Genomic DNA, 57671 nt, shown 5'->3' with positions numbered 1-57671 from the left:
CGACTCTGACAAATGGACTACTATAACTACGGTTATAATTGATTGTTTTTCCAACATAGCGATCGCGAATATCTTGAGGTGCTTTTCGACCTATAAATTCCCAACGTTCACTAGGTAGCTTTATTGTACGAGTAAAGTATTCTTGTGTTCCAGCTTTTACCCATCCGTGAATTTCGTATACTTCCTTAACAATATTATTATATGTAGCATAAGCATACTTTACAGATTCATCATTTCTTGGTGGATTATGCCACACACCTCTGGTTGCCTCGAATAATTGAAGATCAGTCATACCAAATTTATAAAGTTTATTTAAAATAAAAACTAAACCACTGTGTTCAGGTGAAACATCAACATCTTCACGTGAATAAATGGATTGTATTTCTTCTATTGTTAACCTACCTTGTCTTTTGTAGGTTTCATTATTGCTACTGCTTTTTCCATTAATTTTATTAGTCAAAAGGTCAATACCAATTAAATCTAAGCAAGTTCGTTCGACCATATATGCACTATCTGAGTTACTAATCCCATGACATAAGATATCGATACCAAGCATATTGTTTTTTTGTAATTCAATGATTTTTTGTGTTTTTTCATCTAATTCATCGCCATTTTCCTTCATTTTTTCGGCTTCAGCAATGTGGGTAAGACAGCGAGAATTTTTCCCTTTCCCTATGTAAAATGGTATACGGCGAGTTCCATTTACCTCACAAAGAGCATACACATAGTAGTCAATTTCATTCAATGTTTTTTTATACTTATTAAATTCTTTCATTTTTATTTCCAGCGCTATAAAAATATAATTTATATAATATATTTCTATTTTTAATGGATGGATTATGTAGTAAAAATAACTGCTATTACTTTAATTATTTAATTTAATAAATATGAGGTAATAATAATTATATTTTTGGAATAATTGCTCATTTTCTCGCGTAAGAAGTAATTAATCATTAAAATTTATTAAATTAACTTAATGACTTAGCTTAATAAACGTTTTATTGGTAAACAATTTCAAGATCTAACGTGGCATTTGCTGTTCCAGGGAAAATGTCCTTCTCCATTTGCTTGTAATAACCTCTAAAATTCAAAGTGACTTCACCCTCATTTTTTGTCGCACTAACCACCGTATTACGTTTATTTAATTCTAATGTCGTCCAATTACTGCCATTAACGCTGTACTGTGTTTCAACTCCGACACCTTTGGCGGTATCAGATGAGGTATTTAATGCAAGTACGGTGCTATTTCCTGAAAATGCAGTGCCTTTAGGCGTTAAAATAACGGGCAAACCTTCAGGACAATCTAAGGTTATATTCCAATCTATTTTTTCGCTCGTTGAATGAATTTGTCCACCAAAGCCATTTTCACTAAGAGATATATGCCCAAGGTTAATGTCTTTAATTTTAGATGACTCTAATATGCAGGTACTTGCTTGTATTTTCCCTTTAATATCAAATAAAGTGTCATAGCTTATGGCTTGTGACGAAAATAATAAAAAGAAAGAAATGGTTGTTAATTGCGCTAATTTCATTGTCATCCCTTAATTACTTTGTACAACAAAGGTAATAGAAGCATTGGCTTTACCGGGTGTCGCTCTATTTTCTAGTTGTTTATAGCGAGCCCTTAATTTCAATTTATTAATGCCATTGGCAACTTCTTTTGAACTTAATAACACACTTATTTCATTGGCATTTTTTGCTTCCCAACGATTACGCTCTGGTGAATAAGATTCAATTTGGATTGCCATACCCGATGCTTGATTGGCAATATCATCAAGCTTAAATAAATTCTTATCAGATGCGGGTATGCCCTGTAATGAACCGACAACTTGACTACTTTGCATTTTACAATTAAAGGTTAATTCAAATTCAACCCAATCAGTTGTGCTGCCAGCAGGAAAATTATTGCCGTTGCCACTTAATAACCAAGTTCCTAATTCAATATTTAAGTCACTGGTTTGAATACTACAGGCTGCTGCTTTAATTGAGCCTGTATAATTAATTCTAACGCTATCATTAGCAAAAACAGAATAAGATAAAAATGGTAGTACGCATAAAATAGAGCGAGCAATAAACTTCTTTACGAACGTATATTTCATAATAATTCCCTCTAGATTAACGGTAAACCAATGTGACAGTGACCTTGGCATTGCCATCTGAGGCTTTTACATTGTCAGATAATTTCACGTATTTAAAATCAAAATCTTTATTTATCACTTCTTTCTTATTGGTTGTTTTCGCAAAAGAATATTGATAATTACCCGGTGTTTTTCTATCGCCACCTAACTTTAATGCTTCAGAACTTCCTGATTCAAACATCTGCACACCAAAACCGGGATTGTCGCTTTGATTTTCTAAATAGATAATATCTGAGCCAATATTATTCGGATTGTTATTATCAGCAATGGTGTAATCAACAATCATGTTTTCAGGGCATTCAACAGTCATAGATTGTTGCGCATAGCCAAAGTTATCGCCAATACCTAATTTACGTACCGCAACCAATTCATGAGTACCTAAATCTACCGTTTCACGCTTTGTTTTCACTTCACAACTGGTTGCTTTCCAAGTAACTAATACGGAACTTCTCATAATAAGACCAAAGCCTGAAGTTAATGACGTATTTACTCGATTACATCGTAGTGATAGCGACCCAAAATTAATTCTATTCGAACTCGTTTTCTTTATTTCACCTGAGACAGTTTTCACAAAAGCTATTTTTGCATCAAGAAAGAGTTTATTAGTATTGTCATGTGTATTACGTAACTCTTCTGTAGAGGTAATGGGATACCACTGTGATGTGCCATTCTGTCGATAACCCATGATATAACCAATACCATCAATACTTGTTTTAAAAACGGGATAGGACTGTGAATCTGCACGTATAGATGAAATACCTGCAGAGCTATCTGTGATACTCGTTGTGTAATTAAATTTACCTGGCATATAGGCTTCACATAAATCCTCATCAGATTTAGCGCTAAATGATTGCCATCCCCCTCCTAATAACGATCCAGAAGGCAATTTCTGTGCTGCATCGTCAATAATAAAATTATTAATTGTAAGGAAAAAACTACCAGAACTTAATGCTTGAGATGAAAACAGCGTTAAACTTGTGGCTAAAATAAATTGTTTAATATTCATGGCAAAGTCCTAATTAATTAACGACAATCAACCGTTAAGGTTGGCAAATGCTGTTTTAATTGCTCTGCCGTTAAATGATAATTTGCAGTGCATTGGTCTTGTGTATTTTTACCCCATAACACAGTTACTCGCCCTTTTTCAGGCATTCCGCTAAGATAAACATCGCCATTTTCATCTGCAATTCCTGTGCTCATCTCAAGTTCATTTGTTTGAGCTAATTGCGCTAATGCACCAAATGGGACTGGTTTACTGTTGTGAATGACGGTAAATAACACGCGATAGCCAACATGTGTTTTATAATCGGCTAACATTGCAGCGCCTTTTGTCGGGATCAGCGTGACAGTGTTATTTTTCAATTCAACATTATCTGGCAATGTGCTGATATCTAACGAAATTTCATTTTTAGAATAGGCGTTTAAATAAGGCACTATGGCATAGCCTCGCCAATCAGTGGATACCCCTGTTCGATTTTGGATATTCACATTTTTTGCATCAGGCGCTCTAACAATAGCGAATGAGTCATAAATAGGTTGTGACAGCGTCACACCGTAAGGGTGAGCAACGACCGCACCGGTTAGGCCATAATTGGTGCGTTGTGAGTGTTTGTCATAACCATACCCAACATTAGCCACACCATAGCTACCACGATAAGAGCCTGAAGCATTACCGCTGGCATTGTTTTCTTTATTGCCATAAGACTGCTGAACAGAATAATTTAAATTATTGTTCTCAAGTAAGCTGCCGCTAATCCCTGCCATCATATCGGTATTCCCGTTATTATCTGTTGTTACACTGCTGTTTAATGACGTGTAACTCCCTGTTACGTTATCCAGTGGAATAGAAACAGAGAAGGCAAAATGGTTATCTGATTTACGCTGATTAGGTGTACTTGAATAGCTATAATTTAAATTATAAGAAACTCCGCCCATATTATTGCTATAACCAGAGCTTATTGAGCGCTCTTTACCTGAGCGATTCCAATAATCTTGCTGATAGGTTGAAAAATAAACACTGCCATAGTCGTTTAAAGATTGGCTCAAGGTTATCTGAATGCGATTCTTTTTATTATCGTGATACATTTCATCACCATAACGATTATTGGCTTCTGTAAAGCTGTAATACCCTTCTGTAGAATAACGATAATTGGCTAAGGTAACAGACGTCCCTGTTGCCATCATATTTTTAGAATATTGAAAACGGTAAGATTGCCCACTGTTTGAAGCCTCTTTGCCGGCTAATTTCTGGGTGTTAGCATGTGTTATATCAGTTGAAAAAGCGCCTAAATTCCCTAAATTAACACCAACCCCTGCAACATAAGATTGGTAATCTTTTGAAAGCAATGCACCTGTGTAGCCGGTAACACCTTTAGGTAAGCCATAAATAGCAGTACCTTGTGCAAATTCAGGCTCATTCGCCTCATTTGCGTTAGATTTAAATTTACCTCCCGTTAAAGAGTATTTGAATTGGCCTTCACGCTGCATAATGGCAATAGAGGAAAATGGCACAATAAAAGAGCGTTCAGTACCATCAGCTTCTTTAATGATGACCGTTAAATCACCGCTAGTCCCAGTTGAGTAGAGATCATCAATCTCAAAAGCACCGGGTGCTACATAAGCTTGATAAATCACATAATTATTCTGTTTTACAGTGATTTCGGCATTACTTTGAGCAATACCACGGATAACAGGAGCAAACCCACGCATTGAGCTTGGCAACATGGCTTCATCACTTTGTAATTGCACACCACGAAACTGGAAGCTATCAAATACATCACTTGGTGTAGAGGTATCACCAATAATTAACTGTGATTTTAAGCTATTAATTCCTCGCTCTAAGCTGGTTTCAATGCTTTTCCACTCTCTACCTGTCGAATTTTCACTAAAGGTTGAGTAATTTTTTAAACGCCAAGGGCCTAAATTAGCACTACTGCGAAAGTTAACATAATGAGTATTGGTATCCTGACCACCCGTACGACTCCAATTATTTGAGCCGCTATAATAGTAATTTAATACTAATGCGGGTAATCCATTCTCCCATTTACTGCTTGGAATTGTGCCCGGTGCTATCTTTTCCATCGCAATTTGTGGGATAGAAATATTTAATTTTTGTTGGTTGAGCTCTAATACTGTCTTTGCATCATTAATATAATGGCTAATATCAGTAATTTCTTGTGTTGGCGCTAATGAAGTCAGTGTTGGTATAGCGTCTACTTTCACCCCCCAATCACTTAAATCTTCTTTTGTTAACACAGGAATTAATTGTCCCGTTGTTTCATCAGTAATAAAGGTAATATCTTGTGAATCAACAATATTATTATTAATGAAAATATCAACACGATATTTTCCTGCTAATTGTCCACCGGGTTTAGAAAACTGCTCAAGGCTTTCTATATCTGCAATATTTTGGCCATCAATAACACTTAATGAATTAGGGCTAAAATAATCTGTCGCGATAGCATAATTCGCTGTTGCTCCAACCACAATAACTGTCGCAATTGCTTGAGATATTTTTTTTAATCGAAATGTAAATAATCCATTATGCAAAGAAATAATGTATTTATTACAATTGTTTTGTGATTTCTTGTGATTTGTAATAAGGCGCATAATGAACAATTTTCCAATGATTATTTTAGTGTCTGTGTTTTCTTATCTGTGATTGAACCGTGATCGTTAACTGCACTCCAAGTCACTTGATTAGCTTGAATACCCGAGATATTCCAAGAAGCCTCACCCATTGGCGGTACCATTCCTGGGTTATCTAATTCTTTATTACCCACAGTTAATTGACCGAAAGAAACATAATAAGGTGTAGAGTTTTTGGCTTTTAAATTATTACCTTGTTTTTCAAATGTTAATGTTTCATAGGCAATAGCCGCATCTGATTTAGATAAATTTGCTGGTCTGTAAATAAGCTTAATTTTATTATTAATAGAAATCGTTAGGTTATTAACCGCGTTAGGATCTGTTGGTGGAATAGATTTCACATTTAACCAATAAACAGATTCTTTATTTGTCGGTAATCTTGGGTCGGTTAATACAATACGTATTGCATTTGCTGATTCAGCTTCTATTCTAAAAAGTGGTGGTGTAACTGAAAATGGTGGTTTAGCTGAATCATTGTTATCAAAATTCTCAATCCATGATTGAACTAAGTAAGGTGTTTTTTCATTATTTCTAACGGAAATTGTAGCCTCTTTTTTTTCACCTTCATAAATAACACGTGTGCCTCCTAATACAACGCTCGCATTTGCATTAATAGAAACCACACTTAAAAGTGATAAGGCAATAATAGATTTTTTCATTAATATAATTCCTTTGAGAAAAAAGAGGGAACCTACGTTCCCCTTTGACGTAAATATGGGGTAATTCATTACTGATTATATTGAATTGTCACAGTAACATCGGCATTTGCATTTCCTGGTGATACTTCTTCCGCAGTTGTTACATAACGCGCGTAATATGTTTTTTCACCTTGATTGCCTTTTAATGTAATACCTTCAGCTTCTGTATTTGGTGTGAAATACGTTTCACTGTTAGGGTCACCTAAAAGACCGATACCTACACCTTTAGCATCGCTCACTTTATATAAGCTTGGGTTATCACCGTTTTCACTACCTTCAAACGTCACTCGTGCTTTACCAAGGGTTGCTGGGCAACCGCTTAAGCCAATAGTGAATGGTGTTGCTTCTGTTTTTTCACCGACGGATGTAAAGGTATTGGTTAACCAAGTGCCTAGCTGAACAGTGCCTTCATTTTGATTTTGGTTATTAGTTTCAACGGTACAAGTTGAATCAATAAATTGACCTTTAAAATGAATAATACCTGTTGTATTACCATCGGTAGGTGCGGCATTTGCAATACCAGAGAATGAAACTGCAATAATAGATGTGATTAAAAGTGTTTTAGAAAATTTCATAATATTCCTCATTAAATTAAATAATACTTATTTATTTGGTCAGCAATATTTTTAAGGATTAGATATTAAATATTTGCCGGTTTGTTTAACTTGGAAAAATTATATTTACTTTTTCTTATGGGATCTACATTGCAATACCCTTTCTGAAATTTGATTTAATTCGGAATATTAAATTTTAATTAATCGTTTGTGTATTTGGTTTTGCAGTTATTTATCTTTATTTGTCTACTTTATCAGAGTTAAATTCTGAAAAACGGTAGTTTTAAAGTGGTGAGTATAATGTTCGAAATTGTAACGTAAAATTTCACACGACATAAAATATTACGTTTTCTTAGGAATTATCTCTATTTTATATAAATAATATAAATGTTTGATCGTGGATAGGATTAAATTCATTTATTACGTATAAATCATTATTTTGTATGAAAAATCAATTAATAACCTGCATTACAGATTAGTTTATTTAAATAAAGTGATAGTAAATAGAATGTATGTTATTCATTATGACTAAAGGCTTAAAGGGATTGATAGAGATACAAACACAAACATTAGACAGCATGGCCATAATGGAATGATAAAAATTAAAAATGAGGAAAAATATCATGAAAAAACAATATAAAAAGATGGTCACTTATTTTTCGTTTTTATTGGTTGTTTTAGTATTGGGTACATATTATTGGCTTAAACTCCCTTATTCTTTTTCTTATCAACGTCAACTAGCTACTGATTTTATTAATAATATCAATAATGAAGAGTATGAGCAGGCATTTAGTCTGACACAACGAAACATGTATACAGGGAGAACGTTAGAAGAGTTTAAAGTTAAAACGATGAGAGAAATACCCGCTTCGGGGTATCAATTTGCTTATAGTTTTCCAAAACAAACAAATGGGAACCGCCTACGCCGCTGGTTTAATGGCACAGATGTGGAAATGCAGGATGTGAACATTGAATTTAAAGGCCCTACTGATCTTCGGATCACGCTAAGGCATACTGACGATGACAAATGGAAAATCTTTTATATTACAAGCCATGCGGGATAACAACGCATCATCTTTATTTTATTCAGCCCATTTTATTGCCACTCTCACTACTTTCTTGTACTCTGCACCGCTTCTTACCTTTGAAATTAATAAAACGTATTTGAGAAAATCATGACAGGACATATTTCTAAAGATCCGCTACATGGCGTCACTCTTGAAATGCAGGTAAATGCGTTGGTAGCCAAATATGGTTGGACTAAATTAAGTCAGCTTATAAAAATCAACTGCTTTAAAAGTGACCCTAGCGTAAAATCAAGTTTGAAATTTTTGCGCAGAACCCCTTGGGCACGCGCTGAAGTGGAAGCGCTCTACCTTGATTCTCTTGAAGCTGATATTGATGATGTGATTGAAGTTATCGACCACCCAGATTGTGATCCTTGGGCGAATAGCCGTAAAAAATAATTATCTAATTGATAATTAAAGATCCATTTTTAAAATATAGCACCGCATTTTTGGCACCATCTATAATGCTCTCTAAAATTCTATTGATTTATACTTATTCTTATTTTTAGTAAGTCACTCTAAATAGGTAAATAGGAGAGCATCAATATGGCTATCGATTTTCATGATGAAAAAAATAAAAACACTTATGCCACTCGTGATGTTGCTGATGAATGGAAAGATAATATTTCCGATTTTGTGAATGTACAAAATAAAGCCGTTGCAGATATCGGTTGTGGTGGAGGAATTTATAGTCGAGCTTGGGCTTCATTAGGTGCTGAAAAAGTTATAGGTATTGATTTTTCAGAGCATATGGTGAAAACTGCTATCGATAAATCAGCTGATTACCCGCAATTATTTTTTCATCAAGGAAGCGCTGAAAAGACAGGCCTCCTTTCCTCAAGTATTGATCTTGTTTTTGAACGTGCGCTTATTCACCATTTTAAAAATTACGATCAGAATTTTGCAGAAGTTTATCGTGTATTAAAGAAAGACGGTTTATTTTTTATTCAAGATAGAACAATAGAAGATGTTTTTTTGCCTAGTAGCCAACATCATTTACGAGGTTTTTTCTTTGAATGTTTTCCTAAACTAATTGATATTGAAGCCAAACGACGCCCTACTCAACAACAAGTTGAAGAGGCATTGCAACGAAATGGATTTACATTAATTTCTTCACAGCTATTTTGTGAAACAAGGCAAGTTTATCAAAGTGTCGATTCACTAACACAAGAGATCATAGCAAGAACGGGACGTTCAATTTTGCATGAATTAACTGACGACGAAATAACCATTTTAGTGAATACAATACACACTCATTTATCTGATTTACCTCAAATTGTTGAACAAGATTATTGGCATATCTGGATAGCAAAAAAAAGTTAAACTTCGCTATTTATTTCGTTATCTATTAAGATTACATAATAACAAATATTCAATTAATCAATAGAGTAATGTTGAGAATTTAAATATGTCTATTAAATCGTATCTTGACGAGCAACAACTTATTGAATGTGCCGAGCTTGGACGTGCATTAAGTAGTCCTCATCGGATTAATATGATCCAATATCTTTCACAACAAGAATTCTCTGTTGAAAATTTAGCTCAACTCATTGAATTAAGTGTTGCGAATACCTCTCAGCATTTACAGCAATTAAAGCGAGCGGGCTTAGTTGAAAGCCGTCGAGAGGGAAAAATGATCTTTTATCGTCTTACCTCTGGGCCTGTGTTAAATATTTTGTCGGCATTAAAACTACAAGCGGATTATGCAAGACGAGAATTCAGCCAGTTAATTAATCAGCAAACTGTTTCTGACGATAAATTAGCGCCTATTGAATACGATGAACTCATTGATGGAATGAAAAATAAACGCATTACGCTTATCGATGTTCGTCCGCATGAAGAATATAAAAAAGACCACCTTCCTGGTGCAATGAATATCCCTATTGAAGAGTTAGAGTATCATTTGGCACAATTCCCCAAAGATAGAGAAATTGTTGCTTATTGCCGTGGCGCCTACTGCTTCTTATCTAAGAATGCAGTGATAACCCTTAATTTAAAGGGCTTTCAAGCTCGTTATTTTAAAGAAGGTATTACCAGTAAATTAAGTAAAGATTAAAATACATACCAAATAAAGTGACTGACTATCAATATGTTAGCCACTTTAACCTCATTCTTATCTTAAATTTTTCTTTTAAATAACAGTTTTTCTATTTAATTCAATTGATTAGCTTTTATTCTTATTAATTCATTAGTTACATATATCAAAACAAACATTCAATTGTTTTATTGAATGTTTGAGCGATAAGGTTTAGGATCCTGTTTATCCAAAAATGATCACGTAAACCATGAGGCTTTTATGAGTACAGTCATTGCGTTAAATGCTAAGAATTTTGATACAGCAATTAATCAAAAAGATCTTTGTGTCGTAAGGTTTTGGGCTCCTTGGTGTGCCCCTTGTCGTATGGTTGCCCCTATATTTAACCAACTTTCTATTGATATGAAAGATAACGCGACTTTTGCAGAAGTAAATATTGATGATAGCCAATCCATTGCCGGAAAATATGCTATCCGTAGTATTCCTACGACAGTCATTTATAAAGAAGGTCTTCCAATAGACACTCTTGTTGGTGCAACATCGTTATCTTATTTTAAAGAGTTTGTGCTTAAGCACTTAGAAGACTAAATTATTAATTCAATAATAGAAGGAAGCACATTATGTCTATGATAATACTCGCTGTTATTTTAGGAATTGGTGCAACTATTATTATGGATTTATGGGCTGTGCTTTTAACACGATTTAAAATACAAACCTTAAATTTATCAATGATAGGTCGTTGGGTTGGTCATCTTTTTAAAGGCCAATATTTTCACCACCCTATTACAAAAAGCGCACCGATAAAGAATGAAACTGCGTTAGGTTGGTTATCTCATTACGGGATTGGTATCGGTTTTGCACTTATTTTCTTAGGCTATATGGGAGAAAGTTGGTTAACTACTCCTACTTTTTGGCCAGCTTATTTCTGGGGTGTGATAACCACTATAGCGCCTTATTTTATTATGCAGCCCGGGTTAGGTGCTGGCGTAATGGCAAGCAAAACCCCTTTTCCTAATAAAGCACGATTACTGAGTTTGTTATCGCATAGCGCCTATGGTGTTGGGATTTATATTACAGGGCTAGTAGTCAGTTATTTTATGTGATTGTAAAAATAGCGCTTCTTATCTGAGTAAGAAGCGTTTTTATTTCGTTATTATTTTTTACTTAATCACTCATCCCTAAACTCTTTCGGCGTCATACCAAATTCTTTTTTAAAGATAGAGTAAAAATATTGCAATGACGGATAGCCACACATCACGGATATTTCTTGGATTGCAAGTGTTGTGGTGGCTAATAAATTTTGAGCACGCTTGAGTTTCTCTTCATAAATAACAGTGTGAATTGTCTTGCCAATTTCCTTTTTAAACCGTTGTTCTAAATTAGAACGCGACATATTAACCGCATCTAACACTTGCTCTGTTTTTATCCCTTTACAGGCATTGTAATAAATATAATGCATAGCTTGAACAACGGTAGGATCGTTAAATGAGTGAAAATCGGTTGAGCGACGCTCTACGATTTTAACAGGGGGAACCAATATTCTTTGCTGCTTATCGTTGGAATGGCCATCTAATGTTTGATGTAATAGCTTTGCGGCTAAATACCCCATTTGTCGTGAACCTTGTACAACCGAAGACAAGGCAATACGAGATAAATAACGTGTCATATCTTCATCATCAATTCCGATAATGCTTATTTCTTCAGGCACATTAATATTTAAATTATCGCAAACTTGCAGTAAATGACGCGCTCTTGCATCGGTGACAGCAATAATCCCTGTTTGTGGTGGTAACGTTTGTATCCAATCAGATAAACGGTTTTGTGCGTGTTGCCAATTTTCCTGTGTAATATCCATGCCGTTGTACACAATACCCGGATATTTTTCACTGGTGACTAATTGACGAAAAGCATGCTCTCGTTCGTTAGACCAATGAGGATGATCTTTCGCAGGTAAACCATAAAAAGCAAAGTGTTTAAGCCCTTTCTGTTTTAAATGCAAAAAGGCTTGTTGAACCAATTCATAATTATCAGTAGCGATATACGGAACGGGTGGATAATTTTCTTCTTGATGATAAGAACCGCCTACACCAATAACAGCAAGGGGTAATTGGCTTAAATGTTTAGCAATAATGGGATCATCAAAGTCAGCAATAATCCCGTCACAAACCCAGTGATGAATATTATCGAGTCGAGTACGAAAATCTTCTTCAATAAATACATCCCAGTGGCACTGCGAGGCCTGAAGATATTCTCCAACACCTTCAACAACTTGTCGGTCATACACTTTATTTGCATTAAATAACAATACAATACGGAAGTATTTATCTTTTTTCATTTTCGCTTACCTATTTCCCCTATTTGGCATTAAACCATAGCTTTAATTTTGTAAGAACTTGCTTTCATCGCTATGTGATAACTATCACACAAGCCAAATTTCGTAATAGCAAAGTAAAAAATAGGAATAACCAATGTTAATAACAACGGGTATTTTGTTTTAAACCACATTGCCGAGGAGATTTCTCATGTATCAGAATAACTTTAATAAATTAATTTCTAGGCAAAATACCTATAGCGCAAAATGGTGCAATAGTAACGCGAATGTTATTCCATTATCGGTTGCTGATATGGAAATTGCTGCGCCTGATTTTATTACAAATAAACTGGCTGAATTTAATCACTTGGGAATTTACGGCTATACCGACCTTAGCCATGATTGGAATAACGTTGCTGCTAATTGGTTTAAAACCCAATATCAGTGGGTTGTTGCCCCTGAGACAATTGTATTTTGTCCGCGTGTTATACAAGCCGTTTCACTTTATATTCAGAATTTTACGCAACTAGGCGATAAAGTCACAACGCTGTCACCGGCTTATCATCCTATTAGTAATGCGGTTTGTGTAAATAACCGCGAATTATTAGAAAGCCCGCTACTTTATCGTGACGGCTATTATGAGATTGATTTCGATGACTTAGAAAGCAAGTTTAAACAGTCTGTCTGCTTTATTTTGCTATCACCACATAATCCAACAGGAACGGTATGGCAAAAAAGTGATCTATTAAAAATAGCGGAACTTGCACAAAAATATCAGGTTTTTATTATTTCTGATGATGTGCATGCGGATTTTATTTTTGATGACGCAACTTATCACCCTATTTCATCAGTAAATACTTATGTAGAGCAACACTCTTTTATTTGTACTTCTCCCGCTAAAACCTTCAATTTAGCCGGTCTTGAAGTTGCCAATATTGTGATTGCTAACCCTGAATATCGTGAAAAATTCAAGCAATGCTTAATTGCTGCGGGTATTCATAATCCTGGTTATTTTTCAGTTCCCGCTTTTTTACAAGCTTATACCTTACAAGGCCAACAATGGGTTGGCGAATTAAAAACGTACCTTGCTGATAACCGCCGTTGGGTAAAAGAACAGTGTGAACGTTATTTTCCTGACTGGGTTATCACTCAAAGTCATGGCACCTACATGCTATGGATTAATTACCAAAAAATGCAGTTATCTGAAGAACAACTAAAACATTGGTTTGTTTCATTAGCCGAAGTGGAAATGAGTTGGGGGCGTGGTTTTGGTGCGGTTGGGGATGGTTTTTTCCGCATGAATATCGCGACACCTCGTTCAATATTAGAAACCGTTTTCACTCGGCTTATTCGTACCTTACCTCACGCCAGTTTGGAATAAATTACAATGAAAACGCAAACGATAAACAGCCCGAGAACACCGACATTGCTCGAATCACTCTTTCCGATATTTACCATGGTGGTGCTATTAGGAGGAGGCTACGCTGCTTTTGATTTACCACCAGAACCTTTAATGGTGCTTTCGACCGTTGTGGCTGCACTGTTAGTGAAACGATTAGGATATCGCTATGACGAGATCTTAACGGCAATCTCACAAAAAATTGCTAAAACTATGCCAGCATTGCTGATTTTAATCAGTGTGGGCTTATTAATAGGTACATGGATGATTGGTGGCACCATTCCGCTGATGATCTATTACGGCTTAAAAATGATCAGCCCAGAGATGCTATATGTTACAGCATTATTGGTGACATCATTAGTGTCGGTCTGCACAGGGACTTCATGGGGTTCTGCAGGAACCATTGGTGTTGCCTTTATGGGGGTTGCAGTTGGTATGGATGCAAATCTTGCGGCAACTGCCGGTGCAGTGGTTGCTGGCGCCTATTTTGGTGACAAACTTTCACCATTATCAGGTGATACCAACCTAGCTGCAATGGCTGCGAGGATTGACCTCTACCAGCATATTTGGCACTTACTTTACACCACACTGCCTTCGCTAATTTTAACCGCGATTGTTATGACAGTTTATGGTATGAACGGGGATTTAGCAGGCCAAGGTGTACCAGAAAAAGTGACATTAATTACCAATGGTCTTGAGAGTGTTTATAACTTCAATCTTATTCTTCTCATTCCTGTATTAGTGATTTTATATGGTTCAGTTACGAAGAAGCCGACTATCCCAGTGATGTTAGCTTCTGCCGCTATCGCGATGTTTAACGCTTATCTTATTCAAGGCTTTGGTTTACATGACATCGTGAAAAGTGCAGTTGATGGCTTTAATGTCTCGATGATCCAAGGAAAAGAAGTACCTGAATTATTAGGTAACTTATTAAATCGTGGTGGCATGAACTCGATGATGAGCACCCTGCTTATCTGTTTCTGCGCCCTCTCTTTTGCCGGTACTTTATCATTAAGTGGCGCATTAGAAGTGATTGTCCATGCACTGTTAAAAATGGTGCACTCAACGGGATCGATGATCTTAGCCACAATTGCGTGCGGATTAACCATGATTGGTGTGACCTGTAATGGCCAAATCTCCATTCTTATTCCTATCGAAATGTTACGCGGTGCCTATATCGAACGCGGCTTACACCCTAAAAACTTAGCGCGTACCGTAGAAGACTCCGCCACTATTTTTGAACCTATTTTACCGTGGACTGCCGCAGGCGCTTATATGGCGGGTACGTTAGGTGTTGCAACCTTAAGTTACTTACCTTGGGCCGTATTGTGCTGGAGTGGCATCTTCTTTGCCATGTTGTGGGGATTCACGGGCTTTGGCATTGCCAAATTAACGCCAGAAGAGCAGGAAGAGATGACTGCTGAGCTTGAATCACATTCAGAATTACAACTTGATACTAAATAAGGACGGTTCCATGTCTTACTTTGATAAAATTGAACAAATTCAATATGAAGGCACTGCAAGTGATAACCCATTAGCCTTTCGTTACTATAATCCAGATGAGATTATTTTAGGTAAACGAATGGAAGATCACCTAAGATTTGCCGCTTGCTACTGGCATAACTTCTGCTGGAATGGTTCTGATATGTTCGGTATTGGGACTTTTGATAGACCGTGGCAAACACCGGGTGAAGCATTAGCGCAAGCAAAACGTAAAGCAGATGTGGCTTTTGAATTCTTTCATAAGCTCAATGTTCCTTTCTACTGTTTTCATGATGTTGATGTAATTTCTGAAGGTAATAGCATTAATGAATACATTTCTAACATGGCGGCGATCACCGACGTATTAGCAAAAAAACAAGAAGAAACTAACGTTAAGTTATTATGGGGAACTGCAAATTGCTTCACTAATCCTCGTTATGGTGCGGGCGCAGCAACAAACCCTGATCCTGACGTTTTTGCATGGGCCGCAACACAAGTATGTGAAGCGATGAAAGCGACAAAAGCTTTGGGCGGTGAAAACTATGTATTATGGGGCGGACGTGAAGGCTATGAAACCCTGCTGAATACTGATTTACGCCAAGAAAGAGAGCAAATTGGCCGCTTTATGCAGATGGTGGTCGAGCACAAACACAAAATTGGTTTCCAAGGCACATTATTGATTGAGCCAAAACCTCAAGAGCCAACAAAACATCAGTATGATTATGATACTGCGACAGTTTATGGTTTCTTAAAACAGTTTGGTCTTGAAAAAGAAGTGAAAGTAAACATTGAAGCCAACCACGCAACATTAGCAGGACATAGTTTCCATCATGAAATTGCGACCGCCATTGCGTTAGGTATTTTAGGCTCAGTTGATGCTAACCGTGGTGATCCGCAATTAGGTTGGGATACAGACCAATTCCCAAATAGTGTAGAAGAAAATGCACTCGTGATGTATGAAATTCTTAAATCAGGTGGCTTTACTACAGGTGGATTAAACTTTGATGCTAAAGTTCGTCGCCAAAGCAATGATAAATATGACCTATTCTACGGACATATTTCAGGCATGGATACGATGGCAATGGCATTACGCATTGCAGCAAGAATGATCCAAGATGGTGGTCTTGATAAATTCACGGCACAGCGTTATTCAGGCTGGAGTGCGGAGTTTGGTCAAAATATCTTACAAGGTAAATTAAGCCTTGAAGAGGTGGCGAAATATGCGCAAAGCAATACCTTAGCACCACAATTACAAAGTGGACGCCAAGAAATGCTAGAAAGTTTAGTGAATCGCTATATTTTTGGTTAATGGCATAAATGTAATAGCACAGCGGGTTTTCCGCTGTGTTTATTAATTAGATATAGGTCATGAGGTAACTTCATGTATTTAGGGCTCGATTTAGGTACTTCAAGCGTTAAAGCGATCATCATGAATGAGCAAGGCGATGTTGTTGCCAGTCATTCTGTTTCTTTAGCAATATCACGCCCTCATCCTCAATGGTCAGAACAAGATCCACTGCAATGGTGGCAAGCAACGGAAGAAGCTATTCTCCAGCTTGGGCGCAGTTACCCGATGGATCAAATCGAAGCGATTGGACTCAGCGGACAAATGCATGGTGCCGTTTTGCTTGATGGCCAACAAGCGGTTCTACGTCCTGCAATTTTATGGAACGATGGCCGTAGTTTTAAACAGTGTCAGGCGCTTGAGGCGCAATATCCTCAGTTTAAAAAAATGACGGGTAACTTAGTTATGCCCGGTTTTACTGCACCAAAACTACAGTGGGTTGCTGAATATGAACCTGATATTTTTCAACGTATTGCGCATGTTTTATTACCAAAAGATTTTTTACGTTGGAAAATGAGCGGTAATTTTGCCAGTGATATGTCAGATTCAGCAGGCACGCTTTGGCTAGATATGCAAAAGCGGGATTGGAGTGATGAGCTTTTAAATGCAACAGGATTAACTCGCCGCCAGATGCCAACCTTGTTTGAAGGTAATCAAATAACGGGCTATCTATTAGCTGATGTGGCTAAAAAATGGCACATGAAACAAGTGCCTATTATTGCTGGTGGTGGTGATAATGCAGCAGGTGCAATAGGTGTCGGCGTTTATCAACCTGGTCAAGCCATGCTCTCTTTAGGGACTTCGGGGGTTTATTTTGTTGTTAGCGAGAAATTTCTTCAAAACAGTGACAATGCAGTACACAGTTTCTGCCATGCATTACCCAATACTTGGCATTTAATGTCTGTGATGCTAAGTGCAGCATCATGCCTTGATTGGGTGTGTCAATTAACCGGAATTGAGAGTGTCGGTGCGATGTTTAAAGAAGTTGAACATGCCACTTTTGCGGATAGTCCTCTTCTGTTTTTGCCTTATCTTTCCGGCGAGCGGACGCCTTATAACAACCCTAATGCGAAAGGTGTATTTTGGGGGTTAACCCATGAACACCAACGTGCTGACTTATGCCAAGCGGTTCTTGAAGGCGTGAGTTTTGCGTTACGGCAAGGGATTGAAGTGGCTGAGAATGCAGGTCAATTAGCTAATAACATTACGCTAATTGGGGGCGGTGCCAGAAGTGAGTATTGGCGACAACTTCTTGCTGATATTACAGGAAAAAACCTCGATTATCGTCAAGGTGGCGATGTTGGCCCTGCACTTGGTGCAGCAAGACTTGCACAATTAGCAGTAAATCCTACTCATTTATCACAGGTTATTCTTTCTCAACCCAAACTCGAAAAATGCCATATTTCCAATTTAGATAAACATAAAACATACGAAAAAAAATATCATGCCTTTAAAAAGCTATATTCATTAATTGATACAATGGAAATATAGCAATATTGCGTCAATATCAGGATTGTTTATTCAGACCACTCATTAATGAGTGGTTTGCCATTTAGTATTAAATAGAAGAACTAAAAAAGGTCACTTTAAAAAAGAGTGCCCAACACCAGATGGAAATTTAAATTGGTGTATTAAATTTTGGATCAATGCGAATGTGTTTGAGCGAAACCAAGATAGATATACCATCACCACAGAAAAAAAATTATCTAAACCTATCGCAATTTCCCTTTTTAATTTAAAAGGCACACCGAAAACGAATGCTGGTAATCTTATCGGTAATACGATAGGAACACCAATATTACTTGTTGGTGATGTTTTGCTTGCACCATTAGGGCTTTTAATTGGTGTGGCTGTTCAAGGGGCTGGAAATTAATAGCTTAGCCCTGATAAATAAATATATCAGGGCTAATTAAAGGATTAACGATACCCGCTACGATGGTTTTTGGCTGACCAACTAAAGGTTTCATTGCTTGGGGATAATTTCTGCTTTTTCTTGAGGGCTTGCGCTTTTTTTGTGGCTTTTTCAACTTCGAGGGAGATTTCGGTAATAATAGAATCTTTGGTTCTGTTCATTTCTGCGTTAGTTAATTCACGTCCAAACTTCTTTTTCTCTTGAGCTATTCGGGTTCTTACTCGCATTTGTTGGGCGTCTGTCATTTCTTGGAGTGTCAGTTTCTTCATTCTATTACCCTACCTATGTTGAGTGAGGAGCCATTAATATAACATTATTCAGGCACCTCACCATTACTATATTTTTAAATTAGGATAATTAATTGCTTATTGTATTGAAAATGCATTACGCCTGAATAAGAGCGTAATGCATAAAATAAGCAATAAATTTAAATGGAGAAATTAAACTAACTGAAGAAATGCCAGTTTAAACTCATCAATATCTTGTTGTGTTGTTGCCCAAGAGGTACACAGACGTAAACAACTCAAATTTGGATCTTCAAGTGAAACACGATGAAAAACAAATTGTTGAGTTAATTTTTCCGCAATGGTATTGGGTAAAATCACAAAGACTTGGTTAGATTCTGGTGGTGCTAAAAACTCAAAACCTTGTGCGGTAAAGAATGCCGTTAATTGTGATGCCATATCATTAAGATGTTTACCTAATTTAAAATAGAGATCATCTTGAAATAAGGCTTCAAATTGCGCGCCTAATAACCAGCCTTTAGCCTGTAAACCCCCTTTCTGTTTTAAGCTAAAACGAAAGTCAGTTTTTAATGTAGGGTGACAAATCACTAATGTTTCTGCTGACATTGCGCCAATTTTAGTACCACCAATATAGAAAGCATCGGTTAAGTTGGCGATATCTTCAATCGTAAGATCACTTTGCTCAGACATTAATCCGGTCGCTAAACGAGCTCCATCAAGGTATAGCCACAGATTATGTTTATGACAGAAATCATGGAGTGCTTGTAACTCTGCTTTACGATAGACCGTACCAATTTCGGTCGCATTTGTAATATAAACAAGCTTAGGTTGTACCCAATGTTCATCATTATGTTCAGCAATAATAGGCGTTAATAATGCTGGTGTTAATTTACCATCAGGCGAAAACGTGGTGATCACTTTATGCCCTGTTGCTTCAATAGCGCCAGTTTCATGTGTTGCAACATGCCCTGTACTGACAGAAATTACGGCTTGGTGTGGGCGTAAAAAGTGAGAAATAGCGGTTAAGTTAGTGATAGTACCACCATTAAAAAAGTGGATATCAGCATCGGGTTGAGCAATACGCTGTTTTATTAATTGTGCAGCTTGATGACAACGTGTATCCATACCATAACCATCATAGCGTTGCCCCACTGTATCAGTGATTGCCTTCATGACCGCAGGATGTGCAATTTCATTATAATCATTTTGGAAGCGGTACATGTGTTCTCCTGTCGAATAATGTATTTTTACTGTGTTTTATAAATAAAAACGCCCTACATCTAATCAATACACTGATTAAATGTAAAGCGCTTTAATATATTGAAAAAGTAAGTTATTTAAAACCGATTATTTAATGTTAGCTATTTAAAGCAGACTTCGCCCCAGCGAGCTAATCCCGCAGTAACAGAGCCAAAATCATTCCCTTTCACAATAGGAATATTAGGTAATTGCTGCTCTATTGCTTGGCATAAAATTGGTGAACGTGCTGAGCCTCCAGTCATAAAGATCGCGTCAGGTTTTATTCCCCCTTGTTGCACCGCATCATTGACCAATTCAATCATTTTGCTTTTAGGGGATTCAATTGATTCGACCATCTGCTCACGTTCAATGGTGCATTCTAAGGTCTCACTTAATAAGGCAATATTAGCAATATATTCAGGAGAATCTGATAAAGCAATTTTCGCCTCTTCAGCACGACGAACAATACTATAACCCAACGTTTCATTATACACTTCGATAAGGCGTGCTATTTTTTCGGGTTCTTTTGCATCTCGTCTAAGCTGATTTAGTACCGCAAGGTTTGGACGAGAATAAAAATCTTTTTGCGCTTCAACGTTATTAATCGCAATGGGATCCCAGAATTGTTTCAACGGTAATTTAATCCCTGAAGAGGTTAACCCTGTCATACCAAATAAAGGCATAAGCTGTTTAAAGGCAAGATAAATATCCAGATCATTACCACCAACACGTTGTCCACTATGAGCTAATAAGGTATTAGAGCGATCTGTTCTACCTTGGTAACTTGGGCCCATTTGAATTAATGAGCAGTCCGTTGTACCACCGCCAATATCAACAACCAGCACAGTTTGATCTTGAGTTAACGTTGATTCATATTCAAGGCCAGCCGCTACGGGTTCAAATTCAAACATAATATTCTTAAAGCCAGCTCTTTTAGCTGCACGGATAAGAATACTTTCTGCCTGTTTATTTGAAGCGTCGCCACCTAACCCATTAAAGTTAATCGGTTTGCCAATAACGGTATCTGTAATCGCTTCTTGTGTGCTTTTTTCTGCTTGGTGCTTAATATTTGCCATCATGGCGCAAACTAAATCTTCAAAGAAGCTAATTTGTATCTCATGCAGACCCGAAGCCCCTAAAAAAGATTTAGGTGATTTAACGTAATAGACATCGCGGGGATCACGAAGATATAAACTCAGTGCAGATTGCCCGAAAAGAATATCTTCAGGGACTAATTCAATATCTTCTTCCCGATTAAAAGCAATCGACTTTCTTAGTAATTGTTCGCCAACATTACTAGACGGTTTAATATTTAAATGGCGAAATAAGTGTTCAGAAACAGATTCGCGGGTTGGCGCACAAAGGGTTGATGGAATATACACATCATTCCCCTCTAAAGGCAAAAGAGTGGGTTTCCCCTCTTTCATCATTGCGACAGAACAATTCGATGTTCCGTAGTCAAAGCCAATAAACATTCAGCCTCCCCCAATAGATTTCATTAAAAAAAGACTGAGCACTCTACATCAAGCTTTTTGGAATTACCACTAGATTATAGTGGTAAAAAGCACATTTATTCCCTATTTAATTCAATATATAAAGGAAAAATTGGTAAGATAAGTACGCAAATTTATTAGATATTTTTTAATGGGAAAATAAATGAATACAATTCACTTATGTATAGTGGGAATTTCAGGTTATGAAGGCCCTGATTTTATTTTAGGCGCTTTTGACAACGAAGATGCGGCTGAAAAAGCAAAAATGGCATTTATTAAAGACAATCAAAGCGAAGACAATCAAGTTAAAGTATTGGTTGAAAAAGACAGATGGATAGACGTCGAAGATGTAAAATTAGCCAGTTTTAGCTGTGATATCTCTCTTGCTGATTTTTATTATATTGTTTCACGTTTTAGTGAAGGGTTTGGTCAGATCTATCGTGATATTGAAGCTATAATTGGTAATTATGAAGATGCACTCACTAAATTAGAACAACTTGAAAAAGAGTATGATGAATCTGATCCCTCATTCCCTGAATATTTTGCAATTGAAAAATTACAAACAAATCAAATTAAGGCTCAAACAGTCACGCAGTGGTTAGCCGATGATTTTTTTGGCGATGATAACCGTCTACTGTGATTATGCTCTTTCGATGTTGCGTTGATAGTCGCTATTTACACCGAATTGCTCTTTTAAGAAATCTACAAATAGCGTTATCTTACGAGGAAGATTTTTCTTGTCAGGATAAACTGCATAAATAAAGTGCTCAGGTAAATTAAAGTGCGTCAATATAGGGATAAGCTTTTTATCTGTGTTTGGTAAAGCAGTTTGAGTAATAAAATGAGGGAGTAAGGCGATACCGATACCCTGTAAAACGGCTTGTAATAATGCTTCACTGTTATTGGCGCGATAGCCACCTTTCGGGATATGGCTATATTTTTTACCTTTTTGATAAAAAATCCACTCCATGCCAGCTTGATATAATGAATATGATAAACAATTGTGACTTTTCAGCTCAGAAACCTGCATAGGTTCGCCATATTTATCAAGATATTCTGAAGAGGCGTAAAGCTGACTATAACAAGGCGATAATTGACGCGCAATTAATGAGGAGTCAGGTAATTCTCCAATTCTAATCGCAAGATCATACCCTTCTGCAACTAAGTCTGTCACTTTATCATCAAATAAAAGTTGTACCTCAAGCTCTGGGTATTTTTGCATAAACAAAGGCATTATTTTTGCAAGGTGTAACGTACCAAATGACATGGGGGCGGAAATTTTAATAATCCCTTTTGCTTTATCGCTAAATTGCGAAACAGCCTCTTCTGCCATTATTGCTAATTTATAAGACTCCCGAATATAGCCAATATAAACAATGCCTTCTTCCGTTAAACTGACACTTCTTGTTGTTCTGTGAAATAGGCGTACTCCTAACTTCTCTTCTACTCCTTGAATTGCTTTGCTTACTGCTGATTTTGTCATATTTACTGTTTTGGCCGCTTTGGTAATACTTAAATGCTCAGCCACAGCAAGCAAGATGGGAAAGACGTTCATATCATTCATATTGTCAACCTAAAGTAAACAGTGTGTTTTCTTGCCAGTGCTATCGAAAAGGAATATTTTAAGCCCACACAAAAAATGATTTATATAGACTTAATATTATGAATAACAAGTATATTCTCTCTCTTGTTGCGGTCTCTTCTGGCATTTTACTGTCATTAATGATTATGAGTAATAGTTACTTAGCCAGTTTTACAACGCCATTAACCGCATCATGGATAACTCACGGTATAGGAACTCTTTTCTCTTTAATTATATACATTTTATATTTAAGAAAGAATCAACTGACCAAGAAAAATAAAAACAAGATAAAAATTCTCTGGTATTTGGGCGGTATTCCTGGGGCATTTACGGTTTTATTAGCTGCAATTACAGTAAATAGCCCATTATCGCTTTCTGGCAGTATTATTTTAATGATAACAGGGCAAATACTCTTTAGCGTCGTTGTTGATGCAATGGGATGGTTTGGGGTTGAAAAAAGAAAAATCTCCCTGCGCGATTTATTTATGTGCCTTTTACTTATTTCTGGTAGTGCATTATTAATTATAGGTAGATAACGAATGAGTATTTTTATTTTCATTGCATTATTTAATGGTGTTTGTATTGTAACCAGCCGTACTTTAAATGGTCAATTGGCACAAAACAGTAATGCATTTTATAGCTCTTTAATCAATCACTTAGTTGGTTTTATATTTTTAACTATCTTCGTTTTATGGATAAAAGATTACCACACTATTGAGTTATCCACGATCCCGTTAATTGCCTTTACCGGTGGTATTATTGGTGCGTTCTTTGTTGTGATTAATAGCTATGTTTTACCTTTATTAGGGGTCATGTTAACGTCGGTTTTAGCGATTTGTGGACAAATGATTTCAAGTCTTGTTATTGACATATTAAGTGGTGTTGAAAGCAATAATTTACTCTTACAAATAATTGGTGTACTACTAATCATTGGTGGTGTTTTAATCAAATTTACTAAGCAATCCAAATAAATTTAATGAAAAATAAGGGAGATTTAAGCTTCCTTATTTTAGAATAAAAACGTCATTATTAAAATCAGGCACAAAGTTAGTTTTATTGCAACTCATCACTATTGTTATATCGGATTTTAACCCACCTAAATAACAATCAACAGAATCAGTAAATAAATGGAATAAACACCCTACCGCAATGGCTTTTAATTTCCAAGAGGGTAAAAACCATAAACCTAGATAAACCAAGGCTGCCCAAACAGTATGTAATGGATGAAAGCCTACGCTACAACGGTTGGGATCAAAAATAGGTGTTGCTAATAAATGGTCAATATCAATGGCCATTGTTCCTATCATAAGAAGTGAGGCTACCTTCCAGTTCTTACGCCAGAAAAGATAGCCTAATAAAATTGGCGCCAAGAAGTGCAAACTGTAATGTAAAAGTGTTCTAATAATTTCGAATATCACCTAAGCCTCTAAACTAATTAAGTTAATCTGATTTAGTGCTATTGTGGCATAAGAATAAATAGGCAAAAAAGAGCCATTCAGCCTATTTAATTGTTATGCCTATCTTAATTTTATTCGCGAATCTCTTCGCCATTAGCTTTTAAAATAGACTTCATCATCCAATGTTTTTCAGACCAACCATAAAAAATAAGATGTGATGCTTTATCATCATAATTATAGTCATTTGGCGTATTTATTACGGTCATTAACCCATTCCAAATTGGCATAAATAGTGTTTTGAAATATTGAGATTGGGTATCGATATAATTTTCTGCCCATAAGATAAATTGTTGCAGTTCTTCTTGGGATAAATAAGAAAGGTAAAAAACACATTGTCGCCATGTGTAAGCCGCATTTTTTATTGTGATTAATGATGCGTGATAACCACGATATGGAGCCTGTAAATAGCGTTTGATGACTTGCAGGCATTGTTTACACATATCAAGTAAGAATGGTTGTAATTTATCAGCAAGACCAAGATTATTAAAAATAGTATTAAGATTATGGGTTGTTAATACGTAAGATTGCTCAAGTAATCCCCCATTTATTGCTGGAGAATAAGAGCCAAACTTTTCATTTGTCCTATTTTCACACCATTTTAAAATGACACGAGATGCAGCATAAGGGTCACCTCCTTTTACATTCACAGACGATAAAGCAGAGAGCAACTCATGTTTTAATAGTAAATAATCAATGCGATAATATTGTGAATACAAGCTGTAAGGTAACACTGAATCCGCATTTTTTACTAAAATATTAGCGATTTTCTTACTAAACATTCCCATAAAAATATCTGCCGCAATCTCTTCACTCCATCTAATGTTTGGGTCTATTTCAGATGTCAGTGAATTTAATTCTTGTAATAAAGGATTAGGTAATTGCGTATGTGGAAAATAACGAAAGTTTAATAACAGAAACTCATTTAATACTTCTGTAAAAATAGTTTTGTTGGAAATCTGTTTTGTACGAAACTTATCAATAATCGCAACCCACGGAAGCTCTTCTAATTGTACTTGATGTTGTAAATCTAATAGTAATAAAGAGCGGCGTTGTTTAAATGCTCGATAGTTTTTTTCGTAAAGATGGCGTAATGGAATATCTAACAGATTATTAGCACGTAAACCCGCTGTAATTTGAGGAATAATATTGCTTAGAGCTTCTGAAGATGTGATTAACTTTTGCTCAATAAGTTGGCTTGCTGTAGTATTAAAACTACGCATTGTCTTATACGTAATTATACTTGGTATGGGATGATTTTTTGTTAAGTTAAATTGTTTTGCTTCACTTTCAGAAATCGCTTCTGTGGCAATCTCTTTATCATCAAAGCCATTATTAATATCTAAGCTGTCGAGTCGATTTAAAATGACTCGACTTAATGTGTAATGTAATGGTGCTTGCACATCATCTTGTTTTATTTTTTGTTTTTTGTCGCTTTTTTCTGAATTTGGCTCGCCATATTTCTCGATATGACGTTGTAATAAAACACGAATATGTTGTGCTTGATGAAGTTCTAATTCATTTTTCTCAAGCGATAATTGCTCAATAGCAATACGCAATTTTGCAAAGTCGCCTTTATTTTTTATAGGGTTATTGCAAAGGAAATATTGTTTACGTAGTTGGAAATACTCAGCAAGAAGATCTTTTGCCGATTGTCTCCATAAAGGTGTAATTGTATAACTTGATGACTTATCAACAATCTCTGAAAGTAACGCTACCATTTTCACTTTAAAAGGATGCCAAATAGTCACGGCTTCTTGTTGAGCTAATACACGTTTGTTTGGTTTTATTCTTTTAAGATCGTAAATTGTCATATCAAGCTCTTGCACCCTTACTGTACTGCTAGAAATAACAGGCTGTTCGACAATATGAGGGTAAAATCTTAATACTGAAAACCAAGGCGAAACTATATCAAGCAAGTCTCTTGCATAAGCTTGCGCTTTATTTCTGATCAACCATGCAACAGTGAGCAAAACGCTCTCTTCAGGAACGGTAATAAGATAGTTTTCATTATCTAAACATTTATTAAGAACATTCATTCCTTCATCAGTTAAATAGTAGCTATTTAACGCTAATCGCTGATTTTCAGGCGAGGTTTTTATTTGCAGTTTATCTAATAGGTGCTGCTCTTCAGGTGTTATTTCTCCACCCGCTAACCAATTACCTGTCGCGAATCCACCTTTTATAACTTCAAGCGTGATCCATGCGGGGGTATTTTCGAATGGTGTTCGGCTACCATAATTGGCTTGTCCTTGCAGTATTTGGTGTAAGACGGCTTCCCATTGTTGAACTTTGTTGTTATTTATCTCGGGTTGGCTTAGCGTTTTAGCCAATTGTGATTGTGCGTAAGAAAGTCCAACAGGTAATAGGTTTTGTTTATCAGCCATGATATTCACCAAATAAAGAGAGGTATTCGAGATGGTTTTTGATTGCTTTGAAAGGAGTCAAGCAATAGGAATTATGATTAATGAGGGATCCAGAAGCAGGAGTTGAACCTGCGCCCTTTCGGTCCGAAGCCAAATGCTCTGCCACTGAGCTATTCTGGAATACGTTGTGATTATAAGTGATAAACAAAAAATATCACCTTAATTGTACTCATGGTTATTAAAAAAGTGAAAAATACACACCTAAATAAAACAATATGATGATAGTATCTGCGGAATATGTAACGGTTTTATAAAGGATTAAAAATGAAACCACAGATACAGTCAAATTTATCAGGATTCTCACTGCCTTTTTATTTTTGTGACAGTAAAGGAGCTGAAGCTGGAACATTAATGACAGATGGGCATTCATTACAGTTTATCTTAAGAGATGTTCTATTTAATGGATCATCATTTAACTTACTTTCATTTCCTGAAATTAAGAAAGAAAAAGTGATTAAATTATTTGATATAGATGAATTTGATACTGTACAAGGTGTTTTTAGTATTGAATATCCAATAACAATAATGGAGGCAGGAATAGAGACAATTGCACCTATTATTTTGCAATTTGATTATACAGACGATAGAAATGATATCTCTTATTTATTTAATTATCATGGTGTTAGCTATAAATCTGAGGGGTTGTTTTCTTTTGTTGAAAATGCGCTTATTGATTTACGACAACGATTACCTAATCGTTGTCAAATTAATTGTTGTTTATCTTGCAAATATTCAAGCTACCACCCCGTAGGTAATAATGATTTTGGTGATTTAGCTTGTTTTAAATATGCCAAAAATGCCCTTTCACACGTTAAGGATAAATATGCATTATTAGATATATGGGATAATACATATCAAGAAAATCAACGTTCTCAGGTACAAGAAACGTTTATTTGTTCTGAGTTCATTCATTCTAGTGAGGAAGATTGGTTATATAAGTGCTATTAATCTTATATAAATATTGTTGTGTTCTTCTCTAGATTAAAATCTCATTAAAATAAATATCCTACCTTAACCTGAATTTAAGGAATTGGAATTCCTTCAGCATTACATTGTTCCCTATTATTTTTAGGGAAATAAAGATTTATGAAAAAGCTTCTTTTGAAGATAACATTTGTTCTCTTCAGTTGTCTTTTGACATCGGTTATTCATGCCGAAGAAAATGAAAATATTATTAAATTAAGTGTAACTCAGCCCAAAATTGATCGCTATGTTGAGGTTCTTAATATACCGGGTATTTTTGTTGCCAAAAATGAAGTTTCTATTGGTTCACCGTTACAGCAACAAATGGTGACTGCAGTCTTTGTTGAAGAAGGACAATGGGTAGAAAAAAATCAATTATTAGCAACATTAGAATCACCTATTCAAACCGCAACAGTGATGCAGTTAAAAGCAGAAACTGAAAAAGCGACAGCCTATATACAACAACAAAAAGTGTTAACGGAACAGGCACAAAAAGAATTAACTCGTTTAAGTGCTTTGGCTAATCAAGGGGTTATTTCAGCCAATGATTTTGAAAAAGCCAAATCAGAAACATGGGCTAAAAAAGCAGAATTAGAAGCCACTCGTGCAGAATTACGCCAATTAAATGCACAACTAGCAAGGGAACAAAGCCAAGAAGATAAATCTAAAATTATTGCCCCAGTCGCTGGTGTTATTAGCGAACGTCATGCAATGAATGGCACACTTTCTGACAATACGTTGTTATTTAAAATTATTGAAAATAATGAAATAGAGTTTGAAGCTAATGCGCATTTATCTGAGCTATCACAAATTAATCATTCATCAGATGTAAAAGTCAAAGATTACACAAATAAAGAACTATCTGGTGCAATCCGCTTTATTTCTTCAAAAATAGATACCTATTCTCAGTTAGGAAAAATTAGAGTTTCATTAACAGACAAACATAATCATCGTATTGGTGAAATGGGTGTCATGATTTATACCCAACAGCCACAACAGAGAATGACGCTTCCGTATAGTGCAATCAGAACTGAAGCTAATGGCATTCGGAATATCTTTATTGTTAATCATGATAAAAGAATTGAAATTCAACCTGTTGATATTGGTGGCGTTCATAATGGGCGAGTAGAAATATTAAGCCCATTATCTACTGATCTTAAGGTTGTGGCTTATGCTCAAGCTTTTTTATCTCAAGGTGATCTTGTAGTTCCAATGAAGGATATTCAATGAAATTACAATTATCTTCATGGGCGATAACCAAACCAATTCCCACCATTGTTATCTTTTTGGTACTGACTATTGCCGGTATTTTTTCATTTATTCAATTACCGGTTACGGCAAATCCGGTTATTACATTCCCTATTGTGACCGTCACCATTACACAGGATGGTTCATCGCCTACTGAATTAGAAAATGCAGTAACAAAGCGTGTTGAACGTGCTGTTTCAGGTATTCCGGGGATCCGTCATATCACTTCTTCAATTAGTGAAGGTGCTTCTTCAACGGTTATTGAGTTTGACTTAAATATTGATGCTTATATAGCAACGAATGACGTTCGTGAACAAATTGTGCAAATTAGAGGTGAGCTACCTCAAACTATTGATGAGCCGTTAATTAGTCGTGTAGATGTCGAAGGTGGTGCAATTTTACGTTATATGGTCTCTTCCTCAACGATGTCATTAACCGATTTATCATGGTATGTCGATGATACTATTAGTAAACAACTCGTAATGGTTTCGGGAGTACAAAAAATAAGGCGCTTAGGTGATGTTGAGCGCGTTATTCGTGTCGAACCTGATGCACAAAAATTAGCCGCATTACAACTTCCTATTACGACTATTAATGAGCTTCTGCGAGGTGTTCACCAGAATTCAGCGGGAGGAAGTACCAAATATAATACACTGCAACACACCATCCGTGTTTTAGGTGAAAAACAGAGTGTTGAGGAAATTAAAAATATTCTATTACCGACTGATAATGGGCAATGGATCAAATTAGGTGAAGTTGCCAATATCTATGATGGGCAAAAATCAACTAAATCTATTTCTCAACTTAATGGTAATGATGGTGTTGGGTTTGCTATATATCGAACAAAAGGTTCTAGTGATACAGTCGTTGCTGACAATGTTGAAAAGGTATTGGCACAACTAAGAGAAGCTAACCCAGATATTAATATTGAGCTTATTTCATCAACAGTAAAATATACTGAGTCTAGTTATCATTTAACGATAAAAACATTAATTGAAGGAGCTTTCTTAACGGTTATTATCGTTTTGTTTTTTCTAAAAAGTGGGAGAGCAACATTAATTGCAGCGATTGCACTTCCACTATCTATATTACCGACATTCCTTGTTTTACTGCTTTTTGATTATAGTTTAAACAGTATTACGTTATTAGCGTTAACACTGGTTATTGGTATTTTGGTAGATGATGCCATTGTCGAAATTGAAAATATTCAAAAATATATAGAACGAGGTGAACGTCCTTATCTCTCTGCATTAAAAGCGTCAGATGCGATTGGTTTTGCGATAGTGGCTATTACTCTAACCATTGTTGCCGTGTTCCTTCCTGTTAGTTTTATGGGTGGGTTTGTTGGTAAATATTTTATTCCGTTTGGTATCACTGTTTGCGCTGCTGTACTTTCTTCTTTGTTGGTTGCTCGTTTAGTAACACCGTTAATGGCAGCTTATATTTTGTTGCCTCAGACTAAAAGTAAAGAACACAAAATGCCGCGCTGGGTTGATAAATATACGCATTTTTTATCATTAACCTTAAAACACCGAAAAGTGGCATTATCCATGGCATTCAGTTTTTTAATTGGATCAATGGCTGCTATTAGCTTATTACCTGTCGGTTTTATGCCTGAAGGTGATATTAGTATTAGTCAAATTAGTGTTGAATTACCGCCTGGCTCTCCAGTTGAACAGACACAAAAAGAGATTAATCAGTTAACTCGTTTATTAAAAGAGAGAACGGAGATTAAGTCTATTTATACTATTGCAGGTATTGCTGATGACTCTGATGGTATTGCTCAACATAAAGGCGAGATAATTCTTACGTTATCTGAACCTAATGAGCGTGTTTTATCACAAAAAGAGTTTGAGCAAGCAGTAACAATACTTTTTAATCAGCGCGCAGATATTAAATTTTCATTCAGTAACAGCAGCGGTAATAAAGAGTTTTCACTCGTTTTTAGTGGGAATGATGCTGAAGAATTAGATAGAGAAATACAAAAATTAACCGATAAAATAGCAACGTTATCAGGATTTAATAATATTCAGGTTGTTAAGCCATTATTGCGTAAAGAACTTATTGTTACACCTAAACTTGATAATTTAGGTCGAACTGGAATCAATGTCGAAGAGATTGCGAATACATTACGTATTGCCACCATGGGAGAGGCAAATTCTCGTAGTGCTAAATTTAATCTACCAGATAGGCAGTTGGCTGTTCAGGTTATCCTACCAGAATATCAACAAGACAATATTGAATTACTTAATAATCTCTATGTGAATAGTGGTGGACAGCCCCCTGTTCCGATTAAAACAGTGGCTAAAATAGATTCAGGTGATGGGCCTTCACAAATTGAGCGGATCAACCGCCAAAGAAAAATAGCGATCGAAGGTAATCTTGATGGTATTAGTTTAGGTGAGGCGATAGAAACAGTTATGGCTCTTCCTGAATATCAACAATTACCGCATACCGTGTCACAAGTAGAGTATGGTGATACAGAATATATGAATGATATGTTAATACGCTTTGGTTCAACGATGCTTTTTAGCATACTGTTAGTGCTTGCAATATTAATCGTATTATTTAAGGATTTTGTGCAGCCAATAACGATTTTGGTTGCATTACCCTTTTCTATTGGTGGCGCTATTATTGCTCTTGTTTTATATGGTGCGATGATTGATCTACCCGTCATTATTGGCATTCTTATGTTAATGGGAATTGTTACTAAGAATTCAATTTTATTAGTTGAATTTATTCTTGAAAAACAACGTACGGGATTATGTCGTGAAAAAGCAATTTTAGAGGCGGGTCAAGAGCGTGTTAGACCCATTATTATGACAACCTTTGCGATGATTGCGGGCATGATCCCTCTTGTTTTAACGACAGGAGCAGATGCGGGTTTCAGAGGGCCAATGGCTATTGCGGTTATTGGGGGCTTAATAAGTTCAACCTTATTAAGCCTATTGTTTGTGCCAGTTATTTATACATTTATGGATGACTTCAAGCATAAATTATTGCCTTTATTAGCCAAGTTAACCTCAGTCACACAAGAAGATAAAAATATTAAGCAGTGGTAACACATCGGTATTATTAATTTTAGATATGCCACAGGGTTGATGTGTGGCGTATTTATCTTTTTTGAAAATGAATATAACTGCTTATCATTTATTGGTAGTTAAATCTTGTTAGGAATAACACGCTATAATTTAATAAAACAAACTATCAACGCGTGTCATTACATGCTCTTAAGAGTATAGTGGTCAATCTTTCAGCCTGACTAGATATAACAATTTTTATTATGGAATCAGCGTTTTCTGCTCAAAATATTCGACATATTCTCGCTAATAACACACCTATTATTGATGTGCGTGCGCCTATTGAATTTAATCAAGGCTCGCTCCCTAATGCGATTAATTTACCTTTAATGAATGATGAAGAACGTGCTGCCGTGGGGACTTGTTATAAACAACAAGGCTCACAAAAAGCGGTTGATTTAGGGCATCAATTGGTTAGTGGTGAAATTCGTGATAATCGTATTGCTGCTTGGCGTGAAGCTTGTGAGCAATTTCCCAATGGTTATATTTGCTGTGCTCGTGGCGGAATGCGTTCTCATATTGTTCAGCAATGGCTTAAAGAAACAGGTATAGATTTTCCATTAATTGAAGGGGGATATAAGGCGTTAAGGCAGACTGTTATTGAGATGACAAATGAATTCGTTCAGCGCCCTATTATTCTTATTGGTGGATGTACTGGTAATGGAAAAACAACTTTAGTGCGTTCACTACCTGAGGGTATTGATCTTGAAGGTATTGCACACCATCGAGGTTCATCTTTTGGTCGCACTGTTGAAGATCAATTTCCTCAAGCTACATTTGAAAACCATCTTGGTGTTGAAATGTTGAAGAAATCACAAAAATACACACGTTGGGTGTTAGAGGATGAAGGCCGTGCTATTGGTGCCAATGGATTGCCTGAATGCTTACGAGCTAAAATGGCAGAAGCATCAATCGTTGTTGTTGATGATCCCTTAGAGCAGCGAATTGAACGATTAAAAGCAGAGTATTTCGATCGCATGACACACGATTTTATGGAAGCGTATGGAGAAGATAAAGGCTGGGAGGCTTACAGTGATTATTTACATCATGGTTTATTTGCAATCCGTCGTCGATTAGGTTCTCAACGTGCCGCTGAATTAACTCAATTGTTAGATAACGCACTAGAAATACAGAAAAAAGAAGCGAATACTGAAGTGCATTTCTCCTGGCTAACACCTTTACTTAAAGAGTATTACGATCCTATGTATCGTTATCAATTAAGTAAAAAGGAAGATAAAATTATTTACCAAGGGCGTTATGACGAGGTCGTGGCGTGGTTTAAACGCTAATAAATCACAAAGACATTCTGTATAAAATACACACTATATGCATCATATAAAAAGCTTCTGTCAGTTGATTTCACACAGAGGCTTTTTATTAATTTACTGGTTCAAGTTTAGTCTTAGCCTGAACTATAAGATGTCTTGTCTATTTTTAATACAATATAACAGTGATCCTAAGACTATTATTAAGCCAAAGAAAAAAGGTACAGTTAAAGAAAGTTCCAAGAAAATAAACCGATTAAGATTAATTCCCTCGCCTTTATTTGAATACTGTAATGCTAAAGGTAACGCACATAATCCTGAGAATAAACCAATCCCCATTAAACGATATAGCTTAATACGATTTTCTTTTTGTATTTGAAGATCTTGCTTACGTTGATATTGAATGTATTTCCAGCAAAGATAAAGTAACCCTAAGATAGAGCCTAAATGTTGCAGTAATTTATAAATTGCAATCTCTTGACTGTCTGTCATGCCTTGCAATAATTGTGCTTGTAGCACAGAAAAGAATCGGACTGCTGTTCCTGTTTCATGAGTAAATGAATCCCATACAATATGTGTTAATGCGCCAATATATAAAGATAAAACAAATAGGCTTAACGTCCGAAGATTGAATTTTATAGGATCATATAAAGGTATGGGTGATACATATTTTAATGGATTTCTGAATAAATAATTTAAGATAAAAACAAAGATACAGAAAGGAAATGCGGTATAAAACCAACCGAATAAATCATGTGCTGTTGTTGCGGACTGATATAAACCAAAAGAATAAAGCAAATCAGGTGAGGTGCTTCCCACAATCAATGCAGGTAAATTAAGGTATTTACCTATTCGAGTCTGTTTTAATGGAAAAACAATTGAAGGATGTGAAAAAGTCCATGGCATAGGAATATCTCTACAAAACAAAAATGAATAACAAAATAAATATGAGTATATCAGCAGATTAGCTCAGTTTTATCTGATATCACAATACTCATACAGATTAGAGATACTCTTTATAGTTAAGACAAAATATGCCATTAATGGTGAGTCCATTAATGGCATTAAATGATGGGATTATGGATTATTTATACTTAATTTGTGGTTGAAATATCAATAATTCGCTCTTCTTTTGGCATTTCTATTGTCACTTTTTGCTTAATATATTCAATAACCGCAGTGGCGGCACTGGTGTTAGGAATATCTTTAGCATTTCTGCCTTGAGTAAAGGCGGCAAATCCATCACCACCCCTTGCTAAGAAAGAATTAGCAATAATGGGGTAATAGGTATTATTGTCGATAGGCTTTCCATTAATTGAAACGGAGACAATACGCTCATTAAGTGGTTTTGAACTGTCATACTTCATTTCAAAACCACTTGAGGCTTGCAATACACCATTGGTTAAATTTGCAGAGTGGTTCATTAATTCTCGTAAATCTTTACCACTTAATTCCATATAAGTAAGATCATCTGGGAATGGAAACATACTAATAATATCCCCAATCGTGATATTACCTTTATGTATCTCAGTACGAATACCACCACTATTTACAAAAGCAACTTGAGCTCGATTATCTGTCATCAAAAATGCATCAGTAATTAAATTACCTATGACAGAAGACTCTCCATAAGAACGGGTAAGTTCTTTATTTGTATTACCAATTTTTTGTTGTGCTATTTCATCTAATTTTTTAGTCCATGCTTCTATTTTTTTCTGTGTATCAAGATCAGGCTTGTATTCATCGGCAAAAATATTAACTAACTCACCTTTATAGCTATCAATTTTTTTAGTTTTATCGTTGATATCTAAAACTAATTTTCCAACATTAATGCCATAAGCATCCGTAGAAACAATCAATGTATCATTTACTTTAATTGGTTCTGGTGTACCTACATGAGCATGGCCAGTAATTAAAATATCTAATCCTTTAACTTGCTGTGCTAATTCAATATCTTTTTGTAGCATGCGAGCGACATCGGTAGCGCCAAAACTTGATTGTCTGGCAGGAACACCTTCATGAACAAGTAATACTGTAATATCTACTTTTCCTTTAAGTTCATTAAGGTATTTATTAAGGTATTCAACTTCGTCTCTTGCTTCTACCCCTTCCCGTTTATCTTTATTAACAGTATCATAAAATGCAAATTTGCCGTGTAATCCGATTACACCAAATTTAACGCCCTCTTTTTCTAAAATAATGTAAGGTTTATTCCATACAGCTTTTCCATTATTTTCATAAAAAACATTACCTAAAAGGACAGGAAATTTGGCTTTATTAAGCTGTGTAACCATATTATCAACACCGTGGTCAAATTCATGATTACCCACGGAAGCTGCATCAAATGACATTTCATTCATAATATCGATAATGGCTTCACCTTGCGTTAAGGTACTTAAATAAGGCCCTGTAAAATAATCGCCGGCATCAAAAAATAAAACACCGGGATCATTCTTTTTTGCATCTTTAACGAGAGTGGCAATATTCGCAAAACCACCGACTAATCTATCTTTGCTGACATAAGGTGCTTTAAAAGGAACCGCATTTGCGTGTAAATCGTTAGTGTGATAAATGGTAATTTCTTGAGCAAATACAGAAGAGCTGCCTAATAATGTACCAATTAAAAGAGGCAATATAAGAATGGGCTTATTCATAATAATATCCTGTAATAATGAGAATACTGAATTAACGTCGTTGATGTTCGGTATCTAGTTAATAACACCTGACGTGTTAAAAATATGATAACTATCACAGTGCGTTAGCATTACGTTTAGTGGAATTATGTTATTATCATTTTGTGTTGGTTTTTCGTGGCAAGAACTGATGAAAATAATAAAAGAAATTAATGTTAATGTATGTAAAACAGAGGGTTGTGAACACTTTTCTGAAGTGGTAGAAGACGCCTATGTGATCCCCTCTTTTAAACTGGGTTTTCCTGCTGTTTATTGTAGTCGTTGTGGTGGCAGCAGTGTGTTAATTAATAATGAAGATATCAAAATATTATTAAATCCTTATGTTGATTTTTTTAAATTAAACATTAATGAACAATGCCCACACTGTGATTCATTAGAAAAAGTACTTTATGGAAAAACAGCAAAAGGAACAACGCGCTATCAATGTAAATGTTGTAATACGGTTTTTTCACTTAAAAATAGTATAGATTCAAAGAATCTTTTTAATAAAATAATGACGTTATTTATTTTGGAAGCGCAAATTCCAACTTATATTATAAAAACTCTTGGTATTACTCCGGCTTTATTTTATCGAAAACTTTCTACTATTGAAAAATTAATAGAAATAAAAATACGAAAATATGAGCAATATTTAGAAAAAAGTAGAAGCTATGATTTACAAACGAATGTATTTACTTTGAATTGTCGGAACAATGCCACAAAAGGGTTTTCTAATGAACTTTTTGGTATGATAACCTGTTGTTCAAAAACAGGTTATGTTTTTCTTCCTAGTGTTAATTGGAGTGAGATATTAGTAAGTTCTGATAGCCAATATCATAATAATACTAAAAAAGAAATATTAGATAATACTCAGGGAGTATTACTTGATAATATTATTATGCGATATGAGCAAATAAATAGCAGAAAAAGTTTTGGACAAATTCAATACACAGATAAAACATGTTCTGAACATATCATTGAGCCCGTTGTTTTATCACACTTTCATTTTCTTAAATTAAAATTTATTCTACCAGTAAATATTCAACATCATTTTATTTATCATGATAGCTTTATTCGTGGTGGATGTATGGTGGCGTATGGAAAAGAAATAAAGAAAAAACACTCTCATCTCTATTATGTTGTTTCAAATGGTTCTCGTTTAACATCAGAATTTAATTATAAAGGGAGTTATACCCTGGGTTGGTGGAATAATAAATGGTATGAATTTATATCTCCAGATAAAAAAGAATTATTTTATTTGTGTAATTTAGGATTAAATAAAAATAATGATATCCATTTTTACACTGCAATAATGCCTTCGCTTGATTATAGCCAATTATTTATTCAATCATTTAAAGATAAATTTCCTGAGTCTTTTTTAAAGAGATTATCTCCCAATACAGTAAAATTATTATTATCTATTTATAGTTTTTATTATAATTATTGCCTTACTCAAGATGGCAAAGTGCCAGCGCAAAAAATCGGATTATTAAAAGAAAAGATAACAATAAAAGATTTTTTTATCTAGCCTTATTAAATGCGAATAATAAGGCTAGGTTGATTTAATTATTTGTTTTAACTGTTATTTTTCTTAGTAGTAACGAGGCGGCTATAGCCATAAGAAAATTGAAAGTCATACTAAAACTAAAGGCAATTTTATATTGTTCAATAGTATTGTTTAAGATGGGCTGATTAAGGCTAAATTGTAAAATAATAGAAACACATGTTGCCCCTATTGCTGCTCCAACTTGTTGCAATGTCGCCGTTAATCCTGATGCAATACCAACAAATTCGGGTTTAACTTTAGCTAAAACTAAATTAAGCATTGGCGTCATTACCATACCTTGTGTAAATCCGACGAAGAATAGAAATGGTGTAATCCAAGTGCTATTTTCGGGTGAAATTAGGTAATAAATACCAAAAATTAAAAAGAGATAGCTTAAGGTATAACAAATAGCTCCCAAATAGATTATATATTCACCATATTCCTTCACCCATTTAGGGGTTAATAATGATGACAAAACAAATCCAATACTGGCTGGAACAAAGATTAATCCTGAATCTAAAACGCTACGATTAAAACCACTTTGTAATAATATTGACATCATCATTGGAAAAGCTGACGACGTTGCATAAATACAGACCACAACCCCTATTCCAATAACATATGGGCTATTGGTTAGTAATATCGGATCAAAGAGTGGTTGTTTTCCTTGGTGTTTTAATCGGTTTTCATAGTAAAGAAAAACGCTTAATAAACTTAATCCGATAAGAAAAAGTAGCGTGCTGTGTAATGGCCATCCCCATATAGGTAGCATTAAAATAGGGAATAATGAGAGAGAGATACTCAAAGCAGACAGAATTACGCCACCAATATCTAGTTTGATATAAGCTAGCCTATCACTTTGGGTTAAATGGTGTGAAAGTACTAATGCAATAATGCCAATAAAAAGATTAATTAAAAAAACAGTACGCCATTCAAGTCCAAAAGGATTAAGTGATATTAAAAGCCCACCTAGGGCTTGCCCTGCAATTGCCGCTAATCCTAGTGTCATTCCTAATAAACCAAACACTTTTTTTGCTTGTACTTCATCAAAATTAAGGCGAATACTTGAATAGACTTGAGGAAATAATAATGCGGCTGTTAACCCTTGTAGACAACGAGCGATAACAAGGAAAATGGCATTCGGAGAAACTGCACATAATACTGATGTTAAAGTGAAGCCAAACATGCCAATACGATAAAGAGTACGACGACCGTAAATATCGCCTAATCGCCCTCCTGTAATTAATAATAAACCAAAGGCTAGCTCATACCCTACAATAATTAATGTAAGCTCTGTTAAGGTTGCACTGAGTGTCCGCTCAATATTCACAATGGCGACATTGACGACAAATAGATCAAAAATGGTAACAAATCCAGCTAATAGCAGGACAAATAAAGCAATACGTTGTTGTTTGTTCATTTCTTATCTCAATGATTAAAGAAATGAGACTATAATAAGTAATTTATCCTGATACAATTTAACCATTTATACTATTACTAAAAGCAATAGGCTATGACTGAAAGAAAACGAACTCGCCCTGAACTCGCGGATTTTTTGCGAACTAAAAGACAAAGTATTTCACCCGAAACAGTGGGATTACCTGGCGCTGGGCGTCGGCGCACACCCGGATTACGTCGAGAAGAAGTTGCCGCACTCTCCGGCGTGGGATTAACGTGGTACACATGGCTTGAACAAGGGCGAGATATTGGGGTATCGAGTCAATTTTTAGATAACTTAGCCACTGCGTTACGGTTAAATAATGCCGAAAGACAACATCTTTATTTATTATCACATATGCGAGAGCCCACAGAGACTGGCATAACAGAACATCATGTTCCAGCTACGATTTTACGAATTTTGGCTGATTTTCCACCCGATTATCTCTGTTATGTATTAAATCTACATTGGGATGTATTAGCCTATAATCAGAAAGCAGACGCCTATTTTCATTTTTCAGACTACAGTGCTGAAAATCGCAATTATCTTTACTTGTTGTTTATGGATCCTCGCTATAAAACGCGTATTGATGATTGGGATAATATTGCAGAACGGTTGCTAGCGAGTTTTCGACGTGATCATGCTAGAACAAAAAATGATCCTAATATTCGTAAATTAATTGCCACATTAAGTTGTTCATCACCTGAATTTAAACGTATGTGGGAAAAACATGAGATATATCCACCTTGCGATGGATTAAGAACATTGAATTTTAATAATAAAAAAGTGTGTTATGAATACACATCATTAGCGTTTGATTTAGAAAAATATAATCGAATTTTAGTGTATATTCCTAAAAAACCTTAACAATAAAATCCCCATGATATTTCCAAAATGGAAATTAGAGATTGCTTTTTTGTCATTAGGTTTCCGTTTCGTTGACGACTAAAATGCCTCTTTATCAGAATAAAAGAGGTGGTTGGATGACAAAATATATCTTTTTTAGCTTTTGTTTAGTGTTGATTTATCCCCTTGGTGTTGATCTGTATTTAACAGGCTTACCAGCAATAGCTAAAGACTTAAGTGCGTCTGAAACGACATTGCATCAGGCTTTTTCAATTTATTTAATGGGCATGGTGTCATCCATGTTTATTGCAGGATGGTGCAGTGATAATTTAGGGCGTAAACCCGTTGTGTTATTTGGAACGGTTGTTTTTTTATTCGCTTCATTGAGTGCGGGAATTTCGGTAACGGAAAACGGATTTTTAGTTGCTCGTGTATTTCAAGGATTCGGTGCCGGTTTTTGTTATGTTGTGACCTTCGCGATATTACGAGACACATTAGCTGAACAACAACGGGCAAAAGTGCTTTCTATGATAAATGGGATAACCTGTATTATTCCTGTGTTGGCCCCTGTTTTTGGATTTTTAATTTTATTGCAATTTGAATGGCCGATGATGTTTTATGCAATGGCAACTTATTCATTATTTGTTTTTGTATATTGCTGTTTTTGGATAAAAGAGACAAAACCAAAGCCACAAGCTATTACTAAAAAAGAAAATAACTTAATGACAGTGAATATTGTCGATAACGAGTCGTTTTTAAATGGCTTTTTTCTAAGTCGCTTACTTATTTCATGTTTAGGAATGGGCGTTATTCTTACTTATGTTAATATTTCACCCATTGTGATTATGCAGCAGATGCACTACACCACAGGGCAATATTCAACAGCAATAACATTGCTTTCCTTGATCAGTATGGTGACATCTTTTTTAATGCCTAAAATATTATCAAAATTTCGTTATGAAGTTATTTTGTATACTGGGTTATTCTGTTTTTTAGGTGCGGCTATTTTTATATTTATTGGGAAAAATAGCGATCCTCATTGGTTCTTTGTCTCATTTTCATTGTGTGGTGCAGGGTTTGCATTGCTATTTGGTATTATAATGAGTCAAGCGCTCTCTCCGTTTAGCCGAAAAGCTGGGCTTGCTAGCTCTATTTTAGGGATTTCTCAATTAAGCTTTGCGTCTCTCTATATTTGGATTATGGGATGGTTAGAAGTCTCTGCAATAAATATGTTGATGGTTGTCTTATCAGCAAGTTGTATTATTGGTTTCGCTTTTTTGCATATTTTCCAATCTTCAGAACAACGACAAAAGGTTAACTGTGATGCATAAGCCATTACATCGAATTGATTTGAATTTATTGGTTATTTTTCAGATTCTTTTGCAAGAACGCAGTGTAACTTTAACGGCGAAATGGTTATCTATTTCACCTTCAGCAGTCAGTAAAGCGCTAGCTAAGTTGCGGATTTGGTTTGATGATCCCCTTTTTGTTCGTAGCCCTCAGGGGCTAATACCGACGCCGTTAACGTTAAGTATTGAAGAGTCACTTTCTGATTTTATTAATATTGGGAATCATATTGCAGGTAAACAAAACAGTGAAACGCCTAAAGGTGTCCATTTCAGCTTAATATTAGAATCGCCATTACATCAAGTCATGCTAACTCAATTTCCTTTGCAAATATTGAATTATTATCCACAATCAATGGTTCAAATACGAAATTGGGAATATAACTCTTTATCAAGCATTATTGATGGTGACGCTGATATTGCTTTTTTAGGTCGTGAATATTATTCAGGCTCTAAAGAAGCATTACATTTATTACCAGAAGTCATTGACTGTGAAGAGCTTTTTTGTGATACACCGTTAGTCTATGTACGAAAAGATCACCCTTTACTTAAAGAACCTTGGAATTTAGAGACATTTTTGCGCTATTCTCACATTTCAACAGAATATGATAAACGAGCACATTGGGCATTAGATGATATTTTGGCTGAACATGGACGTTTACGTAATGTCGCTATAACCTATACGTCATTTGAGCAAACCTTATTTACAATTTCTCAACCTAATCATGAGCTTATTACTTGTTTACCTGGGTATTGTGCACATTATATTTCTAGAGTTTTACCTAATTTAGTTACGCTACCTATACCATTGCCACACAGCGTTTCTGAACAACTAGATATCTCATTTATTTTATTGTGGCATAAGCGGCATGCATATAATTCTAAAGTGTTGTGGCTAAGAGAAACAATAAAAAACAGTGTTCACCAATTTATGCAGAAAAATACACGCTAATAAATTGATTTATTCTAGAACACATTTAAATACAGTGCTTTTATGATTATTTACTGCCTTAACACTTGCCTATTGCTATTTTTCTATTTCAATATTCATAATAAATAAAATAATGTGCCCTATTGTGCTATCTAAATCTTCTCTTAATATTTCTTTAATTTTATCGCTGATAATAAACGATGAGCTTTTAGTGATTTAAAAGAGAATACAATGGATATTAGTTTAAAACGTATTACTTCAGATAATTATGAAGAAATTAGTTTACTTGAGGTAGAAGAATATCAAGAAGACTATATTGCTTCTAATATGTGGTCTTTAGTTGAGGCGGCTTATAACGAAAGCTATGTTGTTAGAGGCATTTATTTATCAGATAAACCAGTTGGCTTTTTTATGTGGGTAAAAGAGAACCCGCATAAAACCGCTATCTGGCGTTTTATGATAGATAAAGCACACCAAAACAAAGGATTAGGCAGAAATGCCCTTCAGCTCGCCTTAAATGAAATTAAGCAAGATAAAGAAATTAATGATATTGAAATCTGTTATAACCCATTAAATCCAGTAGCTAAAACATTCTATGCCTCTTTTGGTTTTGAAGAGGTAGGTATGGATAGCGATGGGGATGATATGTTAGCAGTAATAAGAGTAACACAATGAAAAATATAAAAAATAATAGTAAGCAAGATAAGATTGTGCAGTTAGTAAGCCCTATTTCTGAGAATACGCCCGGTATTATTATACGGGCTCGCTTTGATGATGGTGTTATATACCAAGCTCAAAAAGGTCTTGCAAATATAACTAAAAATCAATTAATTGATGAAAATAGTGTCTTTAATTTAGCATCTGTTTCAAAGCAATTTACTGCTTTTTCCATATTGCTTTTAGCTAAAGATGGAAAGTTGTCACTTGATGACTCCATTCTGGTTTATTTACCTGAATTAGGTGAATATGCCAAAGAGATCACTGTGAGTGATTTGGTTTTCCATATCAGTGGGTTAATTGATTATATGGAATTAGCGTTTGAGCGAGGTGTTTCTTATACAACGCCACTTACGCCAGAAGAAAGTTTTGCTGATATTGTAAAGCAAACCAAGACCTACTACCCTGTTGGCAGTAAATTTGAATATAACAATACCGGATATTTTTTGCTGTCTCAGATCATTGAACGAGTCAGCCAACAACCCTTTTCAGTTTTTGCTCAAGAACGTATCTTTGCACCATTAAAAATGAACGATACATTTATTGTTGAAGAATACCCTACAATAAATCCTATTGTGTCTGGATATGTGGAAAATGAGCAAGGAAACTATGAATTATCAGAAAGCCCTTGGACACATACCGGTGATGGCGCCGTGCATTCAAGTGCGAACGATTTAATGAAATGGGGTGAAAACTTTAGTACGGCAAAAGTGGGCGGTGCTGAGCTTATTGCGAAAATGACACAGCCTTTTTCTCATTCTACGCGTGAAGGTAAGCCAGTAATTGATTATGAAGCTTATGGATTTGGCCTTTTTATTAATCATTCTCTGGGTGAAATAAGTTTTGAACATTCAGGGGGATGGATGGGAACGTCAACCTATTTTATGCGTTTCCCTCAATCAAAACTCACTATCACAGTTCTATCTAATCGTGAAAACTATGATATTGATTTACTTGCAACTGAAGTGGCAAAAATTTTACTTAATTAGTCGGCGCAAATAGAGAATATGATGGAAAATATCATGATCATCGATTACTGGAAAAATGAATTTCAATTGGGTGAGTCGGTTGTTAACTCACCTACTTTTAGTTTATTTAGCTATTCTGAATTAGATGAAGATTACAGCATGTCATGGCTAAAAACGGCTGAGGTAAATTTATTTAGTAGTTCACCAACTTTAATTGAACAACTCGGTTTAAAAAGTCATCCACCCGCTTCAAGTGAAGCATTATTAGCTCGCCTAAATCATGATGATTTTAATTGGTATGGCGCTGATCAGGTTTTTTATTTATCTGAAATAGAATGTGAAAAATTACAAAATAACCCATTTTTCCATGCTGCGCGTAGATTAACACAAGCAGATAAATTGTTATTTGATGAGTTTTGCTCACAAAATAGTGAAGAAGATTTAGACGGTGCTTATGTTGAATTAAATCACTGGCGAGTGATGGGATTGTTTGAACAAGAAAAGCTAATCGCTGTAGCCAGTGCATACCCATGGGATGACTCTCTATTTGCTGATATGGGGATACTGACACATCCAGATTATCGCCAGCAAGGATTCGCGAAATTACTGATTAGAGCATTATGTAAACTTATTTTAAATGATGGTTATCAACCCCAATACCGTTGCCAATTAGATAATTTATCGTCACTTATTTTAGCAGAAAAAGCAGGCTTTTCACCTTTTGCACAATTAGATTTTATTTTAAAAAATGAAAATGATATTTAATTTTTTTAATCAAAATAAAAGTGGTTTTTATTTAAAAAAGAAAAAGGTGCTATTGCACCCTTTTCTATTTTCCTTCCTAAATCTAAATTGACGCCATTATAGTCCCATTACTTGTCTATTCTTAGGATAAGAAAGCGTATAATTTAATGGTAATGATTTTTCTTGTTTTGCATCCAACGTAATATTCCATTCTATCTCACCGGTATCTTTATCCAGCACACCCTCTTTATAATTAGCATTTGCCACATTAATGTTATTTTCTTGGCTAAGCGGTAATTGATCGTAAATTGTCACTTTTACTGGTGTGTTATATGTATTTCTTACTTTAATGGTATAACTTTCTTTTTGTTCAATCGTTGTACCAATAAATATCGGTTCTTTTCTTATTTTTTCGTTGTTAATACGGCTAACTTGAATGTTTTTGTCTATCCCCATCGGAATATTAAGTAACTCTTCAAGCTCATTCGTATTAATATAGCTATTACCCACAAAGCTATTCATATAGTAGATATTTGCACGACCATTAAGTAAGTTTAAATTTTCCCAATCTTTAATTTCAGCTTGTAAATAAACTTCTTCTACTAATTTCGGTGTGGTTAAATAGCGATAATCCGCGGTGACTTCTTTTTGGTTAATGACCAATGTGTTAGGCTCGGTGCTATTTTTTAAGGTGTAAGGTAACGCGATAGCGTGGCTTAAATTAATTCCATTATTATTCGTCGTAACATATCGAGTCACTCCTTTGTTTATTTGTTTTTCTCGAGTTAGGTCTGAAACATTTTCTTCCATAACTGCGGCTGGTGCAGGCATCGCCATTCTCATACTGTCTTTTCTAAATTTTGAATTATCATTATAAAGAGATAAATACCAAGGTGATAACGCAGGAGCCGTAATATTGAGTGACGGATTGGTGGATGTTAAAACCAGCTTAACACTATCCCAATTTAAGCCTGTATTTTGAATCACATCCGCTTTATAGGTGAGTAATATTGGCTTATCCATTCCTTGGCTTCGAATATCATAAGCGGGTGACCATCCTGCATCTGGTGTTATATAGGAAATCCGCATTTTACTCGTGAGATTTTTTGATGTACCTAAGGATAAAATAATTTGCGTTTTTTCTTCGGCAATAACGGGCAATTCAATCTCTAATTGGCGAGTTATTTCTTCTAGTTGTTCGGCCAATTTAGTGATTTCTTCACGTGCTGTTTTTTGTTGATTTAAAATAGAAGTCATTCTTTGACTAATAAAATCAAATTTTTGTGATGATTGCTCTAATGTTTGCGTTTCACCATTACCAAAAAAGGATTGATCTTTCAGTAAAATAATTTGTTCATCACCAACGCTAATGTTGATGTTTAATACTTCAATTTGTTTATTAATCTCTTTTTGTTTATCCATTAATGTCGTAATGGTGGCTGGGTAATTAGGGGCAATCGGTATTTTTTTAACGTTTATGGTATTAATAATAATATCGTCATTATCAAGGCTAACTGATAGGCTTCTTTGATCAATGTTATTTGCAACATTGGATAAAACAACTTCACTTTGTCCCGCGGGTAAATCCAGTGTTACGCTATTTTCAAGTTCGGCACCACGCAAAAAAATCGTTGCTTGATTGAGTTTTATATCCTGATAAAGCGTTTTAGTCAGGGCTATTGAATTAGGTTCATTAGCAAAAGCGCTAGATACACTAATTATGGATAAGGTAAGCAGTGACAGAGTGAGTTTATTCGGTTTAATCATCATTTTTATTCTATCCGTAGTTGATGAGCGGTATTGTCAAAAGGCTAATTAGAGATGCTCTATTGCATAAGAATACATAGATAGTATTGCATCTCCCATAAATTAGATAACAGAATAAACTTAAAGAGAGAATGGTGTAGAAATACAGAAAATACGATAAGCCAGTGTATTACTGATATTAGCAAAAAGGGTGTTATAAATAGTCAGGATTATCTTCGTTATAATGAGATATTATGCGGTTATTTCGCTTTATTTTATCGTATTTTGATAAAACAAACTGATGATAATAAATAAAAAAAATAGGCAGTTTAAAAATAAACTGCCTAGGATAAAGATATTGTTATCAATTTTTATTTAACAACTTCACCGCTATCGATTACGGTTTTACGTACTTTATCAGAGAAATCTTGAGCTTCTTTAATAATCGCTTTTTCATCGACCGTTAATAATTGGCGATCTTCCATTAAGATTTTACCATCGACAATGGTGTGGCGAACATTACTGCCATTTGCACCATAAACTAATGCTGCATAAGGGCTGTACATAGGCACCATATTGGGTGATTTTGTATCAACTACGATGATATCAGCAAGCTTTCCTGATTCTAACGAACCCAGTTTATCTTCCATATGCAAGACTTTTGCAGAGCCCATTGTTGCTAACTCAACAACCGTTAACGGTGGCATTGCCGCACGATCTTTATTCTCTAGCTTATGAATTTTGCCAACAAGATTTAGCTCATTCATCGTCGTTAGTGTATTACTCGACATTGGGCCATCTGTACCCAAACCGACTCGAACACCTTTTTCTAGCATAGCAACAACGGGAGCAACCCCTTTTGCTGATTTGGTATTGGCACTGATATTATGAGCAACACCTACATCATATTTCTTTAATAAATCTATGTCTTTTTCATCGACCATAATGGCATGTGCAGCGATAACTTTGTTATTTAATGCTCCGATATCTGCCATATATTGAACAGGGCTTTTACCCCCCGTGCGTTTTGCAATTTCTTCTTGTTCACGATCCGTTTCAGCTAAGTGGATCATGACAGGCACATCTAGTTCTATGGATAATTTAGCAATTTTCTGAAGGTTTTCAGTAGTATTTGTGTAAGGCGCATGAGGCGCAAAAGCAGGAATAATGCGAGGATGATCTTTATATTCTTTAATAAAGCTTACCGCATATTGAATACCTTCTTCTGGTGTTTTCGCATCGGCAACAGGGAAATTAATAACAGATTCTCCTAATACTGCACGGTTACCCATTTTATCAACCGTTTTAGCGACTTCATCTTCAAAATAATACATATCAACATAAGTCGTTACGCCCCCCTTTACCATTTCGATATTGGCAAGATTAGCGCCAACTCTAACCATTTCGCGAGAAACCATCTTATTTTCGAGCGGGAAAATATAGCGGTGAAGTCTATCTGGAACATCATCAGCTAATGAACGAAATACCGTCATTGAGCCGTGAGTATGTGTATTAATCAGGCCCGGCATAACAATATCACCATCAACGTCTAATACTTTATTAGCTTGATATTCTTTAGACAGTTCCGGCCCACCTACGGCAATAATTTTATTTTCTTTTACGACAACTGTGCCCTGTTCAATAATTTTATTTTGCTGATCCATAGTGAGAACAGTGCCGTCAACTATCATCAAATCAGCCTGTTTTGCTGCATAACCAGAAAAAGAAACCGCCATTACAGCCAAAGCAAGCACAGATTTAGAAAATGACATCATTACCTCTCGTCTTGAAGGGAAAATTTCCCTAAGATTATAAATAAATTCATTGGCTTTTGATATCAAATGAAAGTGAATGAGATCACCGAATAAATAATTAATTGTAGTTATTATTACATTTAACGCATAAATTTCTTGCAGTTGGTCTTATCAATCAAGGAGTGGTTTAATGAGCAAAATGTTACAACCCGGTGAAAATACATCACTAAGTGAAAATAAAGGACAAGTTAACGTCTCTCATGTAGCAGGCAATAACCTTGATATTAATCTGACTGCTTTTTTAGTCACAGAGTCAGGCAACGTCGTTAATGATGATGATATGGTTTTCTTTAATGCTCCTCATCATGCCTCTGGTGCCGCGTCATTTATTGCACCTGTAACTCAAAGTTCATCGGTTATTCATAGTATTGATTTCGATTTATCTCGTTTACCTGCCAATATTACCAAGATAGCCATTACCTTGACGCAAGATGGTAGCGCTGGCGGTTTTTCGGTTGTTCAACAATTAAAAGCGCAAGTGTTGATAAATAATGACGTTATTGAATTGGTGCCAAGCTCATTTTCACAAGAAACGGGTATCATTGTTTTAGAGTTGTATATTCGAAACGGGCAAAATAAAGTTCGTTCTGTTTGGCAAGGTTTTGCATCAGGGCTTGCAGGATTATGTAATCTTTATGGTATTGACGTCGAAGAGCCCGCTCCCGTTATCGTACCTGCGCCACCTGTTAATATACAAAAAAGTGTGGTGAAACTGACGAAACCAGAAAGCAGTCACCGTGTTTCTTTATTGAAAGGAAGTGATGCACCTAAGCGCATTTTAGTGAGTGCAACGTGGATAGATAATGGTGATGGCAAAGATAACGATGATTTAGATCTTCGGATAGGTATTCTAAGACCGAATGGTCAGATGTCGATTATTCAAGCTCCAGATAAAAGTGGCGCTTTTAATGCAGATCCTTTTGTCTTCCATACGGGGGATGTGGTCAGTGTTAGCCAAGATCAACCCGGTTGTGAAACCGTTGAAATCAACCCTGCTATTTCCCAATTAATGGGGGGGAAAGTCGCTTTAGTTTGCAGTGTTTATTCTGCTATTAATAATGGTTGTGTTTCGGTTGCGTCATTAAAACCGACAATGCGTATGGAGTATGGCAATCAAGTGGTTGAATGTTCTTGTGAGTATAAGAAAGGCTTTTTCAATAATATGATTTATACCTATGTCATTGGTATTATTGAAATTGATCAAGACAGTATTACGTTAAAACCTTCCGGTGTTACATCAAGAGCAGGCAGTGAAGCAACGCCTTGGTTAACCCGTGTGGGTAATGAGCTTAAATTAACAATGGATGGCCCTCATGTTTTTAAAGGAAAGAAGCCAAGTATTCTAGGCAAAAAACGTTATGTTTAATGTCATTATAAAAAAGAAATAACTTAGCGTTTGTCCTAAAAAGGAAAACGGGCAATGATTAAATGCCCGTTTTTTATTTATTTACTTAAAGAGATGATAGCCTGTGAAATTAAGCGCGTCTTTTTTGCTCTAATAACCACTTGTCTAACTCATTAGCAAAAAGCTGACGGTCGCGTTGATTTAGACTTGCAGGGCCACCCGTTTGAATACCGCTGGCTCTCATCGTATCCATAAAATCACGTATATTTAAACGTTCACGAATAGTCGCTTCAGTATAACGTTCACCTCGCGGATTTAGAGCAACGGCTCCCTTTTCAATGACTTCTGCCGCTAATGGAATATCCGCTGTAATAACTAAATCATCTTTATGAGTACGACGGACAATTTCGTTATCCGCGACATCAAATCCAGCAGAGACTTGTAATGTTCGCAAAAAAGGTGATGCTGGTATGCTTAATCGTTGATTAGCAACAAAAGTAATAATCACTTTTTCTCTGTCTGCTGCTCGATATAACACTTCTTTAATTACTTTTGGACATGCATCAGCATCAACCCATATAGGCATAACAACTCTCTCTTGGTTATTCTGTATTAAATATTGCACGTTAAAATAACACAATAATGCTAACTAAGTGATTGAAGCTTTGCTCTTTCCCGTTTTTCTGATTGTTGATTACCCCAAATACTCACTAATATTATGAGCATACCGATAATCTGTAAGCCAGTTAATTGTTGCCCTAATAATGCCCAACCTAAAATAACAGCACTGAGTGGACTTAAAAAACCTAATGACGCCACAGCGCTTGGCCCTAATAATGCAAGCCCTCTAAACCAAAAAACATACGTTAATGCCCCACCAATTAAGGTTAAATAAGTCAAACCTAAAAGGTTAATGCCTGTTAATGAAGGTAGTGCGGGTTCAAACAAAAGCGCAAAGGGTAATAATACCGCACCACCAGCGGTTAATTGCCAGGCGGTAAACGTTAAAGGAGTAACCGGCGGTTGCCAACGACGACTTAACACAGTACCCGCCGCCATGGATAAAGCACCGCCTAATCCTGCAATTATTCCGATAGGATCAAGTGTCGCATTAGGCGTGAGTATCAGTATTGCCACGCCCAAAATACCGCCTAATGCGGCTGAAATAGACAACCACGATAAACGTGTTTGTAATAACCAATGAGATAAAAATAATACAATTAAGGGTTGAACCGCCCCCACTGTTGCCGCAACGCCACCGGGTAAACGATAAGCTGAAATAAATAATAACCACCAAAATAGTGAGAAATTTAAAATACCCAAAATTATAACGCGTAACCACCATATCCCTTGTGGTAGTTGTCTCATAATGATTAATAATAGAATACCTGCGGGTAATGCACGTAAAGCTGCCAATGTCATTGGTACGTTGGCAGGCAACATTTCCGTTGTCACAATGTAGGTGCTACCCCAAACAATAGGTGCTAATGCAGTTAATAAAAGCGTTGTGTATCTATTCATAAAATTACTCAAATTATTTGCTATCCTGATTTATCTTGAGGTCAAGATAAATTGATAATACCTTGACGTCAAGATAAATAATTGACATGATAAATGCATGGACAGAATTGATAGAATTACCAAACAATGGCAACGTGAGCGCCCTGATCTTGATATTAGCCCGATGGGATTAATTGGCCGATTAGGGAATATTACGGTGCATCTTTCCCGTGAAATGGAGAAAGTTTTCACTCAATTTGGTTTAAATGCACCAAGCTTTGATGTGTTAGCAACATTACGACGCGCAGGAAAGCCGTATACCCTTTCCCCTGGTGAAATGTTATCAACACTGATGGTGACATCGGGCACGATGACAAATCGTATTGATCAATTAGAAAAAGCAGGCTGGGTTGTTCGTAAAGTTAATCCAGACGATGGACGTAGCTTTTTAGTCTCGTTAACACCGGAAGGCCTGACGTTAATTAATCAAGTTATTGAAGCCCACGTCGATAATCAAAAGCGTTTAGTTGCAGGTTTATCACAACAAGAACAGCAGGCCTTAAATCAATTGCTTAAAGTTTTTCTTAATTCTTTAGAATAGTATTCTAATCGCATTTTATTCTCTGTAATTTATTTTAACGCTCATTGATAATGAAGGTAAGAATAGAAACATCGTGTTTTTACTTACCTCTTTTCTTTATTTGCTTAAAAACCCTTCTTTTTGTGCCATTTTTGTTTATTTAAGCACCTAGTCTGCATGAAATCACATTTTTACCTTGATCTAGATCAAAGGTGTATTCTATTTGCTATTTTTCAGGTTGACGAATGCCAAAAGTTAAATTATAAAGCGAATGATAATAATTATTGATCTCATTAGGATTCGCACTTATGTGTATTCAATTTAAATCTTACTTTGTGTTGTCTGCTTTAACGCTCTCACTCTCTCAATATGCTATTGCTGATACAGTATCACCTAAAGAGGAAACACTGGTTGTAACGACAACACGCAGTGCTGCTTCTTTATGGAATAGCCCTACTACTATTCAAGTTATTGATAAAGAATCATTAACCCAATCAACCGCATCTTCTATCGCGGATCAATTGCGTGATATCCCTGGTGTTGAAGTTACCGATAATAGCCTTGCTGGTCGTAAACAAATTCGTATCCGTGGTGAAGCCTCATCACGAGTGCTGTTGTTAGTTGATGGGCAAGAAGTCACCTATCAACGTGGTGGTCAAAACTTTGGTGCGGGTATTTTAATCGATGAGTCGGCATTAGAGCGTATTGAAGTTGTCAAAGGCCCCTATTCAGTTCTTTATGGCTCGCAAGCGATGGGCGGTGTGGTGAATTTAATTACCCAAAAAGGTGGCGATAAGCTCTTCGGTGGCAATGTTAAAGTTGTTTATGACTCCGCAACAATGGGATGGCGTGAGTCAGTGTTAATGTCAGGCACAATAGGCGATTTTGAATACCGTTTTAATGGGAGTTATGCCGATCACGGTGATCGTGATACCCCTGATGGACGTTTAGCTAATACACACTTTAGAAATAACGGCCAAGGCGCATGGTTAGGCTATCGGGTTGATAAACATAAATTTGGGCTTTCACTTGATCGCTATGATTTATCGACGCAATCTTATTATGCTGATGAAGGAAAATATCAAGAGTTTAGCGTTAAAGTGCCTAAGCTTGAGCGTGAAAAAATTGGCCTATTTTATGATTATGATATTGATGCTGATTATTTTAAAAAACTTCATATAGATGCTTATACACAGCGAATTGAACGAAAATTTGAAAACCGCGTTGGTGTCGTTACGCCAACAGGCAGCCCAATGATTGGTAATTTAACGGTTAAAAACCGAACACAGTCGGAGGATACACAGAATACTTATGGAATGACTATGCAGGCAAACTTTACGTTACCTGCAAATAATGAACTAATTTTAGGCGCACAATATCAACAAGATAAAGTAAAACAAACCTCTGTTGGCCAAACATCTTCAAACAGTACAACGGGTTTCCCACCAGCCGTTAATTATGAAAAACAATCGCTGTTACATAACCGTAGCAAACAAACTAATGTGTCTGTTTTTGCCCAAAACGATTGGAAAATGGCAGAAGATTGGTCATGGACAATAGGCGCTAGACAGTATTGGTTGAAATCAGAATTACAAGATGGTGATGAGACTGTTCACCATAACAAAACAGGAACAAGTTATAAGACATTAGGCTCTGATCCTGTCAGAGATAACGCTTTTATTGTGTCATCTAATCTGCGTTATTCAGGATTTAAGGATACTGAATTACGTCTTGCATTTGCACAAGGTTACGTGTTTCCTACGTTAGTTCAGCAATTTATGAACACAACGGCGGGCGGTGCGGTCACGTACGGTAACCATGATCTTGAGGCTGAACACTCTAATAACGTAGAGCTAGGTGCCCGTTATAAAGGTAATAATTGGTATATCGATAGTGCTATTTATTATTCTGAAGCAAAAGATTACATCACATCAACTGCTTGTGCTGGAGAACGTATTTGCGAAGGAAATAGCAAAACAGGCCGAGCAGATTACTTCTATTATGACAATATCGACCGCGCGAAAACGTATGGTATGGAAGTGATGGCTCAATATCAAGGCTGGTCAATGACACCTTATGTTTCTGCCAATATTATACGTCGTCAATTTATTAGCCCAACACTAAAAACATGGGATACGGGCGAACCGACATTGACCACGCGAGTAGGTGCTAAACATGTGTTACTGCTTAATAATATGAATTTAATATCAGATTTATATTTAAGATCGGCAACGCAAGCGAAAGATAAGAGTAACCCAGAAAATAAACAACATTATGCGGGTTGGACAACGGTTAACCTTTCATTAAGTAGTGAGTTTGGTCATAACGATCAATACCGCATCAACTTTGATTTAAATAATATTTTAAATAAGCGTTATCAAACGGCTCATGAATCTATTCCTGCTGCAGGTATTAATGCTGCAGTGGGTCTAACATGGGCGTTTTAACAATGAAAAAAATATTAGTTACTCTCAGTTTGTTATTGCTGCCTTTTAATTTAATGGCAAAAGATAACAAAATTAATGAACGTTGGGTTATTGCGGGTGGTTCTATTACAGAATTGATTTATGCCATGGATGCAGGCGATAAGGTTGTTGGTGTTGATGAAACCACGTCTTACCCCGAACAAACTCAGGACTTGCCTCATATTGGGTATTGGAAGCAGTTAAGTGTTGAAGGTATTTTGTCTTTGCGCCCTTCTACGTTTGTGACTTGGGATGACGCAGAGCCGAAAATGGTATTGCGTCAACTCGCACAACATAACGTGAAGGTGATTTCTTTACCAAGAACACCCGCCACATTTGAATTAATGCTACAAAATATTCGTACATTAGCGATTTCATTGGATAAACAAGCACAAGCAGATGCATTAATTAATTCATTACAATCGCGTTTAGCCACAATTATGGCTAAAAATAATCAAATTAAGCAAAAAGTGAAAGTGATATTTTTCCTTTCACCTGGCGGTGGAATTCCTCAAGTTGCAGGAAAAACCAGTGTCGCTGATGCCATTATTCAGTTAGCGGGGGGTGAAAATATTGCAACGCACGAAAATTATCGTATCTATAGCGCAGAAGCCATTATTGCCGCTGATCCTGAGTTAATTGTTATTACCACACAAAGCCAGAAAGACCAAACAGGTGGAGTCAGGGCTTCAGAAGGACTCGCTTCTGTTCCAGGCGTGTCAATGACTCAAGCATGGAAAAATCAACGCATTATTGAAATCGATCAATCCCTTATTTTGGGAATGGGGCCACGTATTGTCGATGCTGTAGAGTTATTGCATCAACAATTTTATCCCGTTGATCCTGTAAAAGATAATAAGACCGAATAATAAGTAGGAATGATTTAATAATGAAAGAGTCAGTCGTAACACATATTATGCCATCTTCAGTCGAAATCGATCTTACGCCGCATTTCGCTCTTGAAGGTGATAGTCCTTTTCGAGATAGACACGCCACCATGCCTTGGCGAGGTTCTGTACCTATCGCGAAAGAAGAGCAACAATCGACATGGCAAGCCTTATTAGAGAGTAAAACACCCGCCTGTAAGCGATTGTTATATATTCATATTCCTTTTTGTGCAACACACTGTACATTTTGTGGGTTTTATCAAAATAATTATTACGAAGAAGCTTGTGCGCGCTATACCGACGCATTACTACGTGAGATCTCGGCTGAATCAGATAGTTTGCTTTATCAATCAGCACCTATTCATGCAGTTTATTTTGGAGGTGGTACGCCTTCTGCATTATCAGCAAAAGATCTCTATCGTGTAATCCGTCATTTACGTCAATCACTTCCTCTAGCACCAGATTGTGAAATCACGATTGAAGGTCGAGTATTAAATTTTGATGATAATCGTATTGATGCGTGTTTAGATGCAGGTGCAAACCGTTTTTCTATTGGTATTCAAACCTTTAATAGTAAAATTCGTAAACGAATGGCAAGAACCTCTACAGGTGAAGAAGCCGCCAAGTTTATGAAAGGGCTTTGTTTACGTGATAGAGCTGCGGTGGTGTGCGATTTATTATTTGGCTTACCTGGGCAAAATGCTGTGAATTGGCAAGAAGATCTCACTATTGCTCATGATATCGGCTTAGATGGTGTCGATCTCTATGCATTAAATCTATTGCCAAATACACCGCTAGGAAAAGCAGTCGAAAACCAACGTGTGACAGTACCCTCTCCGATAGAAAGACGTGCACTTTATCTTCAAGGCTGTGATTTTATGGATAACGTAGGTTGGCGTCAGATCAGTAATAGTCATTGGGCTAGAACAACTCGTGAGCGCAATCTCTACAATTTACTTATTAAACAAGGGGCGGATTGCCTTGCGTTTGGCTCGGGAGCGGGTGGCTCAGTCAATGGCTATTCATGGATGATCGAGCGATCACTTGACCATTATTATCAAAAAATCACAGATAACCAAAAACCGTTAATGATGATGAGCCGTACAACGGACAGCGGTTTTCGTTGGCGTCATGAATTGCAAGCCGGTATCGAATGTGGACGTGTTGATTTATCAAAATTAAGTCCTCAAGCAACCCTGCTCTCCCCTTTATTAAATCAATGGTATCAAGCGGGTCTGGTTGAAGATGATTTTCTTTGTATGAAGCTCACCAATGAAGGTCGATTTTGGGCAAGCAATTTACTGACATCCTTACAACAACTCATTTTGCAGTTAAATACACCTCGTTAATTTTATTACCCTCAATATTAATTAGAAGATGGAAACAACATCATGAATACAGAGTTACAACAATTTTTAATGACTGAGCCTGATGGAACACTGGAAGCTATTGCGACACAATTTACGACAACGTTGTTAGAGGTTGTGAGACATTTGCCATCACGTACATTAATGAGTGGCGAGAAATTCGATACTCTGTGGGATAGTGTGATGAAATGGGGTAATGTCACCACGCTAGTGCATACTCAAGATGTTATTTTAGAGTTTAGTGGTGAATTACCAAGTGGGTTTCATCGTCATGGCTATTTCAATCTACGCGGTAAAAAAGGAATGACCGGTCACATTAAAGCCGAAAATTGCCAATCTATTGCGATGATCGAGCGCAAATTTATGGGAATGGATACCGCCTCTATTATATTTTTTAATCAACAAGGCGTTGCCATGTTTAAAATTTTCCTAGGTCGAGATGAACATCGTCAATTATTACCTGAGCAACTATCCGCTTTCCGTCAATTAGCACAACAATTAAATGAGGAATAATCGTACGTGAAAACTTGGATTATTTTTGGTGCGGGTGGTAAAGGTGTTGGCGCACATATTGCTGACATTGGTGTAGCACAACAACGCCCTATTGTGGCTTTAGTGCGCAATCAAGAAGCCGCTGAACGTTTAGAAGCGAAAGGCATTAAAACAGTAATCGGTGATGCGATTGATGCCAAAGCTGTTGAAGCTGTTTTAGCACTAGCAGGTAAAGACGCTGACATCATTTCAACGATGGGCGGTGAAAATGATTATCTTGCTCATCGAACCGTTATTGATACTGCGGAGAAAATGGGCCTTCAACGTATGCTAATGGTTTCATCTTTAGGGTGTGGCGATAGTTGGATTGCATTATCTGACAGAGCTAAAGCAGCATTTGGTCAAGCTGTGAGAGAAAAATCATTAGCGGAAGTGTGGTTACAAACCAGTCGTTTTGATTATGCAATAGTAAGACCAGGTGGATTACTTCATGGTGAAGAAACAGGCAATGCTCAACTTTACCAATATGAAGAGATCCACGGTTTAGTGAATCGCCGAGATGTGGCACGTTTAGTCACCCAACTTCTCGAAGCAGATCTTCTCGATGACCAAGTTTATGCGGTGGTTGAACCGGGTTTGGTGCCTTCAAAGTAGTGGTGTAATGGGTAAACCTATTGCGCTTC

At 36.1% G+C, this 57671-nt stretch carries 53 protein-coding genes and 1 tRNA gene (1 of these 54 cut by a window edge); 32 read left to right on the top strand and 22 right to left on the bottom strand.

Annotation, left to right across the window (positions count from 1 at the left end; genetic code table 11):
* The 7 genes from INT04_RS06890 to INT04_RS06860 form a co-directional block, all read right to left on the bottom strand.
* Positions 1-775, bottom strand: partial view of an LEM-3-like GIY-YIG domain-containing protein gene (locus INT04_RS06890; RefSeq protein WP_193015413.1) — the 5' portion only. Its footprint begins 14 nt before the window's first position; 775 of the gene's 789 nt are visible here — the first part of the coding sequence; its start codon is at positions 773-775; its stop codon lies off the left edge, out of view.
* Positions 776-998: 223 nt separating this feature from the next.
* Entirely contained in the window at positions 999-1532 is a 534-nt protein-coding gene (locus INT04_RS06885; protein ID WP_193015412.1) for a fimbrial protein, read from the bottom strand.
* Positions 1533-1541: 9 nt separating this feature from the next.
* A complete protein-coding gene (locus INT04_RS06880) occupies positions 1542-2099 on the bottom strand; it encodes a fimbrial protein (protein ID WP_193015411.1) in 558 nt (185 codons plus the stop codon).
* A gap of 16 nt (positions 2100-2115) precedes the next feature.
* Complete coding sequence (locus tag INT04_RS06875) at positions 2116-3144, bottom strand: fimbrial protein (protein ID WP_193015410.1); 1029 nt, start codon at positions 3142-3144, stop codon at positions 2116-2118.
* A 17-nt stretch (positions 3145-3161) separates the two neighbouring features.
* Positions 3162-5747, bottom strand: a complete 2586-nt coding sequence (locus INT04_RS06870) for a fimbria/pilus outer membrane usher protein (RefSeq protein ID WP_193015409.1) — start codon at positions 5745-5747, stop codon at positions 3162-3164.
* Between the two features lie 20 nt (positions 5748-5767).
* On the bottom strand, positions 5768-6445 hold the full coding sequence (locus tag INT04_RS06865; protein ID WP_193015408.1) for a molecular chaperone: 678 nt from the start codon (positions 6443-6445) through the stop codon (positions 5768-5770).
* A gap of 68 nt (positions 6446-6513) precedes the next feature.
* Complete coding sequence (locus INT04_RS06860) at positions 6514-7059, bottom strand: fimbrial protein (RefSeq protein ID WP_193015407.1); 546 nt, start codon at positions 7057-7059, stop codon at positions 6514-6516.
* A gap of 602 nt (positions 7060-7661) precedes the next feature.
* Here INT04_RS06860 and INT04_RS06855 point away from each other — a divergent pair.
* The 6 genes from INT04_RS06855 (at position 7662) to INT04_RS06830 (ending at position 11243) form a co-directional block, all read left to right on the top strand.
* Positions 7662-8102 carry a hypothetical protein gene (locus INT04_RS06855; protein WP_193015406.1) on the top strand — a complete coding sequence of 147 codons (441 nt, stop codon included), beginning with the start codon at positions 7662-7664 and terminating at the stop codon, positions 8100-8102.
* Positions 8103-8213: 111 nt separating this feature from the next.
* On the top strand, positions 8214-8504 hold the full coding sequence (locus tag INT04_RS06850; protein WP_193015405.1) for a VF530 family DNA-binding protein: 291 nt from the start codon (positions 8214-8216) through the stop codon (positions 8502-8504).
* Between the two features lie 147 nt (positions 8505-8651).
* Positions 8652-9428 (top strand): class I SAM-dependent methyltransferase, encoded by a 777-nt coding sequence (locus INT04_RS06845; protein ID WP_193015404.1) that lies wholly within the window; start codon positions 8652-8654, stop codon positions 9426-9428.
* A gap of 85 nt (positions 9429-9513) precedes the next feature.
* Positions 9514-10161, top strand: a complete 648-nt coding sequence (locus INT04_RS06840; RefSeq protein WP_193015403.1) for an ArsR/SmtB family transcription factor — start codon at positions 9514-9516, stop codon at positions 10159-10161.
* A 240-nt stretch (positions 10162-10401) separates the two neighbouring features.
* Positions 10402-10728, top strand: a complete 327-nt coding sequence (trxA, locus tag INT04_RS06835) for a thioredoxin (protein ID WP_193015402.1) — start codon at positions 10402-10404, stop codon at positions 10726-10728.
* A gap of 32 nt (positions 10729-10760) precedes the next feature.
* Positions 10761-11243, top strand: a complete 483-nt coding sequence (locus tag INT04_RS06830) for a DUF2938 domain-containing protein (protein WP_193015401.1) — start codon at positions 10761-10763, stop codon at positions 11241-11243.
* Positions 11244-11308: 65 nt separating this feature from the next.
* Here the strand turns inward: INT04_RS06830 and INT04_RS06825 are convergent, their stop codons facing one another.
* A complete protein-coding gene (locus tag INT04_RS06825) occupies positions 11309-12475 on the bottom strand; it encodes a XylR family transcriptional regulator (protein WP_193015400.1) in 1167 nt (388 codons plus the stop codon).
* A 187-nt stretch (positions 12476-12662) separates the two neighbouring features.
* Between INT04_RS06825 and INT04_RS19320 the strand changes: the two genes are divergently transcribed.
* The 5 genes from INT04_RS19320 (at position 12663) to INT04_RS06805 (ending at position 18550) form a co-directional block, all read left to right on the top strand.
* On the top strand, positions 12663-13832 hold the full coding sequence (locus tag INT04_RS19320; RefSeq protein ID WP_226894010.1) for a MalY/PatB family protein: 1170 nt from the start codon (positions 12663-12665) through the stop codon (positions 13830-13832).
* Positions 13833-13838: 6 nt separating this feature from the next.
* Positions 13839-15314, top strand: a complete 1476-nt coding sequence (gene nhaC / locus INT04_RS19315) for a Na+/H+ antiporter NhaC (protein ID WP_088495624.1) — start codon at positions 13839-13841, stop codon at positions 15312-15314.
* Between the two features lie 10 nt (positions 15315-15324).
* Positions 15325-16641 carry a xylose isomerase gene (xylA, locus tag INT04_RS06815; protein WP_193015399.1) on the top strand — a complete coding sequence of 439 codons (1317 nt, stop codon included), beginning with the start codon at positions 15325-15327 and terminating at the stop codon, positions 16639-16641.
* A gap of 72 nt (positions 16642-16713) precedes the next feature.
* Entirely contained in the window at positions 16714-18168 is a 1455-nt protein-coding gene (gene xylB, locus INT04_RS06810) for a xylulokinase (RefSeq protein WP_193015398.1), read from the top strand.
* 163 nt (positions 18169-18331) lie between these two features.
* Positions 18332-18550 (top strand): hypothetical protein, encoded by a 219-nt coding sequence (locus INT04_RS06805; protein WP_193015397.1) that lies wholly within the window; start codon positions 18332-18334, stop codon positions 18548-18550.
* Between the two features lie 44 nt (positions 18551-18594).
* Here the strand turns inward: INT04_RS06805 and INT04_RS06800 are convergent, their stop codons facing one another.
* The 3 genes from INT04_RS06800 to yegD form a co-directional block, all read right to left on the bottom strand.
* The gene (locus INT04_RS06800) at positions 18595-18858 is read right to left on the bottom strand and encodes a DUF3811 domain-containing protein (RefSeq protein WP_193015396.1); all 264 of its coding nucleotides are present in this window, start codon (positions 18856-18858) and stop codon (positions 18595-18597) included.
* Positions 18859-19029: 171 nt separating this feature from the next.
* Complete coding sequence (locus INT04_RS06795) at positions 19030-20055, bottom strand: threonine aldolase family protein (protein ID WP_193015395.1); 1026 nt, start codon at positions 20053-20055, stop codon at positions 19030-19032.
* Between the two features lie 140 nt (positions 20056-20195).
* Complete coding sequence (yegD, locus tag INT04_RS06790; protein ID WP_193015394.1) at positions 20196-21548, bottom strand: molecular chaperone; 1353 nt, start codon at positions 21546-21548, stop codon at positions 20196-20198.
* Between the two features lie 181 nt (positions 21549-21729).
* Between yegD and INT04_RS06785 the strand changes: the two genes are divergently transcribed.
* Positions 21730-22206 (top strand): hypothetical protein, encoded by a 477-nt coding sequence (locus INT04_RS06785; RefSeq protein ID WP_193015393.1) that lies wholly within the window; start codon positions 21730-21732, stop codon positions 22204-22206.
* Here the strand turns inward: INT04_RS06785 and INT04_RS06780 are convergent, their stop codons facing one another.
* Complete coding sequence (locus tag INT04_RS06780; RefSeq protein WP_193015392.1) at positions 22207-23130, bottom strand: LysR family transcriptional regulator; 924 nt, start codon at positions 23128-23130, stop codon at positions 22207-22209.
* Positions 23131-23228: 98 nt separating this feature from the next.
* Here INT04_RS06780 and INT04_RS06775 point away from each other — a divergent pair, with 98 nt between their 5' ends.
* Both INT04_RS06775 and INT04_RS06770 read left to right on the top strand, forming a co-directional pair.
* Complete coding sequence (locus INT04_RS06775) at positions 23229-23684, top strand: DMT family transporter (protein WP_193015391.1); 456 nt, start codon at positions 23229-23231, stop codon at positions 23682-23684.
* Positions 23685-23687: 3 nt separating this feature from the next.
* Positions 23688-24119, top strand: coding sequence for a DMT family transporter (locus tag INT04_RS06770; protein WP_193015390.1), 432 nt, complete (start codon positions 23688-23690; stop codon positions 24117-24119).
* A gap of 33 nt (positions 24120-24152) precedes the next feature.
* On the opposite strand, the gene INT04_RS06765 is transcribed toward INT04_RS06770, so the two are convergent.
* From INT04_RS06765 to INT04_RS06755, 3 genes are all read right to left on the bottom strand, one after another.
* The gene (locus INT04_RS06765) at positions 24153-24566 is read right to left on the bottom strand and encodes a DUF6122 family protein (RefSeq protein ID WP_193015389.1); all 414 of its coding nucleotides are present in this window, start codon (positions 24564-24566) and stop codon (positions 24153-24155) included.
* Between the two features lie 110 nt (positions 24567-24676).
* Positions 24677-26989, bottom strand: a complete 2313-nt coding sequence (locus tag INT04_RS06760; protein ID WP_193015388.1) for a hypothetical protein — start codon at positions 26987-26989, stop codon at positions 24677-24679.
* Positions 26990-27076: 87 nt separating this feature from the next.
* Positions 27077-27148 (bottom strand) — tRNA-Arg (locus INT04_RS06755).
* A 144-nt stretch (positions 27149-27292) separates the two neighbouring features.
* On the opposite strand from INT04_RS06755, the gene INT04_RS06750 reads away from it, so the two are divergent.
* From INT04_RS06750 to mnmH, 4 genes are all read left to right on the top strand, one after another.
* Complete coding sequence (locus INT04_RS06750; protein ID WP_193015387.1) at positions 27293-27976, top strand: DUF6304 family protein; 684 nt, start codon at positions 27293-27295, stop codon at positions 27974-27976.
* A 138-nt stretch (positions 27977-28114) separates the two neighbouring features.
* Positions 28115-29221: an efflux RND transporter periplasmic adaptor subunit gene (locus INT04_RS06745; protein ID WP_226894009.1), complete on the top strand. Its 1107-nt coding sequence runs from the start codon at positions 28115-28117 to the stop codon at positions 29219-29221.
* Positions 29218-32301: an efflux RND transporter permease subunit gene (locus tag INT04_RS06740; RefSeq protein WP_193015386.1), complete on the top strand. Its 3084-nt coding sequence runs from the start codon at positions 29218-29220 to the stop codon at positions 32299-32301. The genes INT04_RS06745 and INT04_RS06740 overlap by 4 nt, the downstream gene beginning before the upstream one ends.
* Positions 32302-32522: 221 nt before the next feature.
* Complete coding sequence (gene mnmH, locus INT04_RS06735) at positions 32523-33608, top strand: tRNA 2-selenouridine(34) synthase MnmH (protein ID WP_193015385.1); 1086 nt, start codon at positions 32523-32525, stop codon at positions 33606-33608.
* Positions 33609-33731: 123 nt separating this feature from the next.
* Here the strand turns inward: mnmH and INT04_RS06730 are convergent, their stop codons facing one another.
* The gene (locus INT04_RS06730) at positions 33732-34490 is read right to left on the bottom strand and encodes a DUF4184 family protein (protein ID WP_193015384.1); all 759 of its coding nucleotides are present in this window, start codon (positions 34488-34490) and stop codon (positions 33732-33734) included.
* Between the two features lie 188 nt (positions 34491-34678).
* Positions 34679-36238, bottom strand: coding sequence for a bifunctional metallophosphatase/5'-nucleotidase (locus tag INT04_RS06725; RefSeq protein WP_193015383.1), 1560 nt, complete (start codon positions 36236-36238; stop codon positions 34679-34681).
* Positions 36239-36365: 127 nt separating this feature from the next.
* On the opposite strand from INT04_RS06725, the gene INT04_RS06720 reads away from it, so the two are divergent.
* A complete protein-coding gene (locus INT04_RS06720; protein WP_193015382.1) occupies positions 36366-37784 on the top strand; it encodes an IS1 family transposase in 1419 nt (472 codons plus the stop codon).
* A gap of 34 nt (positions 37785-37818) precedes the next feature.
* On the opposite strand, the gene INT04_RS06715 is transcribed toward INT04_RS06720, so the two are convergent.
* Positions 37819-39222 carry an MFS transporter gene (locus tag INT04_RS06715; protein WP_193015381.1) on the bottom strand — a complete coding sequence of 468 codons (1404 nt, stop codon included), beginning with the start codon at positions 39220-39222 and terminating at the stop codon, positions 37819-37821.
* Positions 39223-39315: 93 nt separating this feature from the next.
* On the opposite strand from INT04_RS06715, the gene INT04_RS06710 reads away from it, so the two are divergent.
* The 6 genes from INT04_RS06710 to INT04_RS06685 all read left to right on the top strand — a co-directional run bounded on the left by INT04_RS06710 (position 39316) and on the right by INT04_RS06685 (position 44813).
* Positions 39316-40107 (top strand): helix-turn-helix transcriptional regulator, encoded by a 792-nt coding sequence (locus tag INT04_RS06710; RefSeq protein ID WP_193015380.1) that lies wholly within the window; start codon positions 39316-39318, stop codon positions 40105-40107.
* 116 nt (positions 40108-40223) lie between these two features.
* Entirely contained in the window at positions 40224-41417 is a 1194-nt protein-coding gene (locus INT04_RS06705; RefSeq protein ID WP_193015379.1) for an MFS transporter, read from the top strand.
* Positions 41407-42384, top strand: a complete 978-nt coding sequence (yidZ, locus tag INT04_RS06700) for an HTH-type transcriptional regulator YidZ (protein ID WP_319022962.1) — start codon at positions 41407-41409, stop codon at positions 42382-42384. Before INT04_RS06705 ends, yidZ begins: the two co-directional genes overlap by 11 nt.
* A 210-nt stretch (positions 42385-42594) precedes the next feature.
* Positions 42595-43038: a GNAT family N-acetyltransferase gene (locus tag INT04_RS06695; RefSeq protein WP_193015377.1), complete on the top strand. Its 444-nt coding sequence runs from the start codon at positions 42595-42597 to the stop codon at positions 43036-43038.
* The gene (locus INT04_RS06690) at positions 43035-44069 is read left to right on the top strand and encodes a serine hydrolase domain-containing protein (RefSeq protein WP_193015376.1); all 1035 of its coding nucleotides are present in this window, start codon (positions 43035-43037) and stop codon (positions 44067-44069) included. The genes INT04_RS06695 and INT04_RS06690 overlap by 4 nt, the downstream gene beginning before the upstream one ends.
* Before the next feature lie 21 nt (positions 44070-44090).
* Positions 44091-44813, top strand: a complete 723-nt coding sequence (locus INT04_RS06685) for a GNAT family N-acetyltransferase (RefSeq protein ID WP_193015375.1) — start codon at positions 44091-44093, stop codon at positions 44811-44813.
* A 96-nt stretch (positions 44814-44909) separates the two neighbouring features.
* On the opposite strand, the gene INT04_RS06680 is transcribed toward INT04_RS06685, so the two are convergent.
* Both INT04_RS06680 and INT04_RS06675 read right to left on the bottom strand, forming a co-directional pair.
* A complete protein-coding gene (locus INT04_RS06680; protein WP_193015374.1) occupies positions 44910-46562 on the bottom strand; it encodes a DUF4139 domain-containing protein in 1653 nt (550 codons plus the stop codon).
* A gap of 347 nt (positions 46563-46909) precedes the next feature.
* Positions 46910-48310, bottom strand: a complete 1401-nt coding sequence (locus INT04_RS06675; RefSeq protein ID WP_193015373.1) for an amidohydrolase — start codon at positions 48308-48310, stop codon at positions 46910-46912.
* A 172-nt stretch (positions 48311-48482) separates the two neighbouring features.
* Here INT04_RS06675 and INT04_RS06670 point away from each other — a divergent pair, with 172 nt between their 5' ends.
* Entirely contained in the window at positions 48483-49718 is a 1236-nt protein-coding gene (locus INT04_RS06670) for a TerD family protein (protein WP_193015372.1), read from the top strand.
* A 109-nt stretch (positions 49719-49827) separates the two neighbouring features.
* On the opposite strand, the gene INT04_RS06665 is transcribed toward INT04_RS06670, so the two are convergent.
* Both INT04_RS06665 and INT04_RS06660 read right to left on the bottom strand, forming a co-directional pair.
* Positions 49828-50283, bottom strand: a complete 456-nt coding sequence (locus INT04_RS06665) for a YaiI/YqxD family protein (protein WP_193015371.1) — start codon at positions 50281-50283, stop codon at positions 49828-49830.
* A gap of 59 nt (positions 50284-50342) precedes the next feature.
* The gene (locus tag INT04_RS06660) at positions 50343-51218 is read right to left on the bottom strand and encodes an EamA family transporter (RefSeq protein WP_193015370.1); all 876 of its coding nucleotides are present in this window, start codon (positions 51216-51218) and stop codon (positions 50343-50345) included.
* A gap of 97 nt (positions 51219-51315) precedes the next feature.
* Here INT04_RS06660 and INT04_RS06655 point away from each other — a divergent pair, with 97 nt between their 5' ends.
* From INT04_RS06655 to INT04_RS06630, 6 genes are all read left to right on the top strand, one after another.
* The gene (locus INT04_RS06655) at positions 51316-51798 is read left to right on the top strand and encodes a MarR family winged helix-turn-helix transcriptional regulator (protein ID WP_193015369.1); all 483 of its coding nucleotides are present in this window, start codon (positions 51316-51318) and stop codon (positions 51796-51798) included.
* Between the two features lie 287 nt (positions 51799-52085).
* The gene (locus INT04_RS06650; protein ID WP_193015368.1) at positions 52086-54224 is read left to right on the top strand and encodes a TonB-dependent receptor plug domain-containing protein; all 2139 of its coding nucleotides are present in this window, start codon (positions 52086-52088) and stop codon (positions 54222-54224) included.
* Positions 54225-54277: 53 nt separating this feature from the next.
* Positions 54278-55111, top strand: coding sequence for a heme/hemin ABC transporter substrate-binding protein (locus tag INT04_RS06645; RefSeq protein ID WP_413465708.1), 834 nt, complete (start codon positions 54278-54280; stop codon positions 55109-55111).
* 20 nt (positions 55112-55131) lie between these two features.
* Complete coding sequence (hutW, locus tag INT04_RS06640; RefSeq protein WP_226944458.1) at positions 55132-56478, top strand: heme anaerobic degradation radical SAM methyltransferase ChuW/HutW; 1347 nt, start codon at positions 55132-55134, stop codon at positions 56476-56478.
* Positions 56479-56520: 42 nt separating this feature from the next.
* On the top strand, positions 56521-57009 hold the full coding sequence (hutX, locus tag INT04_RS06635) for a heme utilization cystosolic carrier protein HutX (protein ID WP_226894007.1): 489 nt from the start codon (positions 56521-56523) through the stop codon (positions 57007-57009).
* Between the two features lie 6 nt (positions 57010-57015).
* On the top strand, positions 57016-57642 hold the full coding sequence (locus INT04_RS06630) for an NAD(P)H-binding protein (RefSeq protein WP_193015366.1): 627 nt from the start codon (positions 57016-57018) through the stop codon (positions 57640-57642).
* Positions 57643-57671 lie beyond the last annotated feature (29 nt).

The sequence above is a fragment of the Proteus sp. FME41 genome, from assembly GCF_014897315.1.
Classification (GTDB): Bacteria; Pseudomonadota; Gammaproteobacteria; order Enterobacterales; family Enterobacteriaceae; genus Proteus.
This window is presented reverse-complemented; position numbering and strand designations above follow the sequence as displayed.

Excerpts from the sequence above, each read along its gene's own strand:
- INT04_RS06855 (WP_193015406.1), top strand. The coding sequence starts at position 7,662 with ATGAAAAAACAATATAAAAAGATGGTCACTTATTTTTCGTTTTTATTG.
- INT04_RS06865 (WP_193015408.1), bottom strand. The coding sequence starts at position 6,445 with ATGAAAAAATCTATTATTGCCTTATCACTTTTAAGTGTGGTTTCTATT.
- INT04_RS06670 (WP_193015372.1), top strand. The coding sequence starts at position 48,483 with ATGAGCAAAATGTTACAACCCGGTGAAAATACATCACTAAGTGAAAAT.
- INT04_RS19320 (WP_226894010.1), top strand. The coding sequence starts at position 12,663 with ATGTATCAGAATAACTTTAATAAATTAATTTCTAGGCAAAATACCTAT.
- INT04_RS06665 (WP_193015371.1), bottom strand. The coding sequence starts at position 50,283 with ATGCCTATATGGGTTGATGCTGATGCATGTCCAAAAGTAATTAAAGAA.
- INT04_RS06705 (WP_193015379.1), top strand. The coding sequence starts at position 40,224 with ATGACAAAATATATCTTTTTTAGCTTTTGTTTAGTGTTGATTTATCCC.
- INT04_RS06720 (WP_193015382.1), top strand. The coding sequence starts at position 36,366 with ATGTTATTATCATTTTGTGTTGGTTTTTCGTGGCAAGAACTGATGAAA.
- INT04_RS06685 (WP_193015375.1), top strand. The coding sequence starts at position 44,091 with ATGGAAAATATCATGATCATCGATTACTGGAAAAATGAATTTCAATTG.
- INT04_RS06840 (WP_193015403.1), top strand. The coding sequence starts at position 9,514 with ATGTCTATTAAATCGTATCTTGACGAGCAACAACTTATTGAATGTGCC.
- INT04_RS06690 (WP_193015376.1), top strand. The coding sequence starts at position 43,035 with ATGAAAAATATAAAAAATAATAGTAAGCAAGATAAGATTGTGCAGTTA.
- xylB (WP_193015398.1), top strand. The coding sequence starts at position 16,714 with ATGTATTTAGGGCTCGATTTAGGTACTTCAAGCGTTAAAGCGATCATC.
- hutX (WP_226894007.1), top strand. The coding sequence starts at position 56,521 with ATGAATACAGAGTTACAACAATTTTTAATGACTGAGCCTGATGGAACA.
- INT04_RS06725 (WP_193015383.1), bottom strand. The coding sequence starts at position 36,238 with ATGAATAAGCCCATTCTTATATTGCCTCTTTTAATTGGTACATTATTA.
- INT04_RS06780 (WP_193015392.1), bottom strand. The coding sequence starts at position 23,130 with ATGAATGATATGAACGTCTTTCCCATCTTGCTTGCTGTGGCTGAGCAT.
- INT04_RS06655 (WP_193015369.1), top strand. The coding sequence starts at position 51,316 with ATGGACAGAATTGATAGAATTACCAAACAATGGCAACGTGAGCGCCCT.
- INT04_RS06800 (WP_193015396.1), bottom strand. The coding sequence starts at position 18,858 with ATGAAGAAACTGACACTCCAAGAAATGACAGACGCCCAACAAATGCGA.
- INT04_RS06875 (WP_193015410.1), bottom strand. The coding sequence starts at position 3,144 with ATGAATATTAAACAATTTATTTTAGCCACAAGTTTAACGCTGTTTTCA.
- INT04_RS06860 (WP_193015407.1), bottom strand. The coding sequence starts at position 7,059 with ATGAAATTTTCTAAAACACTTTTAATCACATCTATTATTGCAGTTTCA.
- trxA (WP_193015402.1), top strand. The coding sequence starts at position 10,402 with ATGAGTACAGTCATTGCGTTAAATGCTAAGAATTTTGATACAGCAATT.
- INT04_RS06885 (WP_193015412.1), bottom strand. The coding sequence starts at position 1,532 with ATGAAATTAGCGCAATTAACAACCATTTCTTTCTTTTTATTATTTTCG.
- INT04_RS06850 (WP_193015405.1), top strand. The coding sequence starts at position 8,214 with ATGACAGGACATATTTCTAAAGATCCGCTACATGGCGTCACTCTTGAA.
- INT04_RS06645 (WP_413465708.1), top strand. The coding sequence starts at position 54,278 with ATGGCAAAAGATAACAAAATTAATGAACGTTGGGTTATTGCGGGTGGT.
- INT04_RS06750 (WP_193015387.1), top strand. The coding sequence starts at position 27,293 with ATGAAACCACAGATACAGTCAAATTTATCAGGATTCTCACTGCCTTTT.
- INT04_RS06715 (WP_193015381.1), bottom strand. The coding sequence starts at position 39,222 with ATGAACAAACAACAACGTATTGCTTTATTTGTCCTGCTATTAGCTGGA.
- INT04_RS06785 (WP_193015393.1), top strand. The coding sequence starts at position 21,730 with ATGAATACAATTCACTTATGTATAGTGGGAATTTCAGGTTATGAAGGC.
- INT04_RS06680 (WP_193015374.1), bottom strand. The coding sequence starts at position 46,562 with ATGATGATTAAACCGAATAAACTCACTCTGTCACTGCTTACCTTATCC.
- INT04_RS06660 (WP_193015370.1), bottom strand. The coding sequence starts at position 51,218 with ATGAATAGATACACAACGCTTTTATTAACTGCATTAGCACCTATTGTT.
- INT04_RS06695 (WP_193015377.1), top strand. The coding sequence starts at position 42,595 with ATGGATATTAGTTTAAAACGTATTACTTCAGATAATTATGAAGAAATT.
- INT04_RS06830 (WP_193015401.1), top strand. The coding sequence starts at position 10,761 with ATGTCTATGATAATACTCGCTGTTATTTTAGGAATTGGTGCAACTATT.
- yegD (WP_193015394.1), bottom strand. The coding sequence starts at position 21,548 with ATGTTTATTGGCTTTGACTACGGAACATCGAATTGTTCTGTCGCAATG.
- INT04_RS06740 (WP_193015386.1), top strand. The coding sequence starts at position 29,218 with ATGAAATTACAATTATCTTCATGGGCGATAACCAAACCAATTCCCACC.
- xylA (WP_193015399.1), top strand. The coding sequence starts at position 15,325 with ATGTCTTACTTTGATAAAATTGAACAAATTCAATATGAAGGCACTGCA.
- INT04_RS06710 (WP_193015380.1), top strand. The coding sequence starts at position 39,316 with ATGACTGAAAGAAAACGAACTCGCCCTGAACTCGCGGATTTTTTGCGA.
- INT04_RS06795 (WP_193015395.1), bottom strand. The coding sequence starts at position 20,055 with ATGTACCGCTTCCAAAATGATTATAATGAAATTGCACATCCTGCGGTC.
- INT04_RS06745 (WP_226894009.1), top strand. The coding sequence starts at position 28,115 with ATGAAAAAGCTTCTTTTGAAGATAACATTTGTTCTCTTCAGTTGTCTT.
- INT04_RS06730 (WP_193015384.1), bottom strand. The coding sequence starts at position 34,490 with ATGCCATGGACTTTTTCACATCCTTCAATTGTTTTTCCATTAAAACAG.
- INT04_RS06650 (WP_193015368.1), top strand. The coding sequence starts at position 52,086 with ATGTGTATTCAATTTAAATCTTACTTTGTGTTGTCTGCTTTAACGCTC.
- INT04_RS06775 (WP_193015391.1), top strand. The coding sequence starts at position 23,229 with ATGAATAACAAGTATATTCTCTCTCTTGTTGCGGTCTCTTCTGGCATT.
- INT04_RS06880 (WP_193015411.1), bottom strand. The coding sequence starts at position 2,099 with ATGAAATATACGTTCGTAAAGAAGTTTATTGCTCGCTCTATTTTATGC.
- INT04_RS06770 (WP_193015390.1), top strand. The coding sequence starts at position 23,688 with ATGAGTATTTTTATTTTCATTGCATTATTTAATGGTGTTTGTATTGTA.
- INT04_RS06870 (WP_193015409.1), bottom strand. The coding sequence starts at position 5,747 with ATGCGCCTTATTACAAATCACAAGAAATCACAAAACAATTGTAATAAA.
- INT04_RS06845 (WP_193015404.1), top strand. The coding sequence starts at position 8,652 with ATGGCTATCGATTTTCATGATGAAAAAAATAAAAACACTTATGCCACT.
- nhaC (WP_088495624.1), top strand. The coding sequence starts at position 13,839 with ATGAAAACGCAAACGATAAACAGCCCGAGAACACCGACATTGCTCGAA.
- INT04_RS06675 (WP_193015373.1), bottom strand. The coding sequence starts at position 48,310 with ATGTCATTTTCTAAATCTGTGCTTGCTTTGGCTGTAATGGCGGTTTCT.
- hutW (WP_226944458.1), top strand. The coding sequence starts at position 55,132 with ATGAAAGAGTCAGTCGTAACACATATTATGCCATCTTCAGTCGAAATC.
- mnmH (WP_193015385.1), top strand. The coding sequence starts at position 32,523 with ATGGAATCAGCGTTTTCTGCTCAAAATATTCGACATATTCTCGCTAAT.
- INT04_RS06825 (WP_193015400.1), bottom strand. The coding sequence starts at position 12,475 with ATGAAAAAAGATAAATACTTCCGTATTGTATTGTTATTTAATGCAAAT.
- INT04_RS06760 (WP_193015388.1), bottom strand. The coding sequence starts at position 26,989 with ATGGCTGATAAACAAAACCTATTACCTGTTGGACTTTCTTACGCACAA.